The organism is Haliea sp., from assembly GCF_040221975.1.
Taxonomy (GTDB): domain Bacteria; phylum Pseudomonadota; class Gammaproteobacteria; order Pseudomonadales; family Halieaceae; genus Haliea.
Map to the genome: position 1 here is coordinate 56,158 of NZ_JAVJWR010000026.1, position 57,671 is coordinate 113,828.

Here is a 57,671-nt window from a genome sequence, read left to right on the forward strand (position 1 = left end):
CGCGCCCAGGCCGGTCAGCGCTGCCAGGCTGAGGACGGGGCCCCCTTGCTGTGGCAGGGCAGAGCGCGCCAGCGCGTCCACCGCACCCGAGGACTGCAGGCCGCTGCTCAGTACCAGAACGCAGGCTACGGTGATGACCGCCGGGTGACCGAAACCGCTGAAGGCGACATCCGGGGCGACCAGCCCGGCGAGTACGCTGGCAAGCAGCGCGCCCAGTGCCACCATGTCATGGCGCCACTTGCCCCAGAAGAACATGCCCACAGTGGCGAGCAGGATGGTCAGGATCAGTGCCTGGTCTGTGGTCATGGCTTGGCTGCTCGCGGTGGTAAAGGTGAATCAGGTCAGGGAGCTTGCCACTTCGGCCACCACCGCGGCAAGCGCGGGGCCCTGCTCTTCCTGCAGAAAGTGGCCGGCGTTGCGGATCACCGTATGGCCATGGCCCCGGGCCCCGGGTATGCGCCGGCGAAATACGTCGGCCCAGGCAGCTGTCGCCGGATCACTGTCGCTGAAGGCGGTGACAAACGGTTTCTGCCACTGCTCCAGCAGGCGCCAGGTGCGCCGGTTCTCGGCGACGCCGGGCATGTCTTCGCGGATCGGAATCAGACTGGGAAACTCCAGCGCCGCTGCCTTGTAGGCGGGTGTCGGGAAGGGCGCATCATAGGCGGCGCGGACGGCATCGGACAGCGGCGCCACGCAAACCCCCGCGACCACCTCGGCAATGGGGAGATCCGTCGCTACCCGGGTGGCGGCAACCCACTGTTCGACAATTTCCCCCGGCCACGGCTCAACTCCGCTGGGAGTGGCCTCGCAGTTGGGCAGCAGGGTATTCGCGGCGACCACGGCCTGAAAGCGCTCCGGCAATTGTGCCAGCACTGACAGCCCGATGGGCCCGCCCCAGTCCTGACAGACCAGGATGATGTCGCGCAAATCAAGCGCCGTGACCAGCGCGGCCATCTGCGCGACATGGCCGGCATAGCTGTAGTACTCGCGCTGCGCCGGTTTGTCCGAGCGCCCGAACCCGATCAGGTCCGGCGCGACGCAGCGCAGGCCGCGCGCGCTGAGTTCGCGGATCATGTGGCGATAGAGGAAGCACCAGCTGGGCTCGCCGTGCAACAACAGCACCACCGGCCCTTGCCTGGGGCCCTCGTCAAGGTAGTGCATGCGCAGCGGACCGAGCCGCTCGTCCTCAAGCTGCAGGTAGCGGGGCTCCCAGGGAAAGTCGGGAAGCCCGGCAAAATGGTAGTCTGGTGTGCGTAGAATGGTCGTCATGGCCAGGGCAGGTCTCCGCTGAGTGCCCGGCAGTAAACCGGGTCGGTTGAGTTGTCCACCAGCAGGCTGGCAATATCACTTGCGGTGCTGTTTATGGCGTCCCTGACGGATGCTGAAAGCGCGGCCTCTTCTGCAAGCACGGGTTCGAGTATTGTCGCGGCCGCTGCCGGGCAACCCGTGTGCAACAGCAGGTCGGCAAAGTTGTTGCGCGCCGCCGGATGTGCCGGCTGTTGCAGCAGCAGGCGCCGGTAAAGTACTGCCGCGGCCTCGGGCTCTGGATCCTGGCGCCGGGCATTGGCGGTGGCAAAGAGGATGTCAGGATGCTCCGGCCACCGCGCCAGGGCGCGCTCCCAGGCGGCCCGGGCGACCGCGGCGTCCAGTTGTGCCTCCTGGTGGGCGAGCGCCGGTCCCATACTGCTGGCGCTGAAGCTCGCCGGCAGTTTCCCCCTGGCAGGAACCACGACGCCCCAGAAGTCCGCCCGCGCCCAGCTGGACATGAAGCGCCCCCACCGCTCCTGGCGGCGTCGCTCTGTGCCAGAGCGCAGAATGACGCGCTGGTTCGCCGGCTCATAGCCTACCACGACCGCATAGTGCCAGCGGGGCAGCGAGCGCAGTCCAAGGTTTTGCAGCACCAGCACTGGATTGCCGGCCCGCAGCTCGCTCAGCAGTGCGTCGGGGCCGGCGTCCAGGGTGAAGGGAATGCGACCGCCCCGGCGGACTGCTGCCAGCAGTTCCAGTTGCAGGCTGCCCTGGCGGCCCGGAAGGTAGACTTGGGGCGCGAGCACCTCGGGATTGGTGGCCACCCCGCTGTGCACCAGTACCGAGGCCAGAGCTGCCGGCCCGCACTGGTACTCGGTCTGGGGGAAGAAGGGCACCGCCGCGAGTTCGTTGATGCCCTCCCTGGGCGGAGCAGGGGCGGTGGAGACGCACGCGGTTACCAGCGTGAGCAGCGCCAGCGCCATGAAGCCTCTCCCCACGGCAGTACCGGCGCTCAATCCGCCTGCGCTGACGTGGAGCGGGGCGTGTTGGGCGGGCGCCTCAAATCTTGGTGAAAACGTTGGTGACGCCGAGGATTTCCAGCACCAGAAGTACCAGGAACAGGGCGCCAAGCACACCCAGGGCGCTGGCACCGGCGGGTAGCGTGTCGAGGTTCAGGGCCAGTTGCTGCAATTCGGCATCCGACAGGGCGCCTATGCGCTCCATGGCATCGGTGTGGCTGACTCCCATGGCGACCATCTGTTGCTGGACCACCTCCCGGGCCAGGACTGCATCAATAGCCGCGAGTTGCTCGCTGCGGTGCTGCTGGGCAAAGTGCTCCGCGTTGCCGATGACGGCGGCCTGGGCTGTCCCGGCTGTGCTGGCGACGAGGAAAGCGGCGATCTGCAGCATGATCAACAATCGGGATTTCAACATGGCGTGTCCTCGTCTGATGGCGTGAGGCAGGAAGTATAGGCAAAAATGGCACCGGGTTTAAAGGAAAACCGCGGGCAAACAGGGCTTTCGCCCCGTCTGCCCGGTCTGGGCGCAACTCGCGCGCGGATATCGGTTTATACTGCCTTCCTGGCAGCAAAAGGAATGTATGAGGGTGGCCCGAGACTGGAACCGGAAACAGTGGAGAACATGAGCATCCCGGTGCCGGTGCGCGATGCCGCCACGGTTATCCTGGTGCGCGATCGTGCGACCCGACCACAGGTGTTGATGGGGCAGCGCGGGGCGAGGGCCGTCTTCATGCCCAGCAAATTCGTCTTCCCCGGCGGTGCCGTGGACCCCGATGATGCGTGCGTGCCGCTGGCGGGGATGGTAGGGCCGGTGTGCGCAGCGCGGCTGGCGGAAGGGGCGGTGGCGGAGCGCGTGCACGCCCTGCAGGCGGCCGCCATACGCGAGGTCTGGGAGGAGTCCGGGCTGGTACTGGGAGCGCCCGGAGAGTGGGAGGGCCCGGTGCCGGCGGACTGGGAAGGCTTCTCCGCCACTGGCCATCTGCCCTGTGCCGCTGCTTTTCGCTACGTGTTCCGGGCGATCACCCCGGTCGGTCCACCGCGGCGTTTTGATGCCCGCTTTTTCCTGGTGGATGAGACTGCGGTTGCCGGTGATCCGGACGATTTTTCCCGCGCTTCAGACGAGCTGTCGCAGTTGCAGTGGATCCCCCTGGAAGAGATCGACAGTCTGGACCTGCCGCTGATTACGGAGGTTGTCCTGGGCGAGGTTGCCAGGGTGTTGGCATGCCCTGGCCCGCCGCCGGAAGTGCCCTGCTTCCGCGATGAGGATGAACAGCGATTCCTGTTGCGGCGTCAGGCGGAACGGCGACGACGGAGTGAGACGAGAGTGGAGCGGGGGTAAGCCGGAGGGGCGGGCGCGGCAATCGCACCCGGAGAGAGGATTACAGTGCCGGGCTCAGCTCAGTGCAGAACCCGGTCCGGTCGCATTTCTGCCTGCAGCTCGTTTTGACGGCTGGCCGCCTGCTCCTGCACATGGGTACGCAGGCGGCCAATGACGCTGGTCATGACGTCGATGGTCTGGCTGATCTGGTCCAGCGCCAACAGGACAGTTTCGCTGTCTTTCAGGGTTTCGTCGCGGTTTTCCATATCAGGTCCTCGGTTGGTGGGTCAGTCCCAATTCAGGGCGCCGCCCGTCTGATACTCGATCACCCGGGTCTCGAAGAAATTCTTCTCCTTGCGCAGGTCCATGATCTCGGACATCCACGGGAACGGATTTTGCGCCCCGGGGAACTGCTCCGGCAGGCCCAGCTGGGACAGGCGGCGGTTGGCGATGAAGTGCAGGTACTCTTCCATCATTGCCGCGTTCATCCCGAGGACGCCGCGGGGCATGGTGTCGCGGGCGTACTCGATTTCCAGCTGGGTGCCTTCCAGGATCATCAGGATGACTTCCTGCTGGAACTGCTCGGTCCACAGATGGGGATTTTCCAGCTTGATCTGGTTGATGACATCGATGCCGAAGTTCAGGTGCATGGACTCATCGCGCAGAATGTACTGGAACTGCTCGGCGACCCCGGTCATCTTGTTGCGGCGGCCCATGGAGAGGATCTGGGTAAAGCCGCAATAGAAGAAAATGCCCTCGGTGACCGCATAGAACCCGATCAGGTTGCGCAGCAGGGTCTGGTCGTTCTCGGTGGTGCCGGTCTGGAACGTCGGGTCGGAGATCTCGTGGGTGTGGCTGATGCTCCAGGCCGCCTTCTTGGCCACCGAGGGCACTTCCCGGTACATGTTGAACACCGCGCCTTCGTCCATGCCCAGGGATTCGATGCAGTACTGGTAGGCGTGGGTGTGGATGGCCTCCTCGAACGCCTGGCGCAGCAGATACTGGCGGCACTCCGGGTTGGTGATCAGGCGGTAGATGGCCAGCACCAGGTTGTTGGCGACCAGCGAATCCGCGGTCGAAAAGTAACCGAGGCTGCGCATGACGATGCGGCGCTCGTCCTCGGACAGCCCTTCGGGGCTCTTCCAGGTGGCGACGTCGGCGGTCATGTTGATTTCCTGCGGCATCCAGTGGTTGGCGCAGCCGTCGATGTACTTCTGCCAGGCCCACTCGTACTTGAAGGGCACCAGCTGGTTGAGATCGGCGCGACAGTTGATCATCGCCTTCTCGTCTACCGACACCCGCGCCGCACCCATCTCCAGCTCTTCCAGGCCGGAGGCAAGATCCAGGTTTTCCAGCGCTCTCGCCGCGGCCGCGATATTCTCGGCTGCTTCCGCGTCGACGGCGACCGGGGCTGGTGTCGATGCCGCCCGGGCCTGCATCGGGGCGGTCGGCGCTGCCGCCGGCTCCGGCTCTTCCCGGGGGGGTGGCGGCGCTACTTTCCTCGCGGTTGCCGTGCTGATGGCTTCTTCGCTGTGGTAGTCGTCCCAGCTCAACATGTTTTACTGTCCTTCTGCTTCACGTGTATGGTCTCGAAAGGGTGCGGGGCCCGCGCTACTGGCAGGCCTCGCAATCCGGGTCATCCAGGGAGCAGGCCGCAGGCACCGGGGCCGGCCCCGCCGCTGCCTGTCCGCCGGAGGCGACCTTGTTCAGGTTGCCGGTACTGATCGTTGACTTCTCGGTGCCGGTGGCCGCGAGGGAGCGCAGGTAGTACGTGGTCTTGAGGCCGCTGTACCACGCCATGCGATAGGTGACATCGAGCTTCTTGCCGCTGGCGTTGTTGATGTACAGGTTCAGGGACTGGGCCTGGTCGATCCACTTCTGGCGGCGGCTGGCCGCATCCACCAGCCAGCGCGGCTCCACCTCGAAGGCAGTGGCGTAGATCGCCTTCAGGTCCGGCGGAATGCGGTCGATGGCCTGGACGCTGCCGTCGTAGTACTTGAGGTCGTTGACCATGACCCCGTCCCACAGGCCGCGAGCCTTGAGGTCATCGACCAGGTAGGGGTTGACCACAGTGAACTCGCCGGACAGGTTCGATTTGACGTACAGGTTCTGGTAGGTCGGCTCGATGGACTGCGACACGCCGGTGATATTGGCAATGGTCGCGGTCGGCGCGATGGCCATCACGTTGGAGTTGCGCATGCCCTGGTTCTTTACCACCGCCCGCAGGGTGTCCCAGTCCAGGGAGGTGCTGCGATCCACCTGGATGTAGTCGGCGCCACGGTTTTGCACCAGGATGTCCAGCGAGTCGATGGGGAAGATGCCCTGGCTCCAGAGTGAGCCCTCGTAGCTGGAGTAGGCCCCGCGCTCGGCGGCCAGGGCACTGGAGGCTTCGATGGCGAAGTAGCTGATCGCCTCCATGGAGCGGTCGGCAAAAGCCACCGCTGCGTCGGAGCCGTAAGCCAGGTGCTGCTTGTAGAGGGCATCCTGGAAGCCCATCAGGCCCAGGCCCACCGGGCGGTGGCGCAGGTTGGAGCGCTCGGCCTGGGGTACCGAGTAGTAGTTGATGTCGATCACGTTGTCGAGCATCCGCACCGCGGTGCGCACGGTCTTGCGCAGCTTGTCCAGGTTGAGGCTGCCATCCTCGATGTGCTGGGGCAGGTTGATGGAGCCGAGGTTGCAGACCGCGATCTCGTCGTTGCTGGTGTTCAGGGTAATTTCGGTGCACAGGTTGGAGGAGTGCACCACGCCCACGTGCTGCTGCGGCGAGCGCAGGTTGCAGGGATCCTTGAAGGTCATCCAGGGGTGCCCGGTCTCGAACAGCATGGCCAGCATCTTGCGCCACAGGTTCTGGGCACGCACGGTCTTGTGCAGTTTCAGCTTGCCGCTGCGGGCCTGCTCTTCATAGTACGCATAGCGCTCCTCGAAGGCCCTGCCATAGAGATCGTGCAGGTCCGGGACATCGTTGGGCGAGAACAGGGTCCATTCGCCGTCGTCGAATACCCGCTTCATGAACAGGTCCGGGATCCAGTTGGCGGAGTTCATGTCGTGGGTGCGGCGGCGATCATCGCCGGTGTTCTTGCGCAGCTCGACAAATTCCTCGATATCCATGTGCCAGGTCTCCAGGTAGGCACAGACTGCGCCCTTGCGCTTGCCGCCCTGGTTGACCGCCACGGCGGTGTCGTTCACCACCTTGAGGAAGGGCACCACGCCCTGGCTCTTGCCGTTGGTGCCCTTGATGTAGGAGCCGAGTGCCCGCACCGGGGTCCAGTCATTGCCGAGGCCGCCGGCAAACTTGGACAGCATGGCATTGTCCTGGATCGCGCCGAAGATGCCGTGCAGGTCATCCGGCACCGTGGTCAGGTAGCAGGACGACAGCTGCGGGCGCAGGGTGCCGGCGTTGAACAGCGTGGGCGTGGAGCTCATGTAGTCAAACGAAGACAGCAGCTCGTAGAACTCGATGGCGCGGGCATCGCGGTCGGCTTCGGTGTTGGCCAGGCCCATGGCGACGCGCATGAAAAACACCTGTGGCAGCTCGATGCGCACGTCATTGCTGTGGATGAAGTAGCGGTCGTACAGGGTCTGCAGGCCCAGGTAGCTGAACTGCAGGTCCCGCTCCGGCAGCAGGGCGCGGCCCAGTCGCTCCAGGTCGAACTGCCTGAGGGCCGGATCCAGCAGTTCCAGCTCGATGCCGCGCTCGACATAGGCGGGCAGGGCTTTGGCGTACAGTTCCGCCATGTCGCCCTGGGTCGCCGATGTGGCCACACCGAGGAAGTTGAGTGCCTCGGCGCGCAGGTTGTCGCACAGCAGGCGCGCGGCCACGTAGGTGTAGTTGGGCTCCTTCTCGATCATGGTGCGGGCGGTGATCACCAGCGAGGTGGAGAGCTCGGCGGCGGTGACGCCGTCGTAGAGGTTGCGCAGGGCCTCGTCAATGATCTGGGTGCTGCTGACGTCGGACAGGCCGGCGCAGGCCTCGGTGACGATGGTGTGCAGGCGCTCCAGGTCCAGCGGTGCGCGGCTGCCATCGAGCTGCACCACAGTGATGTTGCCGGCGGCCTCCTGGGCGGCCGGGGACAGGGCCTTGCGGGCCGCACGCTTGCGCGCCTGCTCTTCCCGGTAAATCACATAGTCGCGGGCGATCTTGTGTTCGCCGGCACGCATCAGGGCCAGCTCGACCTGGTCCTGGATGTCCTCGATGTGCACCGTGCCGCCCGAGGGCATGCGCCGGCGAAAAGTGTTGGCGACCTGGTCGGTGAGCTTGGCCACGGTCTCGTGGATGCGCGTCGATGCGGCTGCGGTGCCGCCTTCCACGGCGAGAAAGGCCTTGGTGATGGCCACCGAGATCTTGCTCTCCTCGAAGGGCACCACGGTGCCGTTGCGCTTGATGACCCGCAGCTGGCCGGGTGCGGTGGCGGCAATGCTGCCTGGTACTGGTTGCGCATCGGCGCCGGAACGACCGGACTGTGTCCTGCCGGAGGGGGTTATGTCTGTTTGCATGGCAACTCCAAATAGGGTGGCGCTGGAGGCATTATTGTTGTCGAACCCCATATGTTGGGGTGAACACCGTGAGCGTACACAAGATAATGCGACGGGGGTGGCAATGCAAGGCCGCAAGGCTGGGTTTAAGTTGTGGATAAGGTGTTGGTGAAAAGGTAGGTCTGTGCCCACTTACCCCAGAGGCCGCGACAGAGTTGGACCGGTCTCGGGAGGTGGGCCATGAGGGGGGGGCTCCCGGGTGCATCGAATAATTTATTCTAAGAATCCGGGACGCTAGATGCCGTGGTTATTAGTGCCCCTGCAGCAGGAATTCCAGCAAGGCTTTCTGCGCGTGCAGCCGGTTTTCCGCCTCGTCCCAGATGACCGTGTCGGCCGCGTCCATCAGGCCGGCGCTGATCTCCTCGCCGCGGTGGGCGGGAAGGCAGTGCATGTAGAGGGCATCGCTGGCCGCATGCGCCAGCAGCGCTTCGTTCACCTGGTAGGGAGCGAACTGGCGCGCGCGGGTTTTCTGTTCCGCCTCCTGGCCCATGGACGCCCAGACGTCGGTGACCACCAGGTCTGCCCCGCGCACGGCTGCCAGCGGGTCGTGGCTGAGCTGCACCCGGTCGCGATTGGCCGCCAGCAGCTCCGGCCTGGGTTCGAAACCGGGCGGGCAGGCAATGTGCAGCTGGAAGTCGAACTGGCGGGCGGCGTTGATGTAGGACTGACACATGTTGTTGCCGTCCCCGACCCAGCAGGCGGTCTTGCCCGCCACCGGACCGCGGTGCTCGGTCCAGGTCTGCATGTCCGCCAGCAGCTGGCAGGGATGGAAGTCGTCGGTGAGCGCGTTGATTACCGGCACCGAGGAATGCTCGGCAAAGCGCTCGACAATATCGTGGCCAAAGGTCCGGATCATCACGATGTCGACCATGGAGGAGATCACCCGGGCGCTGTCCTCGATCGGCTCGCCGCGGCCGAGCTGGGTGTCCTGCGGGGACAGGAACATGGCGTGCCCGCCCAGCTGGGCCATGCCGGCTTCGAAGGACACCCGTGTGCGGGTGGAGGACTTGGCGAAAATCATCCCCAGCACCTTGCCCTGGAAGCGGCGCTGGTTCTGGCCTTCGCGGTGTGCGCGCTTCATTTCCGAAGCCCGTGCGATCAGCCCCTGCAGCTCGGCCGGAGTGAAATCGAGAAGAGTGAGAAAGTGCCGGGGTGAAGCCATGGGATGTTCCTGCGGAAAAGTGCCGGGACCTCAGTCGAAGTCCCGGATCAGGGTTACAAGGCCTGCGGCCAGTTCGTCGAGCTCCGCATCGCTGCAGATCAGTGGTGGCAGCAGGCGGATGGTGTGGCCGGCGGTGACGTTGATCAGCAGTCCCGCCGCCAGAGCCCGGGCCACCAGCTCGCCGCAGTCGCGGTGCAGCTGCACGCCGAGCATCAGGCCGCGGCCGCGGATTTCCACCAGCCCCGGGTAGTCCGCGAGGCCGTCCTGCAGGTGCTGGCGCAGTCGGGCACCGGCGGCGGTGGCGCGCGCCGCGAGTTGCTCGTTGACGACCGTGTTGACGACTGCCAGGCCCGCAGCACAGGCCAGCGGGTTGCCGCCGTAGGTGGAGCCGTGGTTGCCAGCGGTGAAAACCGTTGCCGCGGGGCCCCGCGCCAGGCAGGCGCCAATCGGGACGCCGTTGCCCAGGCCCTTGGCGGTGGTGATCACGTCTGCCACCACGCCCATGCCCTGGCAGGCGAAGTAGTCTCCGGCCCGCCCGTTGCCGCACTGCACCTCATCCAGCATCAGCAGCCACTGCTGCTGGTCGCAGAGTGCGCGCAGGCCCTGCATGAACTCCGGCTCCGCCTCCCGGATTCCGCCCTCGCCCTGGATGGGCTCGACCAGCACCGCGACCACATCGGGATTGTTGGCCGCGATCTGCCGCACCGCCTCCAGGTCGTTCAGGGGGGCGCGGGTGAAGCCGCTGACCAGAGGCTCGAACCCGGCCTGGATCTTGCGGTTGCCGGTGGCGCTCAGGGTGGCCAGGGTGCGGCCGTGGAAGGCATTCTCGAATACGATGACGGTGGGCTTGTCGATGCTGCGCTGGTGGCCGTAGAGCCGCGCCAGCTTGATCGCGGCCTCGTTGGCCTCGGCGCCGGAATTGCAGAAAAACGCCGTCTCCATGCCGGACACCGCGGTAAGCGCAGTCGCCAGTTCTTCCTGGGCGGCGATGTGGTACAGGTTGGAGGTATGCAGCAGGCGCCCGGACTGTTCGCGGATCGCCGCGGTCACCGCCGGATGGGCGTGGCCCAGGTTGGTCACACTGATGCCGCAGAGCGCGTCGAGGTAGCGACGACCGTCGGTGTCGAACAGGTAGACGCCCTCGCCGTGACTGAAGGTCACGGGTAGCCTGGCATAGGTTTGCATCAATGCGGACACCGGTACGCTCTCCCTGGTGCAACAGCCCGGATAGCGGGCCCTGAAACGCAAAAAGGCAGCGCAAGCTGCCTGGTGGACCTTGGATAATAGCGGCATCTCTGGCGCTTGGCAATCTGCGCTGCGAGGCCTGTTGGTAGCAAATAGATCTGTCCGGTTTTTATAGCACATGAGTTGTCCGCTTTTGGTTAGCCCCGGGGGGGGCCAGGCCGCGAAGCGGGTTACGCGGCTTTCTTCTTGCCTCTCTGGGCCAGGTTTGTCTCAGTGACAGCATCCTCAAGCAGGACCCCGTGGGCATCATAGCGAGCCAGACAGCGAGGCCCATGGAAGATAGATAGGGTGCCGTCTGGATACTCGTGAACCGAGACCTTGACCTTCACAAAGTGACAGCGGTGCCGGTGCGCGGGAATCTGCAGCGTCTGTCCCTTCCAAGCAACGCAGTTGTCCGATCGGACCGTGCGCGGTTCATGAATACACAGAATTTCTTTGAGATCGACCCCCAACAACGGCACAAAGGCACTGCCCGTCTCCGGTGCCGGCACCGTAAATCGCTCATTGAAACGGGGCCAGAAGCGTTCCTTCAGAAACCGGTTCGCCGCAGACATCTCGGTAATGCCGGCCAGGGCCAGCTCCTGCGGTAAGCGCCCCTGCAGTGTCCCGAACAAACGCTCACTTCGCCCCCTGGCCTGCGGCGAATAGGAGGGAATCATGTCGATGCCCAACTGCGCCATGGCTCGTCCGAACTGGGTCTGTCGGGTTTTGTCCACAGGGCCACCTTCCTTCGGGGTATGCCAGTAGTGAGAGCCCCGATCACTGTAAAAGCTGGAGAATAGCCCCTTGGTCTCCAAGGTCTCCATGACGCCCTGAAGGCTGGATAACGTGCCCTCTTGATCCACAAAGAACCCTGAATAGACCGTGCTGGTCGCGTCATCCATGGTGACAATCAGGTCCCAGACCTGGCCTGGTACCCAGGCATGCGTGGAGCCGTCCTGGTGGATCATCATGCCCTCCAGGGGCTTGCGGGGACGCTCCTGGCGGTGAGGGCCCTTCTGCTTGCCCCGTTTGACAAGCTGGGCGGACTGTAGTGTCTTCTTGACCCAGGTGTAAGAGCGATGCCCTGCGTGGTCGTCGCGGTAGCGTTCGTAGAAGTGCTGCACGTTCCACCCTTCGTACGTGGTTCTGTACAGCGCCTCCAATCTCACCACCTCATCGACGGGTGCCCTGCGGTGGGACACTTCCTCAATGCGGCGATCTAGCAGGCCCTCCATCCCAGCCTCCTCGTAGCGGTCAATGTAACGCCGGAATGTTCGTTCACAGACCCCCAGCAACTGGGCGGCCTCCTCTTGGGTCAGGCGACGATCCTGCCAACTCGTATAAGCTTCTTCGAAGCGCATAATCCGTATCTCCTGTAGCACCTGTGACCGGTTCATGCAGCTCATTCCTTCGCTGGATAGAACCGGACAGTTTATGTGCTATGAGACCGGACAGATTATGTGTCACTAACATCTGCGCTGCGAGGCCCGGACCGGGGGTCGCGCTGACCCGCACCCGGTGGATAGGGTAGAATGGGTGCGGTGAAGACCCATCCTCAACCGGAGCCTGCACCTTGATTCGATCCGTTCCCTGCCTGCTCATCCTGCTTGCGACCATCACTGCCACTGACGCGAACGCCAGTTATGGCTACTACGTGGGCAAGAACCTGACCGCGGACGGCAGCGTGCTACTGGGCGGCACCGGCGAGGAGCCGTCCAGTCACTGGCTGGATATCGTCCCGCGGCGAAGCCACGCCGCCGATGCCACGATCACCGTCGGCGCAACAGCGTCGGCTTCGCTGCCGGCGCAGTTGAGCGAAATTCCGCAGGTTCGCGAGACCTTTCGCTACATCACCATGAACTACACGAGCTACGCCGGCTTTCCCGCGCCCCTCACCAATGGCGGCCTCAATGAACACCAGGTCGCCATTCGCGATATCTGGTCGCCGTCGCGGCCGGAACTGGTAGAGATGACGCCGCCAGGCCAGACCGGGCCCAACTACAGCGATCTGGCGCGGATTGCGCTGGAACGCGCCGAGACGGCACGGCAGGCGGTGGCAATTATCGGCGCCCTGATCGACAGGCACGGCTACACCACCTACGGCGGCAACTCGCACCTGATCGCCGATGCGAACGAGGGCTGGGTGATGCTGCAATTCGCCGGCGGGCAGGGGCTCTGGGTGGCGGAGCGGCTGGGTCCCGATGACGTCCGGGTCAGTTACCCCGGCTACATCGGTAACGTTCCGGCGGACTATCGCGACAATGATGACTGGATGGGGTCACCCAACCTCATCGCTTTCGCTGTCGAGCAGGGCTGGTATGCACCGGACTCCGGTCGGCCCTTTGACGTCGACGAAGTCTACGGCCTTGGCGGGGGCATGCGTCATCCGGGCACCAAGTACGTGTCGCCGCGGATGATCGAGGAGGAGCTGCGGGCGCTGGCGCCGGTGACCGTCGGGGAAATGATGGCCATGGTCCGCGATCCGCGGATTGCCGATGATCACGCCGGCTACGGCCAGGTGGCACATCTGCGCGCCGACCTGCCCCATCCGGACCTGGGGCTGCTCTGGGTCGCCCCTACCGGGTCGGTGACGGCCCCCTTTGTACCCTGGTGGACTGGCACCCTGGAGGTGCCCCCGGAGTACGGCCAGCACCGTTATCTGACCGAGGGTTCGGGACCGAACTTCATCAACCCGGACTTCCAGTTGCGTGAGGCCACGGAGTTCGCCGGCCGGGTGTTCAAGCGCCTGCTGTACTACACCTGTGCCTTCCCTGAAGAACAGCTCGAGCGTGTTCAGGGTACCTTGACAGCATTCGAGGACACCATCCGCGCGGGCCTGCCCGCTGTCGAACGCGCGGCTGCCCTCGCCTATGCTGCCGGCGAGCCCGATATCGCCCGGGCAATTCTCACCCGGGAAAGCCACGCTCGTGCGGCCGAGGCCCTGGCCATCGGCCGCGACCTGGTGGCCGGCATCGGCACCGAGGTGCGGCTGCGGCACGGCATTCCACCGGCACCACCGGCGGGCACCATCAATGATGGCGGTGACACGGTCAGTTGTCTGGTCGGCGCCGATCCCGATCGGGTGCCATCGAGTCGAGTGGCAGATTGATGGGAACGCCAGTGGCGCTGGACCCCCGCGTCCGCAAGGGGGTCGAACTCCAGCGCCGGGGTGAGGTCGCGGCGGCGGCGCGGATCTACAGGGGCATTCTCGAGCAGGAACCGGAGCACTGGCAGGCGCTACACTACCTGGGTCTGGCCGAGTTGCAGCAGGGCAGGTTGAAGGAGGCCGACAGCCTGCTGTCCCGGTCGGTCGCCATTGAGCCGCGCAACGCCAATGCCTGGAGCGACCTGGGCAGTGTCCGGGTCAAGGCTGATGCACCCCAGGACGCAGTGGAGCCTTTCTCCAGGGCGCTGCAGCTGGCGCCGGAGCATCCCGACGCCCTCAACAACATGGCCCAGGCCCTGCGCCAGTTGAGCCGCTTTGACCAGGCTCGGCCACTGCTGGAAAAACTGGTGACACTGCGGTCGGGGCAGCCGGGGCCGCTGCGAGCGCTCGCCGACGTACAGACCAAGAGCGGTGATGTGGCGGCGGCGATCGAGACCTTCCAGGAGGCCCTGAAGCTCGATCCGGACGACCCGCGCATCCGCCTCGGCCTGGGGGACGCGTGCGAGTCTGCTGGCCGCTTCCGCCAGGCGCGCATGCAGTACCTCGCCATCCTGCGTCGGGAGCCGGAGAGTCCGCTGGCGCTGTCCCGGCTGCTGCAGATGCGCGAGGGCGAGGTCGCCCCGCAATGGTTGGAGACGGCACAGCGAATGGCCGCTGATCCGGCAACGCCGGAGGACGGTCGCGTGCGGCTGAACATTGCCCTGGGTTATCATGCAGACCGCGCTGGCGAGTACCGCGAGGCTTTCCGGCATTTGCAGCGCGGCTATGACGTCCAGGCCGCACGCCACCCCTTCGACAGCGACGGTTACAGTCGCGCCATCGACCGGCTGATCAACACCCTGGACCGGTCATTTTATGCGGGAGCTGCCGATTCCGGCCTCGCATCGGAGCGTCCGGTCTTCGTGGTCGGCATGCCCCGCTCCGGGACCACGCTCAGCGAACAGATCCTGGCGAGCCACTCCCGGGTCGCTGCCGGCGGCGAGATGTCGATGCTGCTGAAAGTGAGCTATCAGATCGGTGAGCTTTCTCGTTCCGGTGAACCTTACCCGGAGGGCCTGCTGACCACCGGGCGCGTGTCCCTGCGGCGCATGGGCCGGCGTTACCTGGAGCAGCTGGACAAGGTCTCCACCGGCGCCGACCGCATTACCGACAAGTTGCCGTTCAACTTCATGCACCTGGGCGTGATCGCACTGCTGTTTCCCGGCGCGAAGGTGGTGCACTGCCAGCGTCACCCTTTGGACAACTGCCTGTCCTGCTACTTCACCAGCTTCGCCGACCAGATCCACTTTGCCAATCGACTCGACACTCTGGGACGGTACTATCTGGATTATCACCGACTGATGCAGCACTGGCAGGAGGTGTTGCCGATAGAGATCCTGAACCTGCCCTACGAAGCCATGGTGGCAGACACGGAGGCTCAGGTAGGAAGGCTGCTGGCCCACTGCGGTCTGGAATGGGAAGACGCCTGCCTGGACTTTCATCGCACCGAGCGCGGGGTGCGCACGCCCAGTCGCTGGCAGGTCCGACAGCCGATCTATCGCGGCTCAGTCCAGCGCTGGCGCAATTACGAGGAAGAGCTGGAGCCGCTGCGAAAGATCCTGGCGCCGATACTGCCTGCCGGGGACGCTGCCTGAGCGGCCCCGGGCAGGCTGATCCATCAGTCGAGGCGGCAGTTCACATAGGGGCCGTGGCGGGTGCCGATTTCCCGCGTGTCCACGGGAACCTTCGAATCCTCCAGCAGCCGGTGCCGGGCCTCGATGCTGCCGAGCAGGGCGTCACCCAGCTCCAGCGCCGCCCGGGCCCGGGATGACGAATAGTCGTCTATCACGCCTCGCGCCATCTCGGGTTCCCCAGCCCTGAACAGCGCCAGCGAGCGCGCCTCAATGGCAACTGCCTGCTCGATGCTGTGGTTCTCGAACGCCGTCAGCGCCTCGGTAACCTCGGGCAGGAATCGCTCCGGGGCATCGCAGGTGTAGTACATCAAGCGCTTGAACAGGCGCCCTGCAAACCGGGATGCCTCCTGAATCGCGAATTCCGGACGGACGAAGGTCGAGGCCTGCCCCTTGGTCAGGTAGCGATGCTTGCCGAACTCCGGCAGCACTTCGGATCCGGCAATCCAGTAGGGAACAAAGGGTGCTGTCACCGAGCCGGTAGGCGCCACCCAGAGCATCTTCAGCTCCGGATGCGGATCCTGCCGACGGATGTGGGCTACCTGCCCGTACCCTGCCGCGTCGGACGAGATCAGCGGATCGCGCACAGCATCCATCATCTGCCGCAGGGTGACACCGCCACTCTGCGCCTGCTGGTGCAGCCGCTGCTCGATGATGCGAACGCCGTCGGAGCGACCTTGGCCATTGCCGTACACCGCATTGGCATCAAAGGGCTTGCCGGACTCCGGGTCCCACCAGCCCTGCTCTGTGGCGAAGGAGATGAAGTTGTCCGACCCCATCCAGTCGTCGCGCTCGCGAAAATCCAGCGGTACTTCGTGAATATAGCCGGGATAGGACATGCGCACCTCATCGGGACCCAGACGCTGCGCGATCCACAGACCCTGGCCACCGGCGAAGTTGAGTACCACCCATCCTTCTTTCGCGTCCGCAAACAGGTGCGAATTGCCGCCGTAGGTGGAGTAGCCGTACTCGTCCATGAGTGCACCGATGATCGCCACCGCCTCGCGGGCACTGGTAGCACGTTCCATGGCGATGCGGGAAAGATCCGAATAGTTGGGGCCGTGCTGGGGTTCCGGGGTCATCGCGGCCAGTTCGGGTCGCGAGGGAGCCCAGATGTCGCGCGCGGCGACGCCGTGCTCGTTGAGGCCGCCGTTGGTCAACGGCGGCGGGAAACCTTCGTAATCGGTGTAGTTCATCGTGATGTATTTCGCGGTCCGGGGGGCCTGCGGAATCTCGATGAACTCGCCCGGGTAGTTGGCGCGCTCGTCAACGCCAACGGAGATCGTGGTGCCCTCGGGGTGCGTCCGCGCGGGAACGATCTCCAGCCAGTGACTGGAGACCTCCTCGCCGGTGCCGCCGAGCAGCACACTGCCATCGGCCGTAAGATCGCGCCCGACATAGATCCCGTAGCTGGCACCCGCCGGAACGGCGAACCCCAGTGCCAGGATCAGGCAGAAACCCGATCGAACGGTCCGTATCATGCTTACCGGGCGCATCATTCGAAGATGTAGCGCATGCCCACGGTCATGCGCTGCTGGTCAATGAACATGATGCCGTAGCCCGGGTTGCCCTGCTTGGCCACCAGGATGTCCTCGTCGAACACGTTGTTGAAATTCGCGTAGAACTCGAAATTCTCCAGCCGGCCTGAACGCGGCGCGTAAGAGGCGTGCAGGTCAACGCGCTCGTGGGCGCCGTCCTCCAGGGCACCGAAGCGGCCGACGTTGGTGGGGCCGTCGATGAAGCTGTAGTCGCCGCTGATCTTGAGCGTGGCGCCAATGCGCAGTCCTGCCATGGAACCCTCAAGGAACTCGTAGGTGGTGATGATGGCGCCGGAATGTTCCGGGGTGGTCCGTGGCGGCGCCGAGCCACTGTTGGGGTCGACGATATCGATGTCGGACCAGGCGTAATTTGCGGACACGTTCCAGCCCGGCAGGATTTCGCCGATGATCTCGGCCTCGAAACCGGTAGCCTCCTGCAGACCTTCCAGTACCGTACTGCCGAAACCGCCAAAGGAGCCGAGGAAGGCGCTGGAAACCTGGATATTGGTGATCTCGTAGTCGTACAACGCCAGCGAGGTTGCGACCGCACCGTCGAACATCTCGGTCTTGAGGCCGATTTCGTGTTGCTCCATCTGCTGGGGTGCGCTGACCGTGTTGCCGTCGGCATCATTGAAGGTCTGCGGCTCGAAACCCTCGCTGTAGCTGTAGTACACCCTGGCGTCGTCGATAAAGCCCAGGTTGTCGACAATGTCGTAGGTGGCACCGAAACGGTATACCTCTTCCTCGAAGCCCACTCGGGTCACTTCCGGTGGATTGTTCACGACCCCGGAGTTGATTGGCACGGTGGTGCTGCTGTTGTTCTTCTGATAGAGCACCCCGAGCATCAGCTGCAGGCGTTCCGTCGGGTTGAGCAGCACCTGCGCACTCAGCAACAGGTCTTCCGTTTCGTCGAGCAGGACCTGGCGAACACCGAATATCTCCTCGCGATTGCCCGCGATCGGATTGAACTCGGAGCCGTCGGCAAAGCGCGGTTGACCGTCGTAGCCGTCGCCGTACATGTCAATGGTACCGAAGCCCTGGAATGCGGAGTTCAGCAGCTGGAAACGGTCCGGCTCCTGATTGTCGCTGTATTCCACCGCGAGGAAGAATTCGTGATTCTTGTCGAACAGGTCGAAATCGCCACCCAGTGACTGGCGCAGCGTGAGTTCCTCGCCGTCACGCTCAACATCGTAGGTGTAGATGTAGATCTCATCGTCGCCCAGCGAGTACGCGCCAAAGGGGCCGAAGGGATAGAAATAGGAGAGGTCTTCATCGTATTTGTTCCAGGCCAGCTGGGTGGTGGAGTTCCAGCCACTGGCGAGCTGGTGTTCGAGCTCGATGATGCCGAACTGCATGTCCAGCGTTTCCTTGGACTGGTCCGGATGCGAGAAGTACCACTGTTCGGGATCCGTATCGGGCATGGCCAGCGTGCCATCCGGGTTTTCGACCAGGGCACCGCCATCCCAAGGGTCCATGTTGCGTTCCTGATGGAAATGGGTCACCCGCAGGGTTGTCATCGGCGTGATGTCCCAGGCCACTGAGCCCATCACCATGAACTGGTAGTTGGGAAAGTCTTCGCCATCGATGTCGAGCGGCAGGTCATATTCGCCGTATTTGGCCACCAGGCGCCCGGAGACGGTGCCTGCGTCGTTGAGCGGGCCACCAAAATCAACGGAGTAATTCTGCGTGTCATAACTGCCGAATTCGACGCCGACCTCTGCTCGTGGGGTGCGCAGTGGTTTCTTCAGTATCGAGTTGATTTCACCGCCGAACGAGCCGGTAACACCGTAGAGGACGGTCGCCGGGCCGCGAACGATCTCCAGGCGCTCGGCAGCGTAGGAGTCAATCGAGGTCAGATCGTTACCGAGGAGAATGTTGTTCACGCGATGGGTGCCGTTGAAAATCCCCCGCATCACGATCTGCTCGAAGCCGAAGCCGAAACCGGATCGCTGCACGCCGGGGACCATATCGGTGGCCTCGTAGGCGGATTTGGCATTGATGGTGTTCATCATTTCCGGGGTAATCACCGTGACCGACTGAGGTGTGTCAATCAGTGCCATGTTCAGGCCGGTAGCGGAGTTCTGCTCTTCCGGGCGAAATTTGCGTGCGACGCCGCGGACAACAATCTCTTCAAGGGCGCGGCCCTGGTTGGCCTGCTGCACCGGTTCCTGGGCGGACACCCCGCTGCTGACAGTGCTGGCGGAGATGAGCGCGGTGGAAGTGAGTAGGGATTGAAAATAGCGGCTGCGTATACTCGATTGACTGGACATGGTGTGAAAACCCTTTGCTGCGGAATAAAAAAACACAATATGGTCGACAGGCGCCGTTTTCTGTCTCGGCGTCTCGAAGGCGGCTTGTCAGCTGAAAAATCCTGCCGTGTTTCGCGCGGGCTCTGTGGCCGCAAATAGAAATGCGAATACGACATGTGAATGTCATATTGATTTTTTTCTTCGCGAATGGGCACAGTCTACCTTATGCGAGGCGCGAGAGCCAATTCGCCGCGTGTCCGGCCACTGCTATACTGCGCGGCGAACCCACAAGCCAGCTGGAAAACACCATGGAGCCCGCTCGAATCATTGCCGAACAGGTGCACGGACTGAGTCACGAATATCGGATCGAACTCGACCCGAAGCGCGTCCGCGCGGCCATTGATGAACGCCTGCGTCGGTCCGGGCGCAAACTGGCAGTGCCGGGTTTTCGGCCCGGCCGCGCGCCCCTGTCGGTTTTGCGTACCCATCACGGCAAGCGGCTGCGCGCGGGTGTCGTCGATCACCTGGCAATCAGCGTCACCCGGGGCCTGATAGTGGAGCGGGGCCTCTCTCCCCGCTCCCGTCCATCGATACGAATCGACAATGAAGCCCCGGAAACGTTCCTGCTCAAGGTCGATGTAGTCCCCGAGATCGAGCTGGGAGAGATGCCGGAAATCAGCATACATCGACTCCAGACCAGCGTTGGCGACAACGAAAGCGCCGTGCTTTCCGCGGAACACGTCCGGCGCCAGCTGTTCGATGCACTGATCGCTCACTACCGATTTCCGGTGCCGGAGGAAATGGTCGCCGCCGAGCACGCCCGGGTCGTCGCCGGCTATCGCGACGCAGTGGGCGAGGAACCGGATCCGGCGACTGATCAGGAGCTTGCGATCATTGCCGAGCGCCGGATCCGGCTGGCTCTGCTGCTGTCGGAGATTGCCCATCGCAACAGTATCGAGGTGCCCCGGGCAGAGGTCGAGCAGCTGGTGGAACGTGTCGCCGACGGCGACCCCGAACACGAAGACGAGATCATCGACTACTATCTGGATCACCCGACCGCGATGGCTGAACTGCAGTCACCGCTGCTGGAAGAAAGAGTGGTCCGGTTCCTTCTCGAGCGCTGTCGCATAACCGATGAAACGGTGGCAGCGGACCGCCTTCGGGCGCTGGTCCTGGGCGCAGCCGCAGACGTCTCGTGAGCATTGTGCCGGGTCGCCGAGCACTACAGCAGGAGGCGTCGCGGCAGCCTCACGATCCGGCCATCCACGAGCGCCTGGCCCGGATTCTGCTGGCGGAGCAGGACCTGGCAGCACTGTCGGCCTTGCAGGTTCTTCTGGATGACAGGTTCGCCGGGCATCCCTTCACCCATCTGGTGGCCGGTCATGCGAGCAAGGCGCGGGGTGATGTCGACGCAGCGCTGCGGCGCTATCGTCGGGCCCTGTCCCTGCAGCCAGACTCGGGCGAGGCGCTGTACAACCTGGTGGACCTGGATGACACCCGGGTCAGTGAAGCCGAGCAGCGTCACATTGCCGAGCTGACGGGACGCAGGGAGCTGCCTGCGGCGGACCGCATCAACATTCATTTTGCCAGGGCCCGATTGCTTGAGCGGTCAGGGGCTGCGGACGCTGCTTTCAGTCACTACCGGGCCGCCAACGACCTGGCCCGGGCGACGCTGGCCGAACACGGCATCCGGCACGATGCGGAGGCCGCCGAACGGCAGCTGGAAGCGGACCTGGGCAACTGGCAACCCGGTGTGTTCGAGGCTCCGCTGCCACCTTCCGGGATCGACCTGACTCCGGTATTCGTGATCGGACTGCCGCGCTCGGGGACCACGTTGGTGGAGCAGATACTCGCCTCCCACCCGCAGGCGTGCGCCGGCGGCGAGCTGACCCTGGGGCCCGAGGTAGAACATGCCTGCCGCCAGCGACTGGGCCTCGGTCCGGGGGATCCGCTGCCCGCGGCTGCAGATTCAAGACTGCGGGCAGAGCTGGAGCGCGCCCGGGAACGCTATCTGGACGGGTTGTTCGAACGCGGGCTTGACGCCCGCTGGGTCGTGGACAAGCTGCCGGCCAACGCGCGAATTGCCGGTTTTCTGCGGCTGCTCTTCCCGGGCGCCCCCATCGTCCACTGCCGGCGCGACCCCCGGGCCCTGGCCTGGTCACTCTACACCGCGAACTTCGCCGCCCATGAGGCCTGGTATCACGACCTGGACGCCATGGCCGGTGTTTTCCGGCGCCACAACCGATTGCTGGCGCACTGGCGGGTGGTGCTGCCGCCGCCGTTCACGGAGATCACTTACGAGGCACTGGTGCGGGCACCCGGGTCGAGGATTCCCGAGCTGCTCGCCGCCTGCGAAATCCCCTTCGACCCGGCGGTGCTGAAGCCCGAGGCCCTTGAGCGTCCAGTTTTTACCGCCAGTCACGCCCAGGTGCGGCAAGCGATACACAGCAATGCCATTGCGCGCTGGCGACCACATGAGCGGCATCTCGGGCAGTTCGATCCGCAGTAGCGGGCCCCGCGGTCGCCAGCAACACCAAAAGCATGGGCTGCCCCGGGTTCCACCACCGGAAATGGCACCTGCCCCTGTGTTTTGTCTCCGAATCAGTTAAACTTTGTGGCACATTTCTGGTCCTACGACCCACCACGATCAAGGCCGAATACTCCATGGATATTATCGACACCATCAAAGAACAGATCGCAAACAACAGCATTCTGCTGTACATGAAAGGCTCGCCCAACCAGCCCCAGTGTGGCTTCTCCGCCCAGACGGTACAGGCGCTGATGGCTTGCGGGGAGCGCTTTGCCTACGTCGACATTCTCGCGAATCCGGATATTCGCGCCAACCTGCCAAAGTACGCCAACTGGCCGACCTTTCCCCAGCTGTGGATCAACGGCGAGCTGATTGGAGGCTGCGATATCGTCAACGAGATGTTCGAGAGTGGCGAGTTGCAGACGCTGGTAAAGGAAGCGGCTGCCGCACAGAGCACGAGCTGACAGCAGCCCCGCTGACGGCAGCCCCACGGTGGGCTGCCTGTCAGTCCTGTCAGTCAGGCTTGACCGTGTGCATTGCGGTCTGCAGGTAATTCTCAAGGCCGATCCTCTCGATCAGGCCCAGCTGCGTTTCCAGCCAGTCGATGTGCTCTTCCTCGCCTGCCAGAATATCCGCCAACAAGTCCCTGGAGGCATAATCGCCTACCGCCTCGCAGTGAGCGATAGCTTCCTTGAGGTCCTTGTGCCCCAGGTGTTCCAGCTTCAGATCGCAGCGCAGGGCTTCCGCCGTGTTTTCCCCGATCAGGAGCTTGCCCAGATCCTGCAGGTTGGGCAGTCCTTCCAAAAACAGGATGCGCTGGATGAGCCGGTCAGCGTGCTTCATCTCGTCGATGGACTCGTGGTACTCGTGATCGGCCAGTTCCTGCAGGCCCCAGTCGCGGTACATGCGGGAGTGCAGGAAGTACTGGTTGATCGCAACGAGCTCGTTGCCGAGGATCTTGTTGAGGTGTTCGATTACCTGGGGGTCGCCTTTCACGTTGAATCTCCGCGGAAACAGGGGAACTGGGGTTGGGAGCTTGCAGGGATCGCGCGACCGGGTCAACCACCGATACTGCGCGAAGGTCCGGACAGTGTCAGCTGGCGGCGTAGAACAGGGCCTGTTCCGGGGGCTGTTCAAGCAATGATTCGTGCAGTACGTCCGCGGCAAGCGCGCTGCACTTGCCGCAGCGGCTGGCGACGCCGAGGCAGTCGCGCAATTCATCAACCGAGCTTACGCCCTCGTGGGCAGCCGCTCGAATCTGATGGTCGGTAATTCCCTTGCAGACACATACATACATACGCTGTTCACCTGCGACTGAAACTGCCTGCCAGACTAATGCTAATGAGAATTGTTGTCAACAAGCGGCGTGCCGTGATTACTGGTCTGCGGGCAGATCCAGCAGTTGCTGCAGCCGGTACTCCACCAGCGGCAAGCGGTCATTGCCGAAGTACATGTCATCGCGCTGGATGAACAGGGTGGGAGAGCCATAGCCTCCCCGCGCCACCAACTCGTCTGTGTTTGCCCGCAGTCGATCCTTGTAGGCCTGGTCAGTGGTCGCTGCCAGCAGGGCGTCGGGGTTGAGGCCAACCCCGGCGGCAATGTCCGCCAGCACCTCGGGCCGGGAAATGTCCCGGTTCTCCCCCCAGTAGGCTGCAAACACCGCTTCCGACCAGGGCACCAGCAGGTCCTGGTCCCCGGCATACAGCGCTCCGCGCATCGCCCGCGCCGAGTTGACCGGGAATACATCCGGATGGTTGATGCGCAGGCCGCAGAATTCGGCCCAGTCTGCCAGGTCTTTCTGGTAGTGCCGGAGACGCCGGGGATTATTGAACATCCCTTCCCGGGCGGCATAAAGGTCCTGATTGACCGCATTGAAAACGCCACCGACCAGGATCGGACGCCAGTGCACGGGCACGTCGAGCCGCGCGCTCAGTGGCTGGAGGCGGTGGAACGCGAGGTAGGTCCAGGGGCTGGAACAGTCGTAGAAGCATTCGAGCAGGGGTGGGGGGTGCATGGCGGCTCCGGTGTTTTGATCCAGAGTAGCACACGTCCGGCGGCCTTCAGGTATAATCGTGCTTTGTCCTGGGTCCGGTAAGCGGTAATGAGTGTTGAGCAGTACATGCAGGAGTTGGGCCGCGCTGCCCGCGCCGCGTCCCGGCAGGTTGCGGCTGCGCCTACGGCGCAGCGCAATGCTGCCCTGCTGGCCACCTGTGCCGCGCTGGACGAGTCGCGTGAGGCGCTGGCGGCAGCCAATGCCGAAGACCTTGCCCGCGGCCGTGAACGGGGCCTTGACGCGGCCCTGCTGGACCGCCTGCAACTGACGCCTGCTGCCATTGACGCCATGCTGGCCGGTCTGCGTCAGGTTGCGGCCCTGGCGGACCCGGTGGGCCGCATCAGTGACGTCAACACCATGCCCAGCGGCATTCAGGTGGGGCGCATGCGGGTACCACTCGGGGTGATCGGTATCATCTATGAGTCCCGTCCCAATGTGACGGTGGAAGCGGCCAGCCTGTGCCTGAAGTCGGGCAATGCCACCATCCTGCGTGGCGGCTCCGAGGCCCTGGCCTCCAATGCGGCCATCGCCGCCTGCATCACCCGGGGGCTGGAGTCCGCCGGCCTGCCCGCCACCGCGGTACAGGTGGTGACTACCGCTGATCGCGCCGCGGTTGGGGCGATGATTGCCATGCCCGAGTATGTCGATGTCATCGTCCCCCGCGGCGGCAAGGGCCTGATCGAGCGCATCAGCCGGGATGCCCGGGTGCCGGTGATCAAGCACCTGGATGGTGTCTGCCACGTCTATATAGACGCTGGTGCCGACCACACCATGGCACTGGAGATTGCGCTCAACGCCAAGACCCAGCGCTACGGCACCTGCAATACCATGGAAACCCTGCTGGTGGCGGCGGCCGAAGCCGGCAGTTTGCTGCCGCAGCTGGCGGCGGCGTTCGCGTCCAGGGGGGTCGAGCTGCGCGGCTGTGAGCGCAGCCGGGAATTGCTGCCGGCGATCACCGCGGCCACGGAACAGGACTGGCATGAGGAATACCTGGCGCCAGTGCTGGCATTGCGGGTGGTGGACGACCTGGATGCGGCCATTGCCCACATCAACCACTATGGTTCGCAGCATACCGACAGCATCGTGACCCGGGATCACGCCAGCGCCATGCGGTTTCTGCGGGAGGTCGATTCCAGCTCGGTGATGGTCAATGCTTCCACCCGTTTCGCCGACGGCTTCGAGTACGGTCTCGGGGCGGAGATCGGCATTTCCACGGACAAGCTTCACGCCCGCGGCCCGGTGGGCCTGGAGGGCCTGACCTCCCAGAAGTATGTTGTCTTTGGCGAGGGGCAGGTTCGCCGTTGACTGCGACCGCGGCCAACGCCAGCCCCGTGGCCGTCCTTGGCGGCACCTTCAACCCCATACACAACGGCCACCTGCGCTCGGCGCTGGAACTGGTGGAGTTGCTGGGTCTCGAACGCCTGCACCTGATGCCCTGTGCCAACCCGCCGCATCGGCAGGCGCCCGCCTGTGCCGCGGAGCAGAGGGCCGACATGGTCGAGTTGGCAGTGGCGGGAGAGCCGCGGCTGATCTGCGATCGGCGCGAACTGGCGCGCAGTGGCCCATCCTGGACAGTCGACAGCCTGGCGGGTTTGCGGGTCGAATACGGCCCCGAGCGCAGTTTGGGCCTGGTGATGGGCTGCGACGCGCTGCTGGGCCTGGAGCGCTGGCATCGCTGGCAGGCGCTGCTGGACTATGCGCACATCATCGTCATAGCGCGTCCGGGCTGGCATCTACCCGGGGCCGGGGCGGTGGCCGAATGGCTGGCGCGACACCGGATGACGGATGCCAGTGCGCTGCGGGCACAGGCCGCAGGTGGCATACTGGTGCTGGAATTGCGCCCCCTGGCGATTTCCTCTACCGAGATCCGGGCCCTCTGCGGCGAGCGGCGGTCCGCGCGCTACCTGCTGCCAGAGCCCGTACTGGACTATATTGAAACCCATCAGCTGTACCGCTGACGATAAACGATCAACTGGAGAGAACCCGACCGGATGCAAGCCGAAGCCCTGAAAGAACTAGTTGTTGCAGCCCTTGAAGAGATCAAGGGCGTCAACATCGTAACCCTTGACGTCCGCCAGCTGACCGATGTCATGGACTACCTGGTAATAGCCAGCGGCACCTCCAACCGACACGTGAAGTCGCTGGCTGACAATGTCTGCATGGCAGCCAAAAAGGAAGGCGTGCGCCCTCTGGGCGTCGAGGGTGAGAACCCCGGCGAGTGGGTGCTGGTGGACTTTGGCGATGTGGTGGCGCATGTCATGCTGCCGGCGACCCGCGATTTCTATGACCTGGAGCGGCTCTGGGTCGATATCCGACAGGAGTCCTGATGCGGCTGACGGTGATCACCGTTGGCGGCAAAATGCCGGCGTGGGTGGACGCAGGCGTGGCCGAATACAGCAAGCGCCTGCCGCGGGAGATCCGCCTGCAGTGGCGCGAACTGCCACTCGCCCGTCGCGGCCGGGACAGCAAACCGGAAGCGCTGCGGGAGCGGGAGGGCGAGCAGATCATCAGGGCGGTGCCCGCCGGCGACCAGGTCGTCGCCCTCGATGTTCGCGGCGACAACTGGAGCACGGAGCAGCTGGCACAGCGGCTCGCGAACTGGCAGATGTCCGGCGACAATGTCAGCCTGCTGATCGGCGGTCCCGACGGTCTTTCTGGCGCCTGCCTGGCGCTGGCCCGACAGCGCTGGTCCCTGAGTGCGCTGACCCTGCCGCACCCGCTGGTACGGGTGTTGCTGGCGGAACAGCTCTATCGCGCTTGGACAATCACTGCCGGGCACCCGTATCATCGCCCCTGAGGCGCGCCCCCAGATCGGTAACCGCGCAAGCGACAGGACTTCATGCCACAGCACATCCCTCTCAAGGACCCCAGCGGCGACATCCGGATATTCGCCGCCCGTACGGTGGTCTCCGTGCTGGTGGTGCTGGCCCTGCTGGCCTCGATTCTGGCGCGTTACTATGACCTGCAGATCAACGACTACGAGATTTACCGCACCCAGTCCGAGCGCAACCGGGTGCAACTGCAGCCCCTGCCGCCCAAGCGCGGCCTGATTTTCGACCGCAATGGCGTGTTGCTGGCGGACAACCGGCCCAGCCATATTCTCTCCATCGTCCGCGAACGGGTCGATGACCTCGACGCCACCCTGGCGCAACTGCAGGCCCTGGTGCCGATATCCGAGGCCGACCTTGAGAATTTCCAGCTCAAATTGCAGCGACGTCGGCCCTATGAGGCTGTGCCGCTGCGGTTCCGGCTGACGGAAGAGGAAAGAGCGCTGCTGGCGGTGAACCGGCACCGCATGCCCGGTGTCACAGTGGATGCGCAGTTGGTGCGCCACTATCCGCACGGCGAGTTGTTCTCCCACGCGGTGGGCTATGTCGGGCGGATCAATGAGCAGGAGGCGCAGGAGCTGGACGAGCGTAACTACCGCGGCACCTTTCACGTTGGCAAGGTCGGTGTGGAGAAATTCTACGAAGACCTGCTGCACGGCGAAGTCGGGTACCAGAACGTGGAGACCAATGCCCATGGCCGGGTGCTGAGGGTACTGGAGCGGTTCGACCCGGTGCCCGGGGGCGATATCAGCCTGCACCTCGATTTCAAGCTGCAGCAGACCGCCTTCGAGGCCCTGGGTGAGCAGCGCGGCGCGGTGGTGGCCATCGACCCCCTGACGGGCGGCGTGCTGGCGCTGGTGTCCAGGCCGGGCTTCGACACCAACCTGTTCGTCAACGGCATCAGCGGCACCGACTACAGCGCATTGCGCGATTCCCCGGATGTGCCCCTGTTCAACCGTGCGGTGCAGGGCCAGTATCCTCCGGGCTCTACCATCAAGCCGATGATGGCCATGGCCGGCCTGGAGTCCGGGCTGGTAACGCCGGAAAGCACTGTACCCGATCCGGGCTGGTACAGCCTGCCGGGAGACTCGCGCCGCTACCGGGACTGGATCCTGAAAATTCGCGGTACCGGGCACGCCCCGCGGGTCGACCTGCACATGGCGGTCGCGGAGTCCTGCGACGTGTACTTCTACGACCTGGCGAGGCGTCTGACTATCGACGGCATGCACGAGCACCTTTCTGGCTACGGGCTGGGGACCCGTACTGGTGTCGATACCACCAACGAGCGCGCCGGCGTGCTGCCTTCTACCCACTGGAAGCGGGACGCCCTGAACCAGCCCTGGTACCCGGGCGAGACCCTGAGTGCCGGCATCGGCCAGGGCTACATGCTGGCGACGCCGATGCAACTGGCGACTGCCACGACGGTGCTGGCGACCCGGGGCCAGCGGCGGGCACCACGCCTGATCCGCTCCATCGGCGGTGCACCACAGGAGGCGCCGCTGCTGGGAACCATGGAGGCCGCCCCCGAGCACTGGGACGCGGTGCACGAATCCATGCGCGCTGTGGTGCACAGCGCCCGCGGCACTGCGCGCAAGATCGGGGAAGGAATGCGCTATGAAATGGCCAGCAAGACCGGTACCTCGCAGGTGATCGGCATCGCCCAGGGCGCGATCTATGTCGAGGCGGAAGTCGCCGAGCGCCATCGCAACCACGGCCTGTTCATAGCCTTTGCCCCCTATGAAGCGCCGACCATCGCGGTCGCGGTCATTGTCGAGAATGGCGGCGGTGCCTCCGCGGCGTCGCCCATCGCCCGCGCCGTACTCGATGCCTGGCTGGTGCCGGATGACGGGGTTGTCGATGGGTGACTACGTGCGCCGGCTGGAGTTACCCGGGGACAGCAGCGATCTGTCCCGCCGCACCCCTCTCGCCCTGCGCCTGCATATCGATATCCCGCTGCTGCTGTTGTTGCTGGCGCTGACCGGTTTTGGCCTGGTGGTGCTCTACAGCGCCTCCGGGAAGCAGCTGGGCGCGGTCGTCCGCCAGGGCCAGTATTTTCTGCTGGCCTATGGCGTGATGTTTGCTGCTGCCCAGGTCGATTTGCAGCGTTACCAGCGGTGGACGCCCTGGTTGTACCCGCTGGGTGTGGCCCTGCTGGTCGCGGTGATGTTTGTCGGCGTGGGGGCCAAGGGCGCGCAGCGCTGGCTGGAAGTGGCAGGATTCCGGTTCCAGCCCTCGGAGATCCTGAAGCTGGTGATGCCGCTGACGGTGGCCTGGTATCTCGCCTCGCGGCCCCTGCCACCGCGGTTCAAGTATGTGCTGGCCTGCCTGGTGCTGGTGGGCCTGCCCTCGGCCCTGATCCTGTTGCAGCCGGACCTGGGAACTGCCCTGCTGATTGCCGCCAGCGGCCTGTTCGTGCTGTTCATGGCAGGGATTGGCTGGCGCTATCTGTTCGGTGCTGTAGTCCTGGCCGTGCTGTCCGCCTGGCCGGCCTGGATGTATGGGCTGAAGGACTACCAGAAGCAGCGTATCCTGACCCTGCTGAACCCGGAAAGTGACAAACTGGGCGCAGGCTGGAACATCATCCAGTCCAAGACCGCCATTGGCTCCGGTGGCTGGGAGGGCAAGGGCTGGCTCAATGGGACTCAGTCGCAGCTGGACTTCCTGCCCGAAAGTCACACCGACTTCATCATCGCTGTGCTGGCGGAAGAGTTCGGTCTGCGCGGGGTACTGGTATTGCTGGCGCTATACCTGCTGATCATCCTGCGCGGTTTCTGGATTGGCGTGAATGCAGGCAGCAACTTCGGGCGCATGGTTGCGGGCAGCCTGACGCTGACGTTTTTCGTCTACATCTTTGTTAACATGGGCATGGTTGCGGGCCTGCTGCCGGTGGTGGGAGTGCCACTGCCTCTGGTGAGTGCCGGTGGCACTTCGGTGGTTACCCTGATGGCGGGCTTCGGCGTGTTGATGGCAGTGGCTACAGCGGATACCGGCTCCCGCCGGTGAGAGGTGCACAGTGTTTTCCATGAGATTCAGGGGATGATGACAACAGCGCTCAAACGGAGCCTGGCGGCACTGTGCCTGTGGTCCGTGGCGGCCTCGGTCACGGCCAGCTACGGTGATCACGAAGGTGCACGGCAACTGGTCGAGGAACTCGTGGCCGAGGAGCGGGGCCTGGACAGGGAGCGCCTGTTGCAGGTGCTGGCCCAGGCCGAGCGTCAGGAAGCCATCCTCGAGGCGATGTCGCGGCCGGCGGAACGGGTGAAGCCTTGGCATGAGTACCGGCAGATATTCCTCACCCGGCAGCGCGAGCAGGAGGGGCTGGAGTTTTACGCCACCCACCGAGACACTTTCACCCGCGCCGAGGAAGCGTTCGGTGTGCCGGCAGAAATCCTCCTCGCCATCATCGGCGTGGAAACCCACTACGGACGTATCGCCGGCAGTTACCGGGTCATCGATGCGCTCGCAACCCTGGCCTTTGACTTCCCGCGCCGGGCGGGCTTTTTCAGCAGGGAGCTCAAGAACTATCTGATCCTGACCGAGGAGCAGCAATTGGATCCGTTGGCCATGAAAGGCTCCTACGCCGGGGCGATGGGCTATGGCCAGTTCATGCCCAGCAGCTATCGCGCCTACGCGGTGGACTTCGACGGTGATGGCGAGATCGATATCTGGAACAATCCGGCAGATGCCATTGGCAGCGTCGCCAACTACCTGCGCCGCCACGGCTGGCGCAGTGGTGAAGCCATTGTCGCCGCCGCCGAGGCCGGTACCGAAGTGCCGGGGGAATGGTTCAGTGCCGGCCTCGTGCCACAGCGTACCGTGGCGGAATTGAACGCAGCGGGCCTGCGCAGCGCGCAGCCTCTGGAGCCGGACGCCAGGGCGACGGCAATCCGCTTTGAACTGGAGGATGGCCATGAGTACTGGCTGGGGCTGCACAATTTCTATGTCATCACGCGTTACAACCACAGTGCCATGTACGCCATGAGTGTCTATCAGTTGAGTCAGCGCCTGGCAGCGGGGATGCAGCTGTGAACGCCCGTGGCATGCTGTTGCTGGTGGGCGCGGCCCTGATTGCGGTGGGTTGCGCGACCCGGCCGCCGGTGACGCAGACACCCGTTGAGCCTGGCGAGCGGCCGCTGGTGGGCCGCGATGCGATCAAGGATGGCGCGCCCTTGCGGCATATTCGCCCCGAGGACGTCAGGGACGCGGTGCCGCGCCCGGATCCGATTCTCGCGCTGGGCAACCTGAGCCCCTATACGGTCCTCGGGGAGACCTATCACATCCTGCCAAGCCTGGCCAACTACCGGGAGCGTGGTATTGCCTCCTGGTACGGCACCAAGTTCAACGGTCAGAAAACGTCCAACGGCGAGATCTACGATCTCTACGCTGCGACCGCGGCCCACAAAACGCTGCCCATTCCCTGCTATGCACGCGTCACCAATCTGGAAAATGGCCGCACTGTGGTAGTGCGGGTCAACGACCGGGGTCCGTTCCACAGTGATCGGCTTATTGACCTGTCCTACGGGGCTGCGGTCAAGCTGGGCTTCATGGAAGTAGGCACGGCGCCGGTGGAGGTGGAAGTCATCAATCTCGCCGGCATTGATGATCGCCGCGGCACACTGCTGGGCAGCTATCGGTTCGTGCAGTTGGGTGCCTTTGGCTCCGAGTCCTCCGCCCAGCGGTTGCGTGCCGAGCTCGAAGCCCTGGTGACGCCTCCGGTCGCGGTCAGTCCAGTGGATACCGGTAGCGGCCTGTTGTACCGGGTGCGGATTGGGCCGATGGAGAGCAACGATGACATCCTGCTGGTGCAGCAGCGGCTGGAAGCCAGTGGCTACACCGGCACCCAGTTGCTGCCATGAGGCAGCCCCGATTCGATTCACATACCACCACTTTGAGTCCATTGCAGTTATGAAGCGTTTGTTGATCCCTACCCTGTTAGTCCTGTTCGCCACCATCGCGCAATCCGTTGCGGCGCAGTCTGCGATCATTCCCGCGCCGCCCCAGGTAGCTGCCGAAGCCTACCTGCTGGTAGACGCCGACACCGGCGCGGTGCTGGTAGAGCACAACGCCGACACGCCCCGGCCCCCGGCCAGCCTGGTCAAGATGATGACAGCCTACGTACTGGCCAGCGAAATAGAGTCCGGCCGGGTGAATGCGGATGACCTGGTTACGGTCAGCCGCAATGCCTGGTCCCAGAACCCGGTGTTCGCCGGTTCCTCGTTGATGTGGATTGAGCCGGGCAAGGAAGTCACTATTCGCGAGCTGGAGTACGGCATTATCATTTCCTCGGGCAATGACGCCACCGTGGCGGTGGCCGAGCACCTGGCCGGCAGTGAGGCTGCCTTTGCCGAGATGATGAACAGTCACGCCCGGGCGCTGGGCATGAGCAACTCCCATTTCGCGAACTCCCACGGTCTGCCAGCGGATGGCCAGGTAGTGACCGCGCGCGACCTGGCGACGCTGGGGGCCGCCATGATCAATAATTTCCCCGAGCATTACGCGCTGTACAAGGAGCGTGAGTTCACCTACAACAACATCCGCCAGTACAACCGCAATTCACTGCTGGGCGAGGATCCATCGGTAGACGGTATCAAGACCGGCTACACCAGTGAGTCAGGTTACGGGTTGGTTGCGTCGGCCGAGCGCAATGGCATGCGCCTGATCTCGGTAGTACTGGGCACCCGCAGTGCTACCGCGCGCAAGAATGAAAGTCGCGGCCTGTTGAACTATGGCTTCCGCTTCTATGAAACCGTAAACCTGCTGGAGTCGGAGCAGGTGCTGGCGGAACCGCGCCTGTGGAAGGGTGTTCAGGACAGCGTTGCTGTCGGCGTTTTGGAGACTGCGAAAGTGACCTTGCCGCGGGGCCAGCGCGAACAGTTGCAGACCGATGTGGAGCTCACGCCCACGGTCGTCGCGCCGATCAGCCGTGGTGATGCGCTCGGTACTGTACGCCTGTCCCTGGACGGTGAAACCGTGCATGAGGCACCGCTGGTGGCACTGGCGACAGTGGAGCAAGCGGGCTTCTTTGCCCGTGTCTGGGACAGCATCAAGATGTGGATCAGCAAACTGTTCAGCGTCTGAGGTGACCCGCTGTGAGCACTGAAGAACCGCCCAGGATAGAATTTCCCTGCGACTACCCGATCAAGGTACTGGGGCGCAGCTGCGATGACTTCGAAAGCCTCATTGTCGAGGTTTTCGAGCGCCATGCGCCGGGCTTTGACCAGACAAAGATTGCCATCAAGGGCAGCAGCAAGGGCACGTTTACCTCCATGACCATTACCATCATCGCGACCGGGCCCGAGCAGCTCAAGGCCCTGCACGAGGACTTGATGGCGACCGGCATGGTCAACATGGTGATCTGAGCCCGTGGCGCCGCTTTGCCGCCGGCTGCCCGGCGCGGCCGACTATATCGAGACCTTCGAGGCCATGAAGCAGTTCACCGACAGCCGCACCGGCACCACGCCGGACGAGCTCTGGCTGCTGCAACATCCACCGGTATTTACCCAGGGCCAGGCCGGCAAGGCCGAGCATGTTCTGGCCCCCGGCGACATCCCCGTGATCCAGGTGGATCGCGGCGGGCAGGTCACCTATCACGGTCCCGGCCAGTGGGTGCTGTACCTGCTGGTGGACCTGCGTCGCTGCAACCTCGGCGTTCGCCAGCTGGTGACCCTGATCGAGGCGAGTCTGGTTGAATTGCTGGCGGCCTACGGCATTGCCGCCGCGCCGCGAGCGGATGCGCCCGGGGTCTACGTCAACGGCGACAAGATCGCCTCCCTCGGCCTGCGGGTGCGCCGCGGCTGCAGCTATCACGGCCTCGCCCTCAACGTGGACCTGGATCTGGAGCCGTTCCAGCGCATCAATCCCTGCGGTCACGAGGGGCTGCGGGTGACCTCCATGGCCGAGCAGCTGCCACTGGCGGCGCTGGACATGGAGGAGGTTGGGGAGCGATTGCTGGGGGTGGTTTCGGCAAGTCTTGGGACTGGGGGTGGTAGTTGATATTGAGGTTTTCAATGCCACGGGTCGTCGCGGCCGGTGACATTGGCAAGGACCGCAGGTATGGAACACGCAGCTCCGTGGGAGATTGAACACCAGGGCCCGGTGGATTGGGTTACGCTCAACCGGCCAGAGAGCGGCAACGCCCTCAATGCAGTGCTGGTGGAGGATTTGCTGGGCTACTTCGAGGGCCTGCGGGAGTGCGAGCAGACCCGTGTCGTGGTTTTGCGGGCGCGAGGCAGACACTTTTGCGCCAGCCTTGACCTGACCGATCCAGCGTTCAACCCGCAGCCGCGTGGACCGCACGCAGTGTGGAAGGTGCAGCGTCGTATCGCGCGGATTTACCAGGCGATGCGCACTTGCCCACAGCCCATTGTCGCGTTGGTGCAGGGGGCCGCCTGTGGCGGTGGCTTCAGTCTCGCCCTGGCGTCCGATATTCGTATAGCGGGTGAGTCCACGCGCATATGCCATCGACGCCCCCAGCCTGCAGTCTGCCATGGCCATGGAGGACCGGCACCAATCACTGCTGGCCCTCAGCGATGATGCCGCGGAGGCCGCGATCGCCTTTATGGAAAAACGGCCGCCAGTATTCCAGGATCGCTGAAGCTCGACCGCTAGCGCCTCACCGGTCGCTTTTGCAGTTTGCGCTGCAGGGTGCGCCGGTGCATGCCCAGGGCGCGCGCGGTGGCGGAGATATTGCCCTGGTTTTCGTTCAGCACCCGCTGCAGATGCTCCCATTCCAGCCGCTCCAGCGAGGGCGGCTGGGGCGCGTGTTCGGCGGCGGGCCGCTGGCCGCTGAACGCCAGCAGGATTTCCTCGATGGTGGCGGGCTTGCACAGGTACTGCGTCGCCCCCAGCTTGATGGCCTCGACCGCAGTGGCGATGCTGGAGTAGCCGGTGAGCACCACCAGCGCGGCATCGGGTGCGAGCGAACGCAGGGCGGGCAGTACGGCCAGGCCCGACTGGCCGGGCATGTTCAGGTCCAGCAGGATGTGGCTGGGGGCAAAGTCTTCGCAGCAGGCCAGGGCGTCCTCGGCACTGCTGCAACAGCGACACTCAAAGCCCTGGCGGCCAAGGCCGCGTGCGAGTATGCGGCTGAAGGTGGCGTCGTCGTCCACCAGCAGGAACCGTGCGGGTTCAGGCATCATCGCCTCCGGCAGGCAGGTGCAGGGTGGCGATGCAGCCCCCGCCCTCAGCATTCTGCAGGGCAAGGCGTCCGCCGTGGCGTTCCGCGGTGGCGCGGGCCAGTACCAGGCCTATGCCGAGACCTCCCTGGGCTCCCGCCGTCGGGGTGGTGGCAGTCGCATACCCCGCCGCAGCGGACGTGTTATGGCTGTCGCCCATGCGTGCGAGCAGGGTCGCGGGCGCGCCCGGTCCCCGGTCGCGCACCGCAATCCGGACCTCCTGCGGATCCCAGTCCAGCGTCACCTCGACGCTCTCTGAGCCGGTGTCGGCGGCATTGTTGAGCAGGTTTTCCAGCGCCTGGGGCAGGGTCTGGTCGAAGGCGACCAGAGGTGCGCTGCCACTGCCAATGCAGGCAACGCGGCAGGAAACCCGTGGCCGCCGTGCCGACCAGCGCTCCACGCAGCCGCGGGCAAAGCGGTCGGCGGGGCGCTGCTGGCGTTCGCCGGCGGCGGACAGTTCCGCGGTGTGGCTCAGTTCCGCCAGGGTACCGCGGCACTGCAGCAGCTGCTGGCGCAGCAACTCGATGTCTTCCCGGACTTCCTGGCGCAGCCCGGGCTCCTGCTGCAGCTCGTCGACCAGCAGGGTCATGGTAGCCAGCGGTGTGCCCAGCTCATGGGCGGTGCCGGCGGCGAGACTGGCGACTGCGAGGATCTGGTCGTGACGCAGGCGGTCCTCCCGGCGCCGCATCGCCTCGGCCTCCTGGTCGCGCAGTACCGCCGCCATGCGGACCACGAAGTAGGTGATCAGCCCCGCGCTGAAGAGAAAGTTGAACCACATGCCGAGGCTGTGGACACTGCCCTGGGCGTGGCCCATGGCGGCGTGGGGTGAAAACAGGGGGAAGGGCACGCGGTAGTACAGCAGCAGGCTGTAGGCCCCTACCGACGTCGCGGCGACCAGCCAGGTATAGCGCCAGGGCAGGACCGCCGCCGCCACCACCAGCGGCACGATATAGTAGGAGATAAACGGATTGTCGGCGCCGCCACTGTAGTACATGAGCGCGCTCCAGCCCAGCACGTCCACCATCAGCTGGCTGAAGAACTGGCGATTGTCGACCTCGCTGGCCCGGGTGCTCCACCACAGGCTGGCGACGGTGATCAGCGCCAGTACCACCAGGCTCACGGCCATCCCGGAAAGGCTCTGGGTGGTGCGGCTGACCAGCAGCACATAGGCCAACACGCCGGCCTGACCGAGCAGGGCAATGGCGCGTATGGCCAGCAGGCTGCGCAGGTTGGCCAGCGAGGGGCTGTAGGCGGAATCCGGGTTGGCGGCAGTGGTAGTCACCGCGCCAGTATAGCCGGCGCGGATACATCCCGGGAGTGACAATCCGTCACAGTCGTCCGCTATCGTAGCGGGGCAGGGTGCCGCGCACAGAAGGCCTGTCCGTGGCGCCAATCTCACGTATGATGAACACTGTGCGCTGTTGCGGCCGCACCCGATGCCACTACCGGATCCTTCATGACCGAACTGGAAAAGTTGTTCTATCTCTGCGGAATTTCCGCCGACTACCTGGACTACGGTGGGCAGCGGCGGGAAGTGCCCCTGGCACAGCGGCAGCGGGTATTGCGCCTCATGGGCCTGGAGCCGGAGGACCCCGCTGCGCTGGCAGCGGCGGTGGAGCGGCTGGATGCGGATCCCTGGCGTCGCTGGCTGCCTCATTACAGTATCATTGCCGCGGATTCACCAGAGATCGCACTGCGGGTCCACCCCGACCAGTTGGCCGCCACCTTCACCTGGGAGCTGATTCTGGAAAACGGTGATGCCCTGACGGGCGACTGCCAGCCGGAGACGCTGCCCGAGGTGGGTGACTATCACGCCGATGGCGTTCGCTACAGCGCTCGCCAGCTACCCCTGCCGGCGCTGGCGTTGGGTTACCATACGCTGCGGGTGACGGATGGTGTGCAGTCGGCCAGCTCCCGGGTGATGGCCTGCCCCGATCGGTTCTACGCCCCGGAGGCACTCGCGCGCGAGCGTCTGTGGGGCATCAGCTGCCAGCTGTACACGCTGCGCTCCGGGCGCAACTGGGGGGTGGGTGACTTCACCGATCTGTTGCAGCTGTTGCCGCTGGCGGCTGCAGCCGGGGCCGATCTCGTCGGCCTGAATCCGCTGCACGCGCCCTGCAGCGAGGGCGATGCCATGGCCAGTCCCTACAGCCCTTCCGACCGCCGCTTCCTGAATCCGCAGTACATTGACCCAGAGTGCGAGCCCGAGTGGGAGACGGTGGCTGCGACCCTGGTCACCCCCGCCTGGCAGGAGCGCCGCGACCAGCTGCGGGTCATGCCGCTGGTCGATTACGAGGCAGTGAACCAGCTCAAGTACGAGGCGCTGGAGGCCATGTTCAGCGTATTTCGCCGTGAACAGCGCAAGGCCGGCACCGAGCGCGGCCGCGCCTTCCGCCGCTTCGTGACCGAGGGCGGCAGCGCCCTGGAAGGATTCGCGCGTCACCAGGTCGACCACAACGCCTGGGCCCGCATTTACCGGACGGAGCCCCAGTTTCATGCCTGGCTGCAGTGGTTGGCGAGTTGCCAGCTGCAACGCTGCCAGCAGGTGGCGCTGGACAGCGGCATGCGCATGGGCCTGATGCGGGACCTGGCGGTGGGTGCCGTCGGTCGAGGCTGTGAGGTGGAACAGGCCCGGGGTCTGTATCTTGCCGGCGCCAGCATTGGGGCTCCCCCCGATCCCTTTGCCCCCCACGGTCAGGACTGGGGCCTGCCGGTGCCGCACCCGCTGCGACTGCGGGAGAGCGGGTTCCGGTTTTTCATCGATCTGTTGCACAAGAACATGAGCGCCTGCGGTGCCCTGCGGGTGGATCATGTCATGGCTCTCATGCGCCTGTGGTGGTGCCTGCACGATGCAGACGATCATGCCGGCCTGTACGTATTCTATCCCCGGGACGAGATGCTGGCGCTATTGCGCCTGGAAAGTTGGCGTCATCACTGCGTGGTCGTCGGCGAGGACCTCGGCGTGGTACCCGATGAGTTCCGCCAGGCCATGCGCCGCAGTGCCCTGCTGGGGAACCGCCTGTTCTACTTCGAGCAGCATCACGATGGCCGGTTTCGCGCCCCGGACGAGTTGCCCGAGGATGTCCTGCTGATGGTAACCAACCACGATGTACCCACACTCGCCGACTGGTGGCGGGGTAGCGATCTGCAGCGGCGGCGTGAGCTGGGGCTGATTCCCGATGAAGATGCACTGGCACAGCAAGTGCAGCAACGTGAAGCAGATCGCACGCAGTTGTGTGACTGGCTGGCATCCAACGGATTGCTGCCGGCAGAGGTGGGGCCAGAGCTGGACATGACCCTGTGCAGCGCGATCCACCAGGGCTGTGCCCGCGGTGCATCGCGTTTGTTGCTGTTGCAGCTGGAGGACCTGCAGCTGCTGGCGGAGCCGGTGAACATTCCTGGCACCTGGCGCGAGTATCCCAACTGGCGACGCAAGCAGGCGCAGCTCACTACGGCCATCTTTGCCGCGCCGGATGTACAGGCGCTGCTGGCAGCGGTGGACCGGGAGCGACGGGCATGAGGGCTGTCGGCAAACCTCTGCGCCCGTTGCTGGACCCGCTCCAGGTCGAGGCCCTGGTCACCGGGCAGCACACCGACAGTTTCGCGGTGCTGGGGCTGCATCAACATCCGGGCGGCAAGGGCCTGGTGGCGCGAGCCCTGTTGCCCTGGGCGCGAACCGTGGCGATGGTGGATTGCGCAAGCGGGCAGGTTCTGGGTGACTTGCGGCGGGTGCATCCCGCGGGCCTGTTTGAGTGCGTCCTGGAGAGCATGCCGCAGCGCGTTCCGTACCGCTGGCGGGTGGAGACAGACGCCGGGGTTGTCGAGGTCGAAGATCCCTACCGCTTTGCGCCACTGGTAACGGACCAGGACTTCTATTATTTCTGCGAGGGCACTGAGGAGTTTGCCTATCGGCGCCTGGGCGCCCACCCGCGCACGGTGGAAGGGGTCGACGGCGTCCTGTTCACGGTCTGGGCGCCGTCCGCGCGGCGGGTGGCCATTGTCGCCGACTTCAATGGCTGGGACGCGCGCCAGCACGTACTGCGTCGGCACCCCGCCTCGGGGGTCTGGGAAATCTTTATTCCCGGGGTCGTCGATCAGGCGCTGTACAAGTACCAGGTGCTGGCGGCGGATGGCACCCTGCTGCCGCTGAAGGCCGATCCCTTCGCCCACTCCATGCAGCATCCGCCGGAAACCGCCAGCAGGGTGCTGTTGCGCGAGGGCCAGTACACCTGGGGCGACAGTGCCTGGATGGCCGCCCGCACGGCACAGCAGCAGCGGCCGGTCGCCATCTACGAGGTCCACGCAGGCTCCTGGCGACGTCGGCAGCAAGAAGGCAATCGCTACCTCAGTTATCTGGAGCTGGCGGACGAGCTGATTCCCTATGTGCTGGAGCTGGGCTTCACCCATATCCAGTTGATGCCGATCAGCGAGTTTCCCTTTGACGGTTCCTGGGGCTACCAGCCGGTCGGCCTCTATGCGCCCTCGATCCGCTTCGGCACGCCGAATGAATTTCGCTGCTTGGTCGACCGCTGTCACCAGCACGGCCTTGGCGTACTGCTGGACTGGGTGCCGGGACATTTCCCCACCGATCCCCACGGCCTCGGCCGTTTCGACGGCACCGCCCTGTACGAACACGACGATCCCCGCAAGGGTTTTCACCCGGACTGGAATACCCTGATCTACAATTACGGTCGCCGCGAGGTACTCAGCTTCCTGCTCAGCAACGCCAATTACTGGCTCGAGGAATATCACCTGGACGGCCTCAGGGTCGATGCGGTGGCTTCCATGCTGTACCTTGATTACAGTCGCAAATCGGGGGAGTGGTTGCCCAATGAACACGGTGGGCGCGAGAATCTGGAGGCGATTCGCTTTCTGCAGCTGGTCAACCAGCGGGTCCACGCACGCCATCCCGGGGTGATGATGGTTGCGGAGGAGTCCACGGCCTGGCCGGGCGTGTCGCGACCCGTGCACGATGGCGGCCTCGGCTTCGGTTTCAAGTGGAACATGGGCTGGATGAACGACAGCCTTCATTACATGGCGCGGGATCCTATCCACCGCCGTTACCATCACGACGAACTCACCTTCAGCATGGTATATGCCTGGGACGAAAACTTCGTGTTGTGCCTGAGCCACGACGAAGTGGTGCACGGCAAGGGAGCCCTGCTGGACAAGATGCCCGGGGACGAGTGGCAGCAGTTTGCCAACCTCCGTGCCTACCTCGGATTCATGTGGGGTCACCCGGGCAAGAAGCTGCTGTTCATGGGCTGCGAATTTGCCCAGCGCCGGGAGTGGAACCATGACCGGGGCCTGGACTGGGAGCTGCTGGGGCAGGCACCGCACCGGGGCATGCAGCGTCTGGTGGCAGATCTCAACGCGCTCTATCGCAGCCTGCCCGCCCTGTATGAAAAGGATTGTGAACCCGGCGGTTTCCAGTGGCTGCAGGCAGATCGGAGGTCGCTGTCGGTGTACGCCTGGCTGCGTTGGGGCCACGATCACAGCCGGCGGCTGCTGGTGGTGTCAAACCTGACTCCACAGGTCCACCGCCGCTACCGCGTCGGGGTGCCATCCCCGGGCTGGTATCGGGAGTGCATCAATACCGATGCCCACGAATACGGTGGCAGTGGCCAGGGTAACCTGGGCGGGGTCGAGGCAGTGGCCGACGCCTGCGATGGTCATCCCTGGACCCTGACCCTGACCCTGCCGCCACTGGCAACCATTATGCTGTTACTGGATGACGCGGAGTCTGATCGATGAAAATACTGGCGGGTGAGCCGCGTCCCTTCGGCGCCACCTTCGATGGCGAAGGCACCAATTTCGCCCTGTTCAGCGCCCACGCCACGGCGGTGGAGTTGTGCCTGTACGATAGCGCCGGGGAGCATGAGGTTGCGCGCCTGACCCTGCCCGAGCGCACCCACGATATCTGGCACGGTTATGTCCCCGGGGTGCGCCCCGGCACCTGCTACGGCTATCGCGTGCACGGCCCCTTCGAGCCCCATGCCGGCCACCGTTTCAATCCCCACAAACTGCTGCTGGACCCCTATGCGCCGCACCTGACGGGTCGCTTCAGCTGGCACGATGCGCACTTTGCCTACCCGCGCAACGATGCCGCACAGGACCTCGCTTTCGATACCCGCGACAACGCGCCCTGGGTCCCCAAGGCCGTAGTCTGCGAGCAAGGTGACTGGTGTAACAATGCCCTCAACCCCCTGGTGCCCTGGCGCAAGGCGGTGATCTACGAGACTCATGTGCGCGGCTTCACCCTGCGCCACCCGGAGGTACCCGAATCCCTGCGCGGCACTTTCGCGGGCCTGTCCCAGCCCGCGGTCATCAGTTACCTCAAGGCGCTGGGAATTACCACGGTCGAACTGCTGCCGGTGCACGCCTTCATCGACGAGTACCACCTGTTTGAAAAGGGACTGAGCAACTACTGGGGCTACAATACGCTGTCGTTTTTCGCGCCGCATCCGGCCTACATGAGCGGCAGCGACGCCGACGAGTTCCGGCAGATGGTTGACCGGTTCCATCAAGCCGGGCTCGAGGTGATCCTGGACGTGGTCTTCAACCACAGCTGCGAGGGCAATCACCTGGGGCCGACCCTCAGTTTCCGCGGGATCGACAATCTTTCCTATTACCAGCTGCTCCCCAGCGATCGTCGCTTTTATGTCAACGACACGGGCTGCGGCAATACGCTCAACATTCGTCATCCGCGGGTGATGCAGCTGGTGACCGACAGTCTCCGCTACTGGGCAGGCAGCATGGGCGTCGACGGCTTTCGCTTCGATCTGGCGACGGTGCTGGGACGCACCGAGCACGGCTTCGACAGCGCCGCGACGTTTTTCCAGGTGGTATCGCAGGACCCGCTGCTGTCTTCCTGCAAGCTTATCGCGGAGCCATGGGATGTGGGCCCCGGCGGCTACCAGCTGGGGCGCTTCCCCGCGAACTGGAGTGAATGGAATGACCGCTACCGGGATACCGTGCGGCGCTACTGGCGCGGTGACAGCGGCCAGCTGCCGGAGCTGGCCCGGCGCCTGCACGGCTCCGGTGACGTTTTCGAGCACGCCGGTCGGCGACCGCGCGCGAGCATCAACTTCGTGACCAGTCATGACGGGTTCACCCTGCGCGATCTGGTCAGCTACAACCGCCGCCACAACGAGGCCAACGGCGAAGACAACAACGACGGTCACCGCGAAAACTACAGCAACAACCAGGGTATCGAAGGGCCCAGCCACGACCCTGCAGTGGCGGCGTTGCGACTGCGGCTACAGCGCAACTTCCTCGCTACCCTGGCGGTATCCCAGGGGGTGCCGATGTTGCTGGCAGGCGATGAACGAGGTCGTAGCCAGCAGGGCAACAACAACGCCTACTGCCAGGACAACGAACTCAACTGGATGAACTGGGACGACAGCGACCGCTCCGCGGCGGAGCTGGTGGCGTTCACCCGCAAGCTGCTGGATTTGCGTCAGCGGTTCCCGGTGTTGCAGGCGTTCGAATATCGGCATCGTCCCAGTGATCCCTACGACAACGGCATCCAGTGGCTGAACGGAGATGGCCGCCTGATGCGGGATGAACACTGGCACGAGCATCGCAACCAGCTGCTGGGCTACCTGTTGACGGAAAAACCCGATGACAACACCGGCGAATCCCGCTGCCTGCTCGTGATCTTCAATGCCGCCCGCGAGGAGCACAGTTTCAACCTGCCGGCGATCGCCACCTCGGGCTGGCGCCTGGTAGTGGATACCGCCGATCCCGACGCGGCGAGTGGCGCAGAGGCGCCCTGCCTGTTGGCACCTGTGACCGTGATGCTGGCGCCATGTTCGCTACAGATTCTTACCAATTGCACGATCGACGCAGCTCCTGCGCCGGTCCCACCGTCACCATGAAGCTCACGGAGCGACACTGACCATGAACCAGAAGCTGGCGCGCGCCCTCAAGGCCACCACCCTGGAAGAAGACCTGCTGCGCCATTACAGCCTGACCCTGGGGCGCGAGGATAGCGGTGTCGACATCAACTTCCACCTCTACCAGGCCCTGGCGTTCACCGTCCGCGACCGGCTGGTGGCCCGCTGGCAGGACACCCGCGAGCGCTGTCGCGAGCAGGGTTGCAAGACCATCAACTACCTGTCGCTGGAATTTCTCATGGGCAGGACCCTGGGTAATGCCTTGCTCAACCTGGACCTGGAGGAGCCGGTGCAGGCGGCCCTGCAGTCCTGGGCCCGCCACCTGGAACAGTTGGAGGAGGAGGAGCTTGATGCCGGTCTCGGCAGCGGCGGCCTCGGGCGCCTGGCCGCCTGCTTTCTGGATAGCTGCGCCACCCTGCAGCTGCCAGTCACCGGCTATGGCATACGCTATCAGTACGGGATGTTCCACCAGCGCATTGAAAATGGCTATCAGGTGGAGTACCCCGATCGTTGGCTGCGGCACGGCAACCCCTGGGAAATCGAGTGCCCGGAGGCAACCCGGCGCATCCGCTTTTTTGGACGCAGTGAGCACTACCTTGACTCGGATGGCGCCTGGCGGGTGCGCTGGATAGATACCCGGGATGTACTGGCGGTGCCCTACGATATCCCCGTTCCCGGTTACCGCAACGGCACGGTGAACACCCTGCGCCTGTGGAAGGCCGAAGCCACGGATGAATTCGATTTCAACGAATTCAATGCCGGCAGCTACACTGACGCGGTCGCCGCCAAGAACGAGGCGGAGCAGATTACCATGGTGCTGTACCCCAATGACGCCAGCGAACAGGGCAAGGTGTTGCGCCTGCGGCAGCAGTATTTTCTGGCCTCCGCCAGCCTGCAGGATGTGCTGGTACGCTGGGTGGTCGCCCACGGCGAGGATTTCAGCGGATTTGCCAGTGGCAACGGCTTTCAACTCAACGATACCCACCCCACCATTGCCATCGCCGAATTGATGCGGCTGTTGCTGGACGAGCACTGTCTGGCGTGGAACGACGCCTGGACCATTACCCATGACACCATGGCTTATACCAACCACACCCTGCTGCCGGAGGCGTTGGAGAAATGGTCGGTGAGCCTGTTCGGAGAGCTGTTTCCGCGCCTGCTGGAAATCATCTACGAGATCAATGCCCGCTTTCTGTCGCGGGTTGCGGACCGCTGGCCCGGTGATACCGAGCGCCAGGCGCGCATGTCGCTGGTTGAAGAGGGGCCGGAGCCGATGTTGCGCATGGCTTACCTCGGCATCGTCGGCAGCCATTCGGTCAACGGCGTCGCGGCCCTGCATACCCGGCTGCTGACGGAGGGTCTGTTTCGCGATTTTCACGAGATGGTGCCGCAGAAATTCAACAACAAGACCAACGGTGTTACGCCCAGACGCTGGCTTGCGCAATGCAACCCCGGTCTTGGGACGTTGCTCAACGAAACCCTGGGCCCGGCCTGGGTGACCGATCTCGAGCAGTTGCAGGCACTGGCGCCGCTTGCCACGGATAGCGGTTTTGCCGAGCGCTTCATGGCGATCCGGCGCGACAACAAGGCGGCCCTGGCGCGCCTGGTACAGGAGCGCTGCAAGGTGTCATTTGCGCCCGACATGCTGTTCGATGTGCAGGTCAAACGCATCCATGAATACAAGCGGCAGCTGCTCAACATTCTGCACGTGATCCACCTCTACGCCCGTATCATCGACGGTGATACCGCCAATATCCAGCCGCGCTGTGTCCTGTTTGGCGGCAAGGCCGCGCCCGGTTACGCCATGGCCAAGCTGATCATCAAGCTGATCAACAACGTGGCCACGGTGGTGAATCGCGACCCACGTCTCAACGATTGGCTGCGAGTGGCGTTCCTGCCCGACTACCAGGTAACGGCGATGGAGGTGATCTGTGCGGGTACCGACCTGTCGGAACAGATCTCGACTGCGGGCAAGGAGGCCTCGGGCACCGGCAACATGAAGTTCATGATGAACGGCGCAATTACCATCGGCACGCTGGATGGCGCGAATATCGAAATTCGCGAAGCAGTGGGGGAAGACAACTTCTTCCTGTTCGGCCTGACCGCCGAGGAGGTGGAGGTGCAGCGCCAGGATTACAACCCAGGCGCCCTGATCGCCGCCGACGAGGATCTGGCAAGGGTTATGCAGCTGCTCGACAGCGGCCACTTCAACCTGCTGGAGTTTGGTATCTTTGATCCGGTGGTGGCAGCAATCCGCAGCGGCAGTGACCCCTGGATGATTGCGGCGGACTTCCGCAGCTACGTGGATGCCCAGCAGCGGGTGGATGACTGCTACAGCAACTCCGAACTGTGGGCGCGCAAGAGCATTCTCAATACCGCCTATAGCGGCCGCTTTTCCAGTGATCGCACTATCAGCGAATATGCCGATGAGATATGGTTTGGCGACCGTCCCGTGTGGTGATCAGGTTCCGCCTGCGGTAGTTATTCTTGAAGGAGAGAGCCCATGGAAGAAGACCAAAACCCCCGCTATGTGAGTCGTCTCACCCGGGATACCATGGCGCTGGTGCTTGCGGGCGGCCGCGGCTCGCGGCTGTACGAACTGACCAATTGGCGCGCCAAGCCGGCGCTGTATTTTGGTGGCAAGTACCGCATCATCGACTTTCCCCTGTCCAACTGTGTCAATTCCGGGATCCGTCGCATCGGCGTGCTGACCCAGTACAAGGCTCACTCCCTGGTGCGGCACCTGGTACGGGGCTGGAGCCACTTCAAGAAAGAGCTGGGCGAGTATGTGGAGATCCTGCCCGCCTCCCAGCGTTATTCCGAGGACTGGTACCAGGGCACGGCGGATGCGATCTACCAGAACCTGGATATCATCCGCGCGGAAATGCCCAAGTATGTGATGATCCTCTCCGGTGATCATGTCTACAAGATGGACTACGGGCCGATGCTGGTCGCCCATGTCGAGTCCGGCGCGGAGATGACCGTGTGCTGCCTGGAAGTGCCGGTGGCGGAGGCCGCGAAAACCTTCGGCGTCATGCAGGTGGACTCGGAAAACCGGGTAACCGCGTTTCAGGAGAAGCCCACGCACCCTGCGGAGATCCCCGGCAAGCCGGGCCTCACCCTGGCCTCCATGGGCAACTATATTTTCAACACCGATTTTCTATTCGACCGTCTGATCAAGGATGCCGGGAACCTGCAGTCCTCCCACGATTTCGGCAATGACATCATCCCCGAGCTGCTGCAGAACTTCCATTTGCACGCCTATCCTTTCCGGGACCCCGAGACCGGTGGCAAGGCCTACTGGCGCGATGTCGGCACCCTCGACTCCTTCTGGATGGCCAATATGGAGTTGATCGGCACCTCGCCGATGTTGAGCCTGTACGAGAAGGATTGGCCGCTGTGGACCTACCAGGAGCAATTGCCGCCGGCCAAGTTTGTGTTCAACCGCGACGACCGCCGCGGCAGTGCCGTCGATTCCATGGTGTCCGGAGGCTGTATTGTCTCCGGGAGCCAGGTCAGCAACTCGGTGCTGTTTTCCAATGTCCGGATCAACTCCTACTCGACCATCGACAAGTCGGTCATCCTGCCGCAGGTGGAAGTGGGGCGTAATGTGCGTATGCGCAATACCATCGTCGATCGCGGCTGCGTGATTCCCAAGGGCATGGTTATTGGGCATGATGCCGACCAGGATCGTGCCAATGGCCTGCGGGTCACCGACAGCGGCGTGGTGCTGGTCACCCGCGGCATGCTGGGCCAGCCCGAGGGCTACGCCTGATATCTTTTTTGCAAGGATCATGAATGTCAGTAGTGAGGATTGATACCCAGCCCCTGGCCGGGCAGAAGCCAGGCACCTCGGGGCTGCGCAAGACCGTGGCAGAATTCAGCCGCCCCCATTATCTGGAGAACTTTGTCCAGTCGATATTCAATGCCCTTGGCGATTGCCGGGGCAAGTCCCTGGTGCTGGGCGGTGACGGTCGTTACTACAACCGCCACGCGGCCCAGGTTATCCTGCGCATGGCGGCGGCCAACGGTTGCAGCCGCGTACTGGTGGGGCAGGGTGCTCTGCTCTCTACCCCGGCGGCCTCCTGCATCATTCGCAAGTACGGTCTCGATGGCGGCATTGTGCTGTCGGCCAGCCACAACCCCGGGGGGCCGGAGGGTGATTTCGGTATCAAGTTCAACGGTGCCAACGGCGGACCGGCCCCGGAATCGGTCACGGCGGCCATTTTTGCAGCCAGCCAGTGCCTCGACCACTACCTGACCCTGGAGACGGCGGACATTGATCTGGATCGGCCCGGTACCGTGACTCTGGGTGGCACCATGATTGAGGTCATTGACCCGGTGACGGACTACGCCGACATGATGGCGTCGCTGTTCGACTTCCCGAAGATTGCCGCCCTGCTCGGGCACCGGCGTTTCCACATGTGCTTCGATGCCATGCACGCCATCACTGGCCCCTATGCGCTGGAAATCCTCGAGCGGCGCCTCGGTGCCCCCGCCGGAACCGTGATCAACGCGGTACCGCTGGAGGACTTCGGCGGTGGTCATCCGGACCCCAACCTCGCCCATGCCGGGGAACTGGTGGCGCGGATGAACGGGGATGAGCCGCTGGCCTTTGGCGCGGCCTCCGATGGTGATGGCGACCGCAACATGGTGCTGGGCAGCGGCCTGTTCATCAATCCCTGTGACTCGCTGGCCATACTGGCAGCCAACGCCAGCGTGATCCCGGCCTACGCCGGGGGCCTCGCGGGTATTGCCCGCTCAATGCCGACCAGCCGCGCCGCGGACCGGGTCGCGGCGGAGCTGGACATCCCCTGTTTCGAAACACCCACCGGCTGGAAGTTTTTTGGCAACCTGATGGATGCCGACAGGATTACGCTGTGTGGCGAGGAAAGCTTTGGCACCGGCTCCAGCCACATCCGGGAGAAGGACGGGCTCTGGGCAGTGCTGTTCTGGTTGAACCTGATCGCGGCGCTGAGCAAGCCCGCCCGCACCATTTTGCGCGAGCACTGGCAGCGCTATGGACGCGACTATTTCAGCCGCCATGACTACGAGACAGTGGCCGAAGACAAGGCTACAGCATTGATGGACACACTGCGCGCCAGGCTGCCCGCGCTTGCAGGTACCAGCCTGGAGGGTCACACCGTTGCTGCGGCTGATGACTTCTCCTATACGGATCCCGTCGATGGCAGTGTCAGTAGCGGCCAGGGACTGCGTATCCTGTTTACGGACGGTTCGCGGATCGTCTACCGGCTCTCGGGTACCGGCACTGCCGGCGCCACCCTGCGGGTCTACTATGACAGCTATCAGCGTGATCCGGCTCTGCTGGAACTGGCGCCGCAGAGAGCCCTGGCCACGCTGATCGCAGCCGGAGACGAGCTGGCTGGCATCAGCCGCCAACTCGGTCGCAAGCAGCCCGACGTCATTACCTGAGCGTGGCAGTGTCAGAACACAGACCGCTCAAGCTGTTGCTGGTTGCCGCCGAGAATGGCGCTCTGCCGGGCGGCAAAGTTGGCGGCATGGGCGATGTGATCCGCGATGTACCCCGTGCCCTGGCGGCGCGGGGCCACGCGGTCTCGGTGCTGGTGCCCGGCTACCAGCATTTCTCGCAACTGCCTGGCGCCACCCTGGATGCTGTGCTTGAGGTGGCCTTTCGCAGTGGCAGTGAGCGCGTCGAACTGTGGTCGCTGCCAGCTGATCCCGCCCACCCCGGTGTGCGCTGCCAGGTGCTCGAGCATCCCCTGCTGGCGCCCTGTGGTCCGGGGCGGATCTATTGTGATGATGGCCCGGAACGTCCTTTCGCAACCGATGCTTCCAAATTTGCCCTGTTCTGCGCCGCAGTTGCCACGGCTCTGCGGGACGGGGCGCTGCCGTGGCCGGACCGGGTGCACCTGCACGATTGGCATACCGCCCTGGTGCCCGTGCTGGCGCGCTTCGAGCCGGGGTTTGCAGCCCTGGATGAGCTCAACTTCGTCTATACCATCCACAATCTGGCGCTGCAGGGAATCCGCCCCCTGCGTGACGATGAATCGGCCCTGGAGGCCTGGTTTCCCCGTTTGCGATATGACTACGCCTTCATCGGTGACCCGCGCTACCCGGACTGCTTCAATCCCATGCGCGCGGGGATACGCCTGTGCCGCAAGGTGCACGCAGTGTCGCCTACCTACGCCCGCGAAATCCAGGCCGACGCCGGGGAGGGGCTGGCGGGCGATCTGCAGCAGGCTCACCGCGAGGGGCGCCTGCAGGGAATTCTGAATGGCTGCGAGTATCCGCAACCAGGTTCGGGACCGGTTGAGTTTGCTACACTGCTGGCAACAATTCGCGCCGAGTTGAAGCGCTGGCGGCAGGGCCCGCATGCGGACAGCGCGGTGCAGGCGGCTGGCAAGCTGGAGCCCTGGCGCCGGCGCAAGCGTCCGGCAACGCTGGTGACGTCAGTGGGGCGCCTGACAGAGCAGAAAGTCCGCCTGTTGCGCCTGTCCTGTAGCGACGGCCGCAGCGTCCTGGAGCATCTGCTGCAGCGGCTCGGGCGCCGCGGCCTGTTGCTGATGCTGGGCACCGGTGACCCGACCCTGGAGGCCTTTTTCAGCGCCATCTGTGCGCGCGCGGATAATTTCGTGTTTCTGCGCGGATTCTCGGAACCCCTGTCGGAGCAGCTGTATGCCGGCGGCGACCTGTTTCTCATGCCCAGCTCATTCGAACCCTGCGGTATCAGCCAGATGTTGGCCATGCGCGCCGGTCAGCCCTGCCTGGTACACGCCGTTGGGGGGCTTGCGGATACCGTTCTCGATGAGGTGAACGGTTTTGCTTTCAGCGGCGCTAACGAGGCTGAACAGGCACAGCATCTGTTGCAGCGCTTCGACCAGGTGCTGGCCCTGCGCGCAGACGATCCGGCAGCGTGGCAGCGTGTCTGCAGGGAAGCCGCCGGCGCCCGTTTTGGCTGGGCCGAGGTGGCGCGCGCCTATGAGGAGCGGTTGTACCGGTAGCCCCCGCCGGGCGCTGTCAGCGGTGGCAGCCGGCTGCGCTGAGCAGGTTGACGCTGAACAGGTTTTTCCTGTCTGTCCAGCTTTGCTCCAGCTTGAGGCCGGCCTTTTCGACCAGCGATGAAAAGTCCTGCAGGGAATATTTGTAGGAGTTTTCGGTGTGAATTGTTTCGCCCTTTGCAAATTGCAGCGATACATCCCCGCAGTTCACAATCTGTTTGACGTCACTGACCAGATGCATTTCGATACGCCTTTTCTGTTCATTGTAAAAAGCGTGATGCTGGAAAAGATTGGGCTTGAAATCTGCCCCGAGCAATCTGTTCAGATGAAGGAGTATATTGCGGTTGAACGCTGCTGTGACGCCCGCGACGTCATTATAGGCCGCCGTCAGGACTGCGCTGTCTTTATGCAGGTCTACCCCGACGAGAATCAACCCCTGACTGCCGACCAGAGTGCGCATTCTTTGCAAGAACGTCACGGCGTCAGCGGGTTCAAAATTGCCAATGGTTGAACCCGGATAAAAAATTACCGCCGCTTCACAGTCAACAGACCCGGGCAGGGATATTGTCCGGGAAAAGTCTGCAGCAACCGGTTCAACCTGCAGTTCCGGAAAGGATTCGTTGAGGCCGGCAGCTGCCTCGGCCAGGTAATCGGTGGAGATGTCCACGGGAACATAGCAGCTTGGTTGCAGGGCAGGAATGAGGTGACGAAACTTTTCACAACTGCCGGCCCCGGGTTCGATAACGACCCGCTGCCTGCCCACGCGCATGGCGATTGTTTCGGCATGGTTTTTCAGTATGGCTGTTTCAGTTCGCGTTGGATAATACTCCGGCAGCGATGTAATCTGATCAAAGAGGGCGGAACCTGCTTCATCATAGAAATATTTCGGGTTGATAGTCTTTTGCCCGGACTGCAGCCCCGCCATCAGCTCCCGGTAAACGCGTTCCCCGGAACGATCATCAGTCGCTGCCTGTGGGTGATTCATGCTGTCATCCCTGCCGCGTTTTTCGCCAGTCGAATCCCGCTGAACTGCCAGCGATCCCGCGGGTAAAAGAAATTGCGATAGCTGCTGCGCAGATGCGATTGACTGCTGACGCAGGAGCCTCCGCGCAACACCAGTTGGTTGCACATGAACTTTCCGTTGTATTCGCCAACAGCACCTTCGGCGGCTGAAAATCCCGGATAGGGCGCATAACTGCTGGATGTCCACTCCCATACCGAGCCGAACATCCCCTGCAGGCCGGAATTCCTGTTCACGGCAATCGGGTGACAGATACCCGTCTCGACAAACTGCCCTGTGACCGGGCAGGCTCTGGCGGCATGTTCCCATTCAGCCTCGGAAGGCAGGCGACAACCTGACCAGCGGGCGAAGGCGTCTGCCTCGTAGGCGCTGACATGGACCACCGGAGAATGCATGCGCAATGGTTGCAGGCCATGGAGTGTATATTCGAACCATGTACCATCCTGCTGCCGCCAGTACAGAGGCGCGCACCAGCGCTGTTGCTGCAGCTCCGCCCAGCCGTCCGCCAGCCACCATTCTGGCTGCTGATAGGCTCCCGCTTCGACAAATGCCAGATACTCGGCATTGGTGACGGGCCGGGTTGCCAGCCTGAATGGCTGCAACAACACCCGATGCACCGGCAGTTCATTATCGAAACAAAAGCCGTCGCCTTGATGGCCGATAGCGGATTCACCGCCGGCAAATTCCTGCCAGTCGCCCGGCAGTGGAGCTTCGTCGGCACGATACTCCGGTTCTTCGCAAATCCGGTAAACCGGATTCATCGGATTGCAGGAAAAACTGTATTTGAGGTCAGTGAAAAACAACTCCTGATGTTGTTGCTCATGCTGGATCCCCAGGCGGGTACGCTCCAGCAGCTGCCTGTGGTTTGCCAGTTCCTCGACAGACAACAGCTCAAGCATCTGTGCGTCCACCCAGCGACGGTAGGCATAGACCTGCTCCAGGGTGGGCCGGGACAACAGTCCGCGCTGCGGGCGGGGAAACTGTTCACCGATACCGTTGTAGTAGGAGTTGAACAGGTAAGTATAGTCCGGCCAGGGTGCCTGGTAGCCAGGCAGAAACACACTCAGTAAAAAGGTTTCAAAAAACCAGCTGGTATGGGCGAGATGCCACTTCGGTGGGCTGGTTTCAGCGGCCGCCTGCAGCCCGAAGTCTTCAATGGCCAATGGCGCACAGAAGTGCTCCGAGGCTTGACGCACGGCCCTGAATTGCTCCAGCAACTGAGTATCCATTGTCATGCAACCACCGGCAGCGACGTGGCGTGATGGGAGCCCCTGAGCCAGCAATGCTGCTGATCAAGAATCAGCTGAGCGATGCCCCCGGTTGCCGAGCACTGCCAAACCTGAAATGCATGATTGCCGCTGTACTGACGCCAGTATTCAGCGGCAATCCGCATCGCCGATCCTGTCACCGGATCCTCAGCCACGCCATACTGTGGCGCGAAATAACGCAGGACAAAGCCTGAACAGGCGGTTGTATCCCAGCTGCTGGCAATAATGGCTCGACCTGTATTCGCAATCATGACTTCCCCTGCTGGTTGCAGATTGATTACCTGATCGACTGAAGCGTAAACCCAGAGTGCATAACCGTCTTCGCCACCTGCATGGGCCACCGCAAGCGGGGCAATGCCTGCTGCCGCTGCCGCCCAGGACGGTACAGCTGATGGCCTGCAGCCCAGCAGTGGCATGCCGATGACAGCGTCCGGTCCTGCGAATTCTGCCGTGATGTCACCAGTGCCGGTGCACAGTGCAACGCGACGCGTTCCGGCTGCAACCTGATCGCGGAGAATGCCCGCAACCGCATACATGCCGTGGCCACAGCACTGGATCGCCTGAGTGCGATTGAAGCAATGGACGGGAAAGCGAGTGTCGCTGTCGGAGCACCCAAAGAAACAACTGGTCCCGGCGACAGCCTGGCGCGCCCGCCTCTGCAGACGCGCCGGAGCGACGATCTCGTTCCGGGAAAGCTGCGCGACCATGGCAGTATTGCCCCGGGCGAGGGGGCGTCCCGAACCGGGATTGCCGGCAAAAACTGTGACAACCCATTGGCGAACGGGTTGTGCTTGTGGGTCGGCAGGCATGGAGTTATCTGGCCGCGCTCCTGTGGATACACGAAAAAACGGCGTCACCGCAGTCTAGGGCCTGCTGGCGACAAACTCAACCGGGGGCGCTACCGGGCAGCACTGGCGGTGTCCGCTGTAATGGTTGCCTCGCCCCTGACCGAGCGGCTTGCCAGCAGTCTGTAGGCGGCGGGCACCACGTACAGCGACAGGAATGATCCCAGCAACATGCCGCCAATCACCGCGAGGCCCAGTGGCACCCGGCTCTGGGAACCGGCGCCCAGCGCCAGGGCAATGGGCAGCGTGCCCAGTACGGTCGACAGGGTGGTCATGAGAATGGGCCGGAAACGTGCTGCCGCTGCCTCCTCGACAGCATCGGCGATGCTGAGGCCAGCCTCCCGGCGCTGGTTGGCAAACTCCACGATCAGGATGCCGTTCTTGGTCACCAGGCCAATCAGCATGATCAGGCCGATCTGGGAGAAGATGTTGAGCGTCTGGCCGAAGTACCACAGGCTGATCAGGCCACCGGTAATGGCCATCGGCACGGTCAGCATGATCGCCAGCGGGTCGCGGAAGCTCTCGAACTGGGCGGCCAGCACCAGGTAGATCAACAGCAGGGCGAGCACAAAAACGAACACCAGGCTGCTGCCCGTTTCGTCGAACTCGCGCGACTGCCCGGCCAGTTCGGTACTGTAGCTGTCATCGAGTACGGTCGCTGCGACTTCGCGCATTGCTTCGATACCTGCCCCGAGGGTCACGCCGTCGGCCAGATTGGCGGAGAATGTTGCCGCAGTGAAGCGGTTGAAGCGGTACAGCACCGGCGCCGAGCTCTGTTCGCGCACGGTCACCAGATTCTGCAGGGGCACCATGGCGCCGTCGGCGGCACGTATCGACAGGCGCGACAGGTCGGTGGGGTCGTTCCGTCCGCTGCGCACCATCTGGCCAATGATCTCGTACTGCTGGCCGTCCTTGAGAAAGTACCCGAAGCGTTGGCCGCTGAAAGATGCCTGGACGATGTCGGCGATATCCCGGGTGCTGACGCCGAGTGCCTCGGCGCGGTCGCGGTCGATATCGAGTACCAGTTCCGGCTGGTTGAACTTGAGGTTCACGTCAACGTAGCTGAAAGCCGGATGCTGCTGGGCCCGCTCCATGAAACGGGGGATAACCTCCCTGACCTTGTCGATATCCGTATTCTGTACCACGAACTGGACTGGCAGTCCGCGACCGCCCACATTGATTGTCTCGAACTGGCGCACGAAGGCCTGCAGGTCGGGAAAGCCCGCCAGTGCGGCGGTCAGGATGGAGGCGACCTCGGCCTGGGTGTGTTCGCGCTCGGCCGGGTCCTTCAGCACGACACGCGAAAAGCCGCTGTTGACGGTAGTCGAGGCGCCAAAGCCGGGGGAGGTCACGGTAAGGCGTGCCTTGATATCATCGCCGATACTGTCCCTGACCACGTCGTCGAAGCGGGTCATGGCGTCGAACATGTAGTCGAAACCCGCGCCCTCCGGGCCCCGTGCGGACACGAACAGTTGGCTCCGGTCTTCCAGCGGTGCCAGCTCCTGGGGCAGGCTGCGATACAGGGTGACCACCAGCCCCACGCAAATCAGCAGGATCAGCGGCGCCCAGCTGCGATGGCCCAGGAACGTGCGCAGCGAGTTGCGGTAGCGATCGGCGAGGCCATCGAAAAAAGGCTCTGTCGCCCGGTACAGGGCCGGGTGGCGGGCCCGGTTCTTGAGGAAGCGGGTGCAGAGCATGGGCGCCAGGGTCAGGGCCACGAAAGAGGAGATGATTACCGCCGCGGCGAGGGTGACCCCGAACTCCCGAAACAGGACCCCGGTGAGGCCACCGAGGAATATCAGCGGTGCGAATACCGCCGTCAGTGCCAGTGTGGTCGCGATCACCGCGAAGAAAATCTCGCGGACACCTTCGGCGCCGGCTACTGCAGGAGTCTGGCCTTTCTCAATGCGTTTGTAGATGTTCTCCACCACCACGATGGCGTCGTCCACCACCAGCCCGATGGCCAGCACCATGCCCAGCAGTGTCAGCACGTTGATCGAGAACCCGGCCAGGTAAAGCACAAAAAAGGTGCCGATCAGGGCGATGGGAATAGTGACGATGGGGATGATGGTGGTGCGCCACTCCCGCAGGAAAGTGAAGATCGTGGCGCAGACCAGCAGCAGGGCGATCCCCAGTGTCTGGATAACTTCCTTGATACTGGCGCGGATGAAGGTGGTGTTGTCAAAGCCAATCGCCAGGTCTACATCCGCCGGCAGGTCGCGCTCGATAATGGCCAGGCGCCGGTAGAACTCGTCGGCAATGGCAATTTCATTGGCGCCGCTCTGGGGCCGCAATACCACCCCGACGTTGGTAATGCCGTCCCGGCGCAGCACTGTGCGTTCGTTGAGCGCCCCCAGTTCCGCGCGACCCACATCCCGCAGCCGCACCACACGGTCGCCGTTGCGCTTGATGATCCGGTTCTCGAACTCTTCCGGATCCTCTCCCAGCCGGCTCCGGGTCCGGATATTGAGGTCGATACTGTCGCCTTCGAGGCGTCCGGTGGGTAGCTCGACGTTGGCGGCCTGCAGTGCCTCGCGTACATCGATGGCGGTGAGTCCATGGGCCGCCAGCGCGTCCGGGTCCAGCCACAGGCGCATGGAGTATTCCTTGTAACCCCAGATGTCGACCTGGCCCACCCCGGAGATGGTCTCAAAGCGGGTCTTGAACAGATCGTCCGCCAGCGCGCTGAGTTCCAGCAGGCTGCGCTGTTGGCTGCGCACGCTCAGGAAAATGATGGGGTCGCCGTCGGCATCAGCCTTGGTAACGGTGGGCGCCTCGGCGTCGTTAGGCAGTCGGCGCAGGGCGGAGCCCACCCGGTCGCGGATGTCGTTGGCGGCGGTATCCAGGTCATCGCCAAGGTTGAATTCCGTGGTCACCGTGCTCAGGCCCTCGCGACTGATCGAGGTCATGGTGCGGATACCGGAAACGGTGTTGAGCTCTTCCTCCAGTGCTTCGGTGATCTGGCTTTCCACCACGCTGGCATTGGCGCCCGGATAGGCAGCCTGCACCGAAATGATGGGGCGCTGGGCCATGGGGAATTCACGCACACCCAGTTCGCCGAGGCCAATGAGGCCGAAAACGATGATGACGATGGACATCACCACCGCCAGCACCGGGCGCTGGATGCTCAGTTCATGCAGACGCATCAGCCGAGGTCCAGGCGGCGCTGGATGTTCACTCGCTGGCCGTCGCGCACCGACTGGATGCCCGAGGTGATGATCTCCGCACCTGGCTCCAGGCCCTGCAGGATTTCCACCCGGGTTTCGTCACGGTGGCCGGTTTGCACGGTGTGGCGAACAGCAATCCCGTCCTCCACGGTAAACACGGAGACCGCGTCCAGGCTCTGCAGTACGGCCACGCTGGGTACCACCAGGGCTGCATCGTTGCGACTCACCAGTTCCACCCGGGCATAGTTGCCGGGCAGCAGTTTGCGCTCCGTGTTGTCGACGTCGGCGCGCACGGTCAGGGTGCGGGTGGCGATGTCAACACGCGGATCGATGGCGCGAACGGTGGCGGTAAAGGGTTGCTCGTGGCCGGCAACCCTCAGGGACAGCTCGGTCTGCGGCTGTACCAGGCGCAGGAAGCGCTCGGGCACGCTGAAATCGACGGTCAGGTCAGAGACCGTCTGCAGGGTGGTGATGAGGGTGTCCGTCTCGATCAGGTCGCCGGTACTGATGTGGCGCAGTCCCAGGGTGCCGTCGAATGGCGCCGTGATCCGGGTCTTGGCCAGGCGCACCTGCAGTCGCTCGACTTCCGCGCGCAGCACCTCCCGTCGACTCACGGCGTCATCGCGTTCGCTGGCGGTCACCGAGCCACTCTTGAACAGGCTCTGCAGGCGTTCGGCCTGGGTGCTGGCGAGGGCGAGCTGCTCTCGTAGGGAGCGCAGCTCGGCCTCGACCTCGCCGGACTCGATCACCACGATGAGCTCGCCTTCGTGTACATCCTGACTGTCGGTAAAGTGGATTTGCTCGACCTTGCCGCGCAGTTCGCTGCGAATGTCGATGGACTGGTCGGCCATCAGGGTACCGTTGAAGGTCATGCGGCTCTCGAAGGTCTCCGGCTCAAGACGCTGGGTGCGAACCGCGGCCGCGCCGCCACCCGGGCGGGCGACCGCGGTGCCCTGGTCGGTGGTGGAGGGCATCAATCGGGGCCAAAGGGCCAATGCAATTACGGCAACGGCAAGCGCCGGTATCAGGAATTTCTTCATGGCTTCCAAACGTCGAGGGGGAGGTTCCCGATGACTCGGGCGCGAAATTATACGCCAAAATGCCCGGGAGCGTTTGGCGCTTCGGTAATTGACCCCATCGCTATCTCCGGGTTCCCTGCGCGGACACTGCCCTGAGGTCGCAAAGCGCGTATAATCCCCGCTTTTTCCAGCAGGTTGCATCATGCCAGAGCTGAGCCAGGCCATTGCCGCGCGCCGCACGTTCGCCATTATCTCCCACCCGGATGCGGGCAAGACCACCATTACCGAGAAACTGCTGTTGCTGGGCAGCGCGATCCAGGTGGCGGGCAGTGTCAAGGGCAAGCGCGGGCCCCATGCCACGTCCGACTGGATGAGCATGGAGCAGGAGCGCGGCATTTCCGTGACCTCCTCGGTCATGCAGTTTCCCTACCACGGCCGCACCGTCAACCTGCTGGACACGCCCGGGCACGAGGATTTTTCCGAGGATACCTACCGCACGCTGACCGCCGTGGACTCGGCGCTGATGGTCATTGACGGCGCCAAGGGTGTGGAGGACCGCACCATCAAGTTGATGAACGTGTGCCGCCTGCGCGACACGCCGATCTTCAGCTTCGTCAATAAAATGGACCGGGACATTCGCGACCCGATCGAGTTGCTGGATGAGATCGAACAGGTGCTGGCGATCGCGGGCGCACCGATCAACTGGCCAATTGGCATGGGTAGCGGTTTCAAGGGCGTCTACAACCTCTATACCGACG

Annotated in this window: 48 protein-coding genes and 1 pseudogene (2 of these 49 only partly in view); 27 read left to right on the forward strand and 22 right to left on the reverse strand. The window is 63.8% G+C overall.

Annotated elements, in window-relative coordinates:
- The 4 genes from RLO07_RS10410 to RLO07_RS10425 form a co-directional block, all read right to left on the reverse strand.
- Window positions 1-306, reverse strand: the beginning of a protein-coding gene (locus RLO07_RS10410) for an SLC13 family permease (RefSeq protein WP_462292077.1). The gene continues 1,554 nt to the left of window position 1, outside the view; the window shows 306 of its 1,860 coding nt (coding positions 1-306); the start codon lies at window positions 304-306; the stop codon falls past the left edge of the window.
- Window positions 307-336: 30 nt separating this feature from the next.
- The gene (locus tag RLO07_RS10415) at window positions 337-1,269 is read right to left on the reverse strand and encodes a haloalkane dehalogenase (protein WP_462292078.1); all 933 of its coding nucleotides are present in this window, start codon (window positions 1,267-1,269) and stop codon (window positions 337-339) included.
- Window positions 1,266-2,231, reverse strand: coding sequence for a PA2778 family cysteine peptidase (locus RLO07_RS10420; RefSeq protein ID WP_462292079.1), 966 nt, complete (start codon window positions 2,229-2,231; stop codon window positions 1,266-1,268). Before RLO07_RS10420 ends, RLO07_RS10415 begins: the two co-directional genes overlap by 4 nt.
- A gap of 76 nt (window positions 2,232-2,307) precedes the next feature.
- Complete coding sequence (locus RLO07_RS10425) at window positions 2,308-2,682, reverse strand: PA2779 family protein (protein ID WP_462292080.1); 375 nt, start codon at window positions 2,680-2,682, stop codon at window positions 2,308-2,310.
- 207 nt (window positions 2,683-2,889) lie between these two features.
- Between RLO07_RS10425 and RLO07_RS10430 the strand changes: the two genes are divergently transcribed.
- On the forward strand, window positions 2,890-3,606 hold the full coding sequence (locus RLO07_RS10430; RefSeq protein ID WP_462292143.1) for an NUDIX hydrolase: 717 nt from the start codon (window positions 2,890-2,892) through the stop codon (window positions 3,604-3,606).
- A 59-nt stretch (window positions 3,607-3,665) separates the two neighbouring features.
- On the opposite strand, the gene RLO07_RS10435 is transcribed toward RLO07_RS10430, so the two are convergent.
- The 6 genes from RLO07_RS10435 to RLO07_RS10460 form a co-directional block, all read right to left on the reverse strand.
- Complete coding sequence (locus RLO07_RS10435) at window positions 3,666-3,851, reverse strand: hypothetical protein (RefSeq protein ID WP_462292081.1); 186 nt, start codon at window positions 3,849-3,851, stop codon at window positions 3,666-3,668.
- 21 nt (window positions 3,852-3,872) lie between these two features.
- Window positions 3,873-5,141, reverse strand: a complete 1,269-nt coding sequence (locus tag RLO07_RS10440; RefSeq protein WP_462292082.1) for a ribonucleotide-diphosphate reductase subunit beta — start codon at window positions 5,139-5,141, stop codon at window positions 3,873-3,875.
- Between the two features lie 55 nt (window positions 5,142-5,196).
- Window positions 5,197-8,079: a ribonucleoside-diphosphate reductase subunit alpha gene (locus RLO07_RS10445; RefSeq protein ID WP_462292083.1), complete on the reverse strand. Its 2,883-nt coding sequence runs from the start codon at window positions 8,077-8,079 to the stop codon at window positions 5,197-5,199.
- A 289-nt stretch (window positions 8,080-8,368) separates the two neighbouring features.
- Window positions 8,369-9,280, reverse strand: coding sequence for an ornithine carbamoyltransferase (gene argF, locus RLO07_RS10450; protein ID WP_462292084.1), 912 nt, complete (start codon window positions 9,278-9,280; stop codon window positions 8,369-8,371).
- 30 nt (window positions 9,281-9,310) lie between these two features.
- On the reverse strand, window positions 9,311-10,477 hold the full coding sequence (locus RLO07_RS10455) for an acetylornithine/succinylornithine family transaminase (RefSeq protein ID WP_462292085.1): 1,167 nt from the start codon (window positions 10,475-10,477) through the stop codon (window positions 9,311-9,313).
- 218 nt (window positions 10,478-10,695) lie between these two features.
- Window positions 10,696-11,868 (reverse strand): ISNCY family transposase, encoded by a 1,173-nt coding sequence (locus tag RLO07_RS10460; RefSeq protein WP_462292086.1) that lies wholly within the window; start codon window positions 11,866-11,868, stop codon window positions 10,696-10,698.
- Between the two features lie 212 nt (window positions 11,869-12,080).
- Here RLO07_RS10460 and RLO07_RS10465 point away from each other — a divergent pair, with 212 nt between their 5' ends.
- The gene (locus tag RLO07_RS10465; RefSeq protein WP_462292087.1) at window positions 12,081-13,616 is read left to right on the forward strand and encodes a C69 family dipeptidase; all 1,536 of its coding nucleotides are present in this window, start codon (window positions 12,081-12,083) and stop codon (window positions 13,614-13,616) included.
- An 11-nt stretch (window positions 13,617-13,627) separates the two neighbouring features.
- Window positions 13,628-15,307: a tetratricopeptide repeat-containing sulfotransferase family protein gene (locus tag RLO07_RS10470; RefSeq protein ID WP_462292088.1), complete on the forward strand. Its 1,680-nt coding sequence runs from the start codon at window positions 13,628-13,630 to the stop codon at window positions 15,305-15,307.
- Window positions 15,308-15,330: 23 nt separating this feature from the next.
- Here the strand turns inward: RLO07_RS10470 and RLO07_RS10475 are convergent, their stop codons facing one another.
- Entirely contained in the window at window positions 15,331-16,824 is a 1,494-nt protein-coding gene (locus RLO07_RS10475) for a C69 family dipeptidase (protein ID WP_462292089.1), read from the reverse strand.
- Window positions 16,825-16,838: 14 nt separating this feature from the next.
- Entirely contained in the window at window positions 16,839-19,151 is a 2,313-nt protein-coding gene (locus RLO07_RS10480) for a TonB-dependent siderophore receptor (protein ID WP_462292090.1), read from the reverse strand.
- Window positions 19,152-19,438: 287 nt separating this feature from the next.
- Between RLO07_RS10480 and RLO07_RS10485 the strand changes: the two genes are divergently transcribed.
- From RLO07_RS10485 to grxD, 3 genes are all read left to right on the forward strand, one after another.
- Entirely contained in the window at window positions 19,439-20,329 is an 891-nt protein-coding gene (locus tag RLO07_RS10485) for a trigger factor (protein ID WP_462292091.1), read from the forward strand.
- Window positions 20,326-21,639 (forward strand): tetratricopeptide repeat-containing sulfotransferase family protein, encoded by a 1,314-nt coding sequence (locus RLO07_RS10490; protein ID WP_462292092.1) that lies wholly within the window; start codon window positions 20,326-20,328, stop codon window positions 21,637-21,639. Before RLO07_RS10485 ends, RLO07_RS10490 begins: the two co-directional genes overlap by 4 nt.
- Window positions 21,640-21,794: 155 nt before the next feature.
- Window positions 21,795-22,124 (forward strand): Grx4 family monothiol glutaredoxin, encoded by a 330-nt coding sequence (gene grxD / locus RLO07_RS10495; protein WP_462292093.1) that lies wholly within the window; start codon window positions 21,795-21,797, stop codon window positions 22,122-22,124.
- Between the two features lie 49 nt (window positions 22,125-22,173).
- On the opposite strand, the gene bfr is transcribed toward grxD, so the two are convergent.
- From bfr to RLO07_RS10510, 3 genes are all read right to left on the reverse strand, one after another.
- Window positions 22,174-22,656 carry a bacterioferritin gene (gene bfr / locus RLO07_RS10500; RefSeq protein WP_462292094.1) on the reverse strand — a complete coding sequence of 161 codons (483 nt, stop codon included), beginning with the start codon at window positions 22,654-22,656 and terminating at the stop codon, window positions 22,174-22,176.
- A 97-nt stretch (window positions 22,657-22,753) separates the two neighbouring features.
- Window positions 22,754-22,957: a bacterioferritin-associated ferredoxin gene (locus RLO07_RS10505; RefSeq protein WP_462292095.1), complete on the reverse strand. Its 204-nt coding sequence runs from the start codon at window positions 22,955-22,957 to the stop codon at window positions 22,754-22,756.
- Between the two features lie 78 nt (window positions 22,958-23,035).
- Window positions 23,036-23,674, reverse strand: coding sequence for a DsbA family protein (locus RLO07_RS10510; RefSeq protein WP_462292096.1), 639 nt, complete (start codon window positions 23,672-23,674; stop codon window positions 23,036-23,038).
- 87 nt (window positions 23,675-23,761) lie between these two features.
- On the opposite strand from RLO07_RS10510, the gene RLO07_RS10515 reads away from it, so the two are divergent.
- From RLO07_RS10515 to RLO07_RS10575, 13 genes and pseudogenes are all read left to right on the forward strand, one after another.
- Entirely contained in the window at window positions 23,762-25,018 is a 1,257-nt protein-coding gene (locus tag RLO07_RS10515) for a glutamate-5-semialdehyde dehydrogenase (RefSeq protein ID WP_462292097.1), read from the forward strand.
- On the forward strand, window positions 25,015-25,671 hold the full coding sequence (gene nadD, locus RLO07_RS10520; protein WP_462292098.1) for a nicotinate-nucleotide adenylyltransferase: 657 nt from the start codon (window positions 25,015-25,017) through the stop codon (window positions 25,669-25,671). The genes RLO07_RS10515 and nadD overlap by 4 nt, the downstream gene beginning before the upstream one ends.
- Before the next feature lie 33 nt (window positions 25,672-25,704).
- The gene (rsfS, locus tag RLO07_RS10525; RefSeq protein ID WP_462292099.1) at window positions 25,705-26,040 is read left to right on the forward strand and encodes a ribosome silencing factor; all 336 of its coding nucleotides are present in this window, start codon (window positions 25,705-25,707) and stop codon (window positions 26,038-26,040) included.
- Window positions 26,040-26,510 carry a 23S rRNA (pseudouridine(1915)-N(3))-methyltransferase RlmH gene (rlmH, locus tag RLO07_RS10530; RefSeq protein ID WP_462292100.1) on the forward strand — a complete coding sequence of 157 codons (471 nt, stop codon included), beginning with the start codon at window positions 26,040-26,042 and terminating at the stop codon, window positions 26,508-26,510. Before rsfS ends, rlmH begins: the two co-directional genes overlap by 1 nt.
- A gap of 42 nt (window positions 26,511-26,552) precedes the next feature.
- The gene (gene mrdA / locus RLO07_RS10535) at window positions 26,553-28,406 is read left to right on the forward strand and encodes a penicillin-binding protein 2 (RefSeq protein WP_462292101.1); all 1,854 of its coding nucleotides are present in this window, start codon (window positions 26,553-26,555) and stop codon (window positions 28,404-28,406) included.
- On the forward strand, window positions 28,399-29,544 hold the full coding sequence (gene rodA / locus RLO07_RS10540; RefSeq protein ID WP_462292144.1) for a rod shape-determining protein RodA: 1,146 nt from the start codon (window positions 28,399-28,401) through the stop codon (window positions 29,542-29,544). The genes mrdA and rodA overlap by 8 nt, the downstream gene beginning before the upstream one ends.
- A 33-nt stretch (window positions 29,545-29,577) precedes the next feature.
- Entirely contained in the window at window positions 29,578-30,570 is a 993-nt protein-coding gene (mltB, locus tag RLO07_RS10545; RefSeq protein WP_462292102.1) for a lytic murein transglycosylase B, read from the forward strand.
- Window positions 30,567-31,397 (forward strand): septal ring lytic transglycosylase RlpA family protein, encoded by an 831-nt coding sequence (locus RLO07_RS10550; RefSeq protein WP_462292103.1) that lies wholly within the window; start codon window positions 30,567-30,569, stop codon window positions 31,395-31,397. Before mltB ends, RLO07_RS10550 begins: the two co-directional genes overlap by 4 nt.
- A 49-nt stretch (window positions 31,398-31,446) precedes the next feature.
- On the forward strand, window positions 31,447-32,619 hold the full coding sequence (locus tag RLO07_RS10555) for a D-alanyl-D-alanine carboxypeptidase family protein (RefSeq protein ID WP_462292104.1): 1,173 nt from the start codon (window positions 31,447-31,449) through the stop codon (window positions 32,617-32,619).
- Window positions 32,620-32,630: 11 nt separating this feature from the next.
- Entirely contained in the window at window positions 32,631-32,900 is a 270-nt protein-coding gene (locus RLO07_RS10560; RefSeq protein WP_462292105.1) for a YbeD family protein, read from the forward strand.
- Window positions 32,901-32,964: 64 nt separating this feature from the next.
- Window positions 32,965-33,534: a lipoyl(octanoyl) transferase LipB gene (gene lipB, locus RLO07_RS10565; RefSeq protein ID WP_462292145.1), complete on the forward strand. Its 570-nt coding sequence runs from the start codon at window positions 32,965-32,967 to the stop codon at window positions 33,532-33,534.
- 60 nt (window positions 33,535-33,594) lie between these two features.
- Window positions 33,595-33,939 (forward strand): annotated as a pseudogene (locus tag RLO07_RS10570) (enoyl-CoA hydratase/isomerase family protein); the annotation flags it as partial.
- A 40-nt stretch (window positions 33,940-33,979) separates the two neighbouring features.
- Window positions 33,980-34,135 (forward strand): hypothetical protein, encoded by a 156-nt coding sequence (locus RLO07_RS10575; protein WP_462292146.1) that lies wholly within the window; start codon window positions 33,980-33,982, stop codon window positions 34,133-34,135.
- A gap of 10 nt (window positions 34,136-34,145) precedes the next feature.
- Here RLO07_RS10575 and RLO07_RS10580 read toward each other — a convergent pair whose 3' ends face one another.
- Complete coding sequence (locus tag RLO07_RS10580) at window positions 34,146-34,676, reverse strand: response regulator transcription factor (RefSeq protein WP_462292106.1); 531 nt, start codon at window positions 34,674-34,676, stop codon at window positions 34,146-34,148.
- On the reverse strand, window positions 34,669-35,997 hold the full coding sequence (locus RLO07_RS10585; protein WP_462292107.1) for an ATP-binding protein: 1,329 nt from the start codon (window positions 35,995-35,997) through the stop codon (window positions 34,669-34,671). The genes RLO07_RS10580 and RLO07_RS10585 overlap by 8 nt, the downstream gene beginning before the upstream one ends.
- Before the next feature lie 174 nt (window positions 35,998-36,171).
- Here RLO07_RS10585 and malQ point away from each other — a divergent pair, with 174 nt between their 5' ends.
- The 7 genes from malQ to RLO07_RS10620 are packed head-to-tail and all read left to right on the forward strand — an operon-like array spanning window position 36,172 to window position 49,596.
- Window positions 36,172-38,235 (forward strand): 4-alpha-glucanotransferase, encoded by a 2,064-nt coding sequence (malQ, locus tag RLO07_RS10590; protein WP_462292108.1) that lies wholly within the window; start codon window positions 36,172-36,174, stop codon window positions 38,233-38,235.
- Entirely contained in the window at window positions 38,232-40,469 is a 2,238-nt protein-coding gene (glgB, locus tag RLO07_RS10595) for a 1,4-alpha-glucan branching protein GlgB (RefSeq protein ID WP_462292109.1), read from the forward strand. The genes malQ and glgB overlap by 4 nt, the downstream gene beginning before the upstream one ends.
- Window positions 40,466-42,595 carry a glycogen debranching protein GlgX gene (gene glgX / locus RLO07_RS10600; RefSeq protein WP_462292110.1) on the forward strand — a complete coding sequence of 710 codons (2,130 nt, stop codon included), beginning with the start codon at window positions 40,466-40,468 and terminating at the stop codon, window positions 42,593-42,595. The genes glgB and glgX overlap by 4 nt, the downstream gene beginning before the upstream one ends.
- A gap of 22 nt (window positions 42,596-42,617) precedes the next feature.
- Entirely contained in the window at window positions 42,618-45,074 is a 2,457-nt protein-coding gene (locus RLO07_RS10605; RefSeq protein ID WP_462292111.1) for a glycogen/starch/alpha-glucan phosphorylase, read from the forward strand.
- Window positions 45,075-45,116: 42 nt separating this feature from the next.
- Entirely contained in the window at window positions 45,117-46,388 is a 1,272-nt protein-coding gene (gene glgC, locus RLO07_RS10610) for a glucose-1-phosphate adenylyltransferase (RefSeq protein ID WP_462292112.1), read from the forward strand.
- 23 nt (window positions 46,389-46,411) lie between these two features.
- Window positions 46,412-48,046: an alpha-D-glucose phosphate-specific phosphoglucomutase gene (locus RLO07_RS10615; RefSeq protein WP_462292113.1), complete on the forward strand. Its 1,635-nt coding sequence runs from the start codon at window positions 46,412-46,414 to the stop codon at window positions 48,044-48,046.
- 8 nt (window positions 48,047-48,054) lie between these two features.
- Entirely contained in the window at window positions 48,055-49,596 is a 1,542-nt protein-coding gene (locus RLO07_RS10620) for a glycogen synthase (RefSeq protein WP_462292114.1), read from the forward strand.
- A 16-nt stretch (window positions 49,597-49,612) separates the two neighbouring features.
- Here the strand turns inward: RLO07_RS10620 and egtD are convergent, their stop codons facing one another.
- The 5 genes from egtD to RLO07_RS10645 form a co-directional block, all read right to left on the reverse strand.
- Complete coding sequence (gene egtD, locus RLO07_RS10625) at window positions 49,613-50,578, reverse strand: L-histidine N(alpha)-methyltransferase (RefSeq protein WP_462292115.1); 966 nt, start codon at window positions 50,576-50,578, stop codon at window positions 49,613-49,615.
- Entirely contained in the window at window positions 50,575-51,849 is a 1,275-nt protein-coding gene (egtB, locus tag RLO07_RS10630) for an ergothioneine biosynthesis protein EgtB (RefSeq protein ID WP_462292116.1), read from the reverse strand. Before egtB ends, egtD begins: the two co-directional genes overlap by 4 nt.
- The gene (locus RLO07_RS10635; protein ID WP_462292117.1) at window positions 51,846-52,691 is read right to left on the reverse strand and encodes a PhzF family phenazine biosynthesis protein; all 846 of its coding nucleotides are present in this window, start codon (window positions 52,689-52,691) and stop codon (window positions 51,846-51,848) included. The genes egtB and RLO07_RS10635 overlap by 4 nt, the downstream gene beginning before the upstream one ends.
- Window positions 52,692-52,780: 89 nt before the next feature.
- On the reverse strand, window positions 52,781-55,873 hold the full coding sequence (locus tag RLO07_RS10640; protein WP_462292118.1) for an efflux RND transporter permease subunit: 3,093 nt from the start codon (window positions 55,871-55,873) through the stop codon (window positions 52,781-52,783).
- The gene (locus RLO07_RS10645) at window positions 55,873-56,934 is read right to left on the reverse strand and encodes an efflux RND transporter periplasmic adaptor subunit (protein ID WP_462292119.1); all 1,062 of its coding nucleotides are present in this window, start codon (window positions 56,932-56,934) and stop codon (window positions 55,873-55,875) included. The genes RLO07_RS10640 and RLO07_RS10645 overlap by 1 nt, the downstream gene beginning before the upstream one ends.
- Before the next feature lie 181 nt (window positions 56,935-57,115).
- On the opposite strand from RLO07_RS10645, the gene RLO07_RS10650 reads away from it, so the two are divergent.
- Window positions 57,116-57,671: the 5' portion of a peptide chain release factor 3 gene (locus tag RLO07_RS10650; protein ID WP_462292120.1), read on the forward strand. The gene runs 1,022 nt beyond the window's last position; only the first 556 of its 1,578 coding nucleotides appear in the window; it begins with the start codon at window positions 57,116-57,118; its stop codon lies beyond the right edge, outside the window.

What these genes read in the sequence shown, in the direction of transcription:
- RLO07_RS10510 (WP_462292096.1), bottom strand. Translation starts at nt 23,674, where the DNA reads ATGCACCCCCCACCCCTGCTCGAATGCTTCTACGACTGTTCCAGCCCC.
- glgC (WP_462292112.1), top strand. Translation starts at nt 45,117, where the DNA reads ATGGAAGAAGACCAAAACCCCCGCTATGTGAGTCGTCTCACCCGGGAT.
- argF (WP_462292084.1), bottom strand. Translation starts at nt 9,280, where the DNA reads ATGGCTTCACCCCGGCACTTTCTCACTCTTCTCGATTTCACTCCGGCC.
- RLO07_RS10615 (WP_462292113.1), top strand. Translation starts at nt 46,412, where the DNA reads ATGTCAGTAGTGAGGATTGATACCCAGCCCCTGGCCGGGCAGAAGCCA.
- RLO07_RS10435 (WP_462292081.1), bottom strand. Translation starts at nt 3,851, where the DNA reads ATGGAAAACCGCGACGAAACCCTGAAAGACAGCGAAACTGTCCTGTTG.
- RLO07_RS10420 (WP_462292079.1), bottom strand. Translation starts at nt 2,231, where the DNA reads ATGGCGCTGGCGCTGCTCACGCTGGTAACCGCGTGCGTCTCCACCGCC.
- RLO07_RS10430 (WP_462292143.1), top strand. Translation starts at nt 2,890, where the DNA reads ATGAGCATCCCGGTGCCGGTGCGCGATGCCGCCACGGTTATCCTGGTG.
- RLO07_RS10580 (WP_462292106.1), bottom strand. Translation starts at nt 34,676, where the DNA reads ATGCCTGAACCCGCACGGTTCCTGCTGGTGGACGACGACGCCACCTTC.
- RLO07_RS10635 (WP_462292117.1), bottom strand. Translation starts at nt 52,691, where the DNA reads ATGCCTGCCGACCCACAAGCACAACCCGTTCGCCAATGGGTTGTCACA.
- lipB (WP_462292145.1), top strand. Translation starts at nt 32,965, where the DNA reads ATGAAGCAGTTCACCGACAGCCGCACCGGCACCACGCCGGACGAGCTC.
- RLO07_RS10425 (WP_462292080.1), bottom strand. Translation starts at nt 2,682, where the DNA reads ATGTTGAAATCCCGATTGTTGATCATGCTGCAGATCGCCGCTTTCCTC.
- egtB (WP_462292116.1), bottom strand. Translation starts at nt 51,849, where the DNA reads ATGACAATGGATACTCAGTTGCTGGAGCAATTCAGGGCCGTGCGTCAA.
- RLO07_RS10415 (WP_462292078.1), bottom strand. Translation starts at nt 1,269, where the DNA reads ATGACGACCATTCTACGCACACCAGACTACCATTTTGCCGGGCTTCCC.
- RLO07_RS10645 (WP_462292119.1), bottom strand. Translation starts at nt 56,934, where the DNA reads ATGAAGAAATTCCTGATACCGGCGCTTGCCGTTGCCGTAATTGCATTG.
- RLO07_RS10515 (WP_462292097.1), top strand. Translation starts at nt 23,762, where the DNA reads ATGAGTGTTGAGCAGTACATGCAGGAGTTGGGCCGCGCTGCCCGCGCC.
- RLO07_RS10460 (WP_462292086.1), bottom strand. Translation starts at nt 11,868, where the DNA reads ATGCGCTTCGAAGAAGCTTATACGAGTTGGCAGGATCGTCGCCTGACC.
- grxD (WP_462292093.1), top strand. Translation starts at nt 21,795, where the DNA reads ATGGATATTATCGACACCATCAAAGAACAGATCGCAAACAACAGCATT.
- RLO07_RS10555 (WP_462292104.1), top strand. Translation starts at nt 31,447, where the DNA reads ATGAAGCGTTTGTTGATCCCTACCCTGTTAGTCCTGTTCGCCACCATC.
- egtD (WP_462292115.1), bottom strand. Translation starts at nt 50,578, where the DNA reads ATGAATCACCCACAGGCAGCGACTGATGATCGTTCCGGGGAACGCGTT.
- rsfS (WP_462292099.1), top strand. Translation starts at nt 25,705, where the DNA reads ATGCAAGCCGAAGCCCTGAAAGAACTAGTTGTTGCAGCCCTTGAAGAG.
- rlmH (WP_462292100.1), top strand. Translation starts at nt 26,040, where the DNA reads ATGCGGCTGACGGTGATCACCGTTGGCGGCAAAATGCCGGCGTGGGTG.
- RLO07_RS10605 (WP_462292111.1), top strand. Translation starts at nt 42,618, where the DNA reads ATGAACCAGAAGCTGGCGCGCGCCCTCAAGGCCACCACCCTGGAAGAA.
- RLO07_RS10640 (WP_462292118.1), bottom strand. Translation starts at nt 55,873, where the DNA reads ATGCGTCTGCATGAACTGAGCATCCAGCGCCCGGTGCTGGCGGTGGTG.
- rodA (WP_462292144.1), top strand. Translation starts at nt 28,399, where the DNA reads ATGGGTGACTACGTGCGCCGGCTGGAGTTACCCGGGGACAGCAGCGAT.
- glgB (WP_462292109.1), top strand. Translation starts at nt 38,232, where the DNA reads ATGAGGGCTGTCGGCAAACCTCTGCGCCCGTTGCTGGACCCGCTCCAG.
- RLO07_RS10480 (WP_462292090.1), bottom strand. Translation starts at nt 19,151, where the DNA reads ATGTCCAGTCAATCGAGTATACGCAGCCGCTATTTTCAATCCCTACTC.
- malQ (WP_462292108.1), top strand. Translation starts at nt 36,172, where the DNA reads ATGACCGAACTGGAAAAGTTGTTCTATCTCTGCGGAATTTCCGCCGAC.
- mrdA (WP_462292101.1), top strand. Translation starts at nt 26,553, where the DNA reads ATGCCACAGCACATCCCTCTCAAGGACCCCAGCGGCGACATCCGGATA.
- glgX (WP_462292110.1), top strand. Translation starts at nt 40,466, where the DNA reads ATGAAAATACTGGCGGGTGAGCCGCGTCCCTTCGGCGCCACCTTCGAT.
- RLO07_RS10485 (WP_462292091.1), top strand. Translation starts at nt 19,439, where the DNA reads ATGGAGCCCGCTCGAATCATTGCCGAACAGGTGCACGGACTGAGTCAC.
- RLO07_RS10440 (WP_462292082.1), bottom strand. Translation starts at nt 5,141, where the DNA reads ATGTTGAGCTGGGACGACTACCACAGCGAAGAAGCCATCAGCACGGCA.
- mltB (WP_462292102.1), top strand. Translation starts at nt 29,578, where the DNA reads ATGATGACAACAGCGCTCAAACGGAGCCTGGCGGCACTGTGCCTGTGG.
- RLO07_RS10475 (WP_462292089.1), bottom strand. Translation starts at nt 16,824, where the DNA reads ATGATACGGACCGTTCGATCGGGTTTCTGCCTGATCCTGGCACTGGGG.
- RLO07_RS10445 (WP_462292083.1), bottom strand. Translation starts at nt 8,079, where the DNA reads ATGCAAACAGACATAACCCCCTCCGGCAGGACACAGTCCGGTCGTTCC.
- RLO07_RS10505 (WP_462292095.1), bottom strand. Translation starts at nt 22,957, where the DNA reads ATGTATGTATGTGTCTGCAAGGGAATTACCGACCATCAGATTCGAGCG.